We start from the raw sequence: 57,183 nt of genomic DNA, 5'->3' as shown, positions 1-57,183 counted from the left end.
GTCGGTCTGGCCGGCGCGGGCCTGGTGCATGTCCACGTCGGCACCGCCGAGTCCGTCACGCTGGTCCTGGTGGTGATCCTTTGCTTTGCCACGGCTGATCGCATCGGCTGGCGCAGCAGCGCCATCACCGCGCTGATCGTCATGACGGCGGCGGGACGGCCGGAGGTCTCGCCCCTGACGGTTGCGGGCCTGCGTACGCTGGAGATTGCTGTGGGTGCCGGGGCGGCCATGCTCATGGCGTGGCTGGCCTATCGCCTGTCGGTCACGGCACGACCGCTGGCGGTCATCTCTGCCCTGTTGCGCCAGCTGGCTACCCAGGCAGAAACCGCCGTGGACGCCGACGCAACAGCACGCGAATCGAACGGCGTCGCCTTGCGGGCGGCCTTGCGCCGGCTCGGTGAAATGGTCCACGGCGCAGCACCGGCCTCCCAACAACGCAAGCTGCTGCTGCTCACCATGCGGCTGGCCCAGGATGTGGGCTGGCTGGCCCGGCAGGCGTCGACGGCAGCGCCCGATCGTCGAGCGGACACACGTGCCGCCACAGCGGCCGCCGCCGTTGCGCTGCGCGCGGCAGCCAACCGCCTGGATGGCGCCAGCGAAACGCCCGCGGTGGTGATCGCCGCGCTGGGCTCGCAGGCTGGCGACGCATGGCGCGCAGATGCCTTTCTGACGCTGCAGGACGACCTGCGCAAACTGATGCATCTGTCGGCCGCAGTCGGCCGGGGCGATCAGGGCTCGACGTTCACCGTCACCTGACCCAGTTCCTTCTCGCCTTTGGCCTGCGCCGCATTGGCCGCGCCGCCCCATTCGAACGGCACGCGCAGCAGTTCGCGGCCGCCCTGCTCCCGCGCGACTTCCACGGCGAGCTGGTAGCGCCCCGCCGGCAGCGTCGCCAGCGCACCCGTCGCGCCCGCGAAATGCAGTGCATGCGTGCCGACCGGCCGCGTGGCGCCGGTGACGCCGTCGACGGGCAGCGCCAATTGCTCGCCGCCCGCGCGCCACCAGGTGCGCAGGTTGCGCAGCCAGCCCCGGCCCTGGTTGTCGCGCAGGCGCGTGTCGTACCAGACGGCCAGGGTGGTCACCGCCGCCTTGCTGTCGTCGGCCTTCTCCACCCATGCCGCCAGGTAGGGGCGGTAGTACGACGCCGCGGCGACGTCGGGCAAGGTGAGCTGCAGCGTGAGCGATGCCGCTGCCGCTGCCGCGGGCCCGGTCGCCCAGGCCAGTGCCACCGCGCCCAGCCAAGGCTTGGTCCTAGCTGTCATTGCCGCGTGCTTGAGGCGGGCGTTGCGGATCGGCCTTGGACACGCTGCCGTCGTTGTTGGTGTCCAGGCTCTTGAAGGTCTTGTCCGCGATGGCCGCGTCTTCGGCCGCCGTGAACTTGCCGTCGCGCGCGCGGTTGACGATGCCGAAGCGCACGTGCGCCTGCTTGATGCTGTTCTCGTAGGCCTTGTCGGGCTGGCGTCCTTCGTCGAAGTACTGGCGCTTCAGGCGCCCCTCGAACTCGGCGACGTATTCGTCTTCGCTCAGCACGCCGTCGCCGTTCTTGTCGCCGGCACGGAAGCGCTGCACGCGGACGGCGTCGAACTCGGCGCGCGTGACGGCGCCGTCGCGGTTGGTGTCGTAGCTGCCGAGGAAGGCGTCCAGGCCGTGTCCGCCGGCCGGCCGCGCGGGCTGGCCGGCGGCGGCCTGCGCCCCCGGCGTGGATGGGGCTGGCGCGTTGCCGGCACAGGCCGACAGCAGCACGGTGGCCGCTGCGGCGAGAAGGGTCGTGTGAAGAATCTTCATGGTGATGGTCCTTGGGTGGGTGGATCGGTGGGTGTCAGAAATCGACGTTCAGGCTGACCGCGAAGGTCCGCCCGGGCGCCGTGGAAAGCTCGATCTGGCGGCGGTCCTGGGCCGATGCCGGCTGCAGGCTGCGGGCATTGCTGTAGGCCCAGTACCGCTTGTCGCCCAGGTTGTAGATGCCGCCGGCCAGACGCACGTTCTTGGTCAGGCGCCAGTAGGCCGAGAGATCGAATCGGGCGAAGCCGGGCACGCGGAACTGTTCGGTGGTCGAATCGGTGAGCGTGGCGCCGGGGTCGTTGCTGAAGCCCTGCCGGTTGGTCGCGACGGCCTGCTTGCCCTTCACGAAGACGCCGGTGAGGTTCAGGCCCCAGGCCTTCTCCGGGGCGTCGTAGCCCACGCCGATGATGGCCTTGGCCGGCTGGACGGAGTCCAGGTCCACCTTCTTGTCGCCGGCGAAATTGGACTTCGAATTGCCCTTGCTGTAGCCCAGCGCCCAGGTGCTGTAGAGGCCCTTGGCGGCGGGCGACCAGGTGCCGTGCTCGAGCCGCGCGCTCAGCTCCGTGCCGTAGATGGTCGCCTCGTCGCGGTTGCTGGCCTGGTACAGGATGTTCAGGTTCGGCTGGATGTTGGTGAACAACTCGGGGTTGTTCGCACGCATGTACCGCGTGTAGGAAATGAAGTCCTTGTAGCGCGTGTAGAAGACCGAGCTGTTGAACACCACGCCCGGTGTCGGCGAGCCCTTCAGCCCCATGTCGAAGGAATCGCTCGTCTCTTTCTTCAGGTCCTTGTTGCCGACCAGCGCATACGATCCGCCGCCGCCGTTCCAGTAGCCGAAGACCTCGCTGTTGGTGGGCGCGCGGCCGCTGCGCTTCCATTGCGCATAGGCGGTCAGCGTCGGCCGAATGTCGTAGAGCACGGCCAGGCTCGGGCTGGCGATGGTGGTGCCCGAGGTGCTGCCGTACATCGTCTCCAGCTGCGCCGCGGTGATGCGGTTGTTGCCGAAGCTGTCCGCATTGCGGATGCTGGGCTTGACCCGGTCCACCCGCAGCCCGGGCACCACGGCCAGGCGCCGGCCGCCAACCTGGAAGTCGATGGTGTCCTCCAGGAAGATGCCGGCCCGGTCGGTGGTGGTGTCCGGGAAGGGCTGCTGCGTGGACGAATCGTAAGTCGAGGAGAACGGATGCTCGTTCTTCGTCTGCGAGTAGTTCACGCCGAACTTCAGCAGATGGTTGTCCAGCTGCTTCTCGCCCGCGCTGGAGAAACCCACCTGCCGCGTGGTGTTCCGCGAGATGTCCCGCCCAACGGCGCGCGTGCTGAAGGTCAGCGTGTCGGTGACGTCGTCCATGTCCGTGTCCTGCAGGTAGACGCGGGTGTTCAACCGATCCACCAGGCCACCGGCGCCGGGCGTCCAGGTGTGGGCCAGGTGGAAGGTGTTGCGCTCGGTCTTGGCGTTCTGCGTCGACGTGCCGGTCACGGCGGTGCCCGCGTTGTTCCAGGCGTCGAAGCTGCTGTCGTTCTGCTTGCGGTAAAGGTCGGCGCCGATCTCGAGCTTGTGCTGCGCGTTCACGCGCATGCTGCCCTTGAGCAGCAGCGCGTCGGAATGCCAATCCTCGGGGAAGCTGTCCACGACGTCGCTGTTGTTCTTCGTCTGATGGCCATCGCGGCGCACGTAGCTGAAGATGCCCGCGTAGTCGCCCGACAGCCCAGCCGCCGTCACGGCCTCGGTCCAGGCGCTGTTGACCTCGCTGTAGCCCAGCTTGCCGCCGAAGTAGAGCGGCTTGTCCGCGTTCACGTAGTCTTCCGGCGACTTGCTGCGGAAGCTCACCGCGCCGCCGATGCCGCCGGCCGTGCGCTGCGAATTGGTGGTGCCCGACTGGATGTCGACCGCCGAGTAGATGTCCGGGTCGATGAAGTCGCGGCCCATGCCGAAGGTGCCGTCCTGCGCGCGGTTGGTCAGCGGCGCGCGGCTGATGGCGTCGGGCATCTCGATGCCGTCGACGTCCAGGCCGATCCGGTTGCCCTCGATGCCGCGGATGTTGTAGCCGGTGGTGCCACTGCGGTCATAGCGGCTCGCCCCGCGCGTGCTGCCGGTGACCGTGCCGGGCGCTTCCACCAGCGGCTGGTAGCGCATCACGTCGCCCATGCCGGTGGCACCGGTCTTCTCGATGTCCTCCTGCGTGATGACGGTGCGCGTGCCGGCTTCCTGGCGCAGCGCGTCCGCGGTCACCTTCACTTCGTCGAGCGTTTCCTTGCTGTCTGACGAGGCGCTGGTGGCGGGCCGCTGCGGCGTGGTCTGCGCATTCTGCGAGAACGCCGGCGCTGCCTGCCACAGCAGGGCCTGGATGGCGAGCGCCACCAGGCTGACACGGCGTCGGGGGAATCGGGTGAAACCGGGAGATGGAGCGGAGGGTGCGCGAGCGGCACCAGGGTCGCGGCTGGCCATGGCCAGGGCGCTGAACGGAGTCATGCGTTTGCCTTAAGTCAAGAGGGTCGTCTCGCTGGACCTCCTGACAAGGAAACATCTGGCTTCAGTCGCAAATTGTAGCAATGGGTGAACGAGGGATGTCGTCGGAGACGGGATAGCGACGCAGAACATCGTGCTGAACGAAGGGCGGCGTAGGCGAGAGCGTCGACCGCACCAGCGAGAAGTGGCGCGCCGTCCAGTGGATGGGCGGCGAGCAGGCCGGCGGCACGGCGCCGAGCGCATGGCGCGCCAGCGTGACATGCGGCGTCCAGTGGCCATCGACCCGCAGCCCCATGCGCAACAACGGCACCATCAGGCGCGATCGCAGATCGTTGAGCGCCACGTTCTCGTCCGCGAGCAGCACGGCCACTTTTGTCCACAACGCCGTGGTGCGAAGCACGATCGGGATGGGTTGCATCGGGACCGTGCCGAGCACGTGCTGCAGTTCATCCAAGCGCGCCGAATGAACCCGCTCCCAAAAATGCAACGTCATGTGGAAGTGCTCGGCTTTCAACAGACGCGCCCGGGGCGGCCAGCGCCACAAGGGCTGATGCGACCGGATCGCGACCTGCACGTCATCGTCCGGCTGCAGACCGATGAAAAGTCGCAGGGCCGTCTCGGGCATCGATGGGTCGTCGTGCATGGCCTCTCCTTCAATGAAAGTCCCGGCTGCGCCGCCCGTCGGCGAGCCGGCCCAGCCAGGGCGTGAGGTCCTTGAAGCGCTGGGCCAGCAGGTGCCGCACCTGGCCGCCGCTGGCCGTGTCGCGCTGCCACACGCCCTGCACTGCCAGCAGCTTCGACTTGAGCAAGGGTTCACGCTGCGCCTCGACCACGTCGTTCCAGACGATTACGTTGACGATGCCGGTCTCGTCCTCCAGCGACACGAAGATCGTGCCCTTGGCGGTCTGCGGGCGTTGGCGCATGGTGACGATGCCGCAGGCGCGCACCAGGCGGCCGTGCGGCACGTCGCCCAGTTCCTGCGCGCTCAGCAGCTTGAAACGCGCCATGCGCGGTCGCAGCAGTGCCAGCGGATGGCGGCGCAGCGTGAGGTTGAGCGACGCGTAGTCGCCGACGATCTCCTCACCTTCCGAGGCTTCGGGCAATTGCAGGGGCGCCTCGTGGATCGGCACGCCCTTGAGCAAGCCCGGCGCACGCCCGCCCCCGCTCCGCGTGGCCGTCGCGTCCCACACCTGTTGGCGGCGGTGGCCCGACAGGCGCATCAAGGCATCGGCGCCGGCGAGCGCGGCCATGTCCTTCGCGTCGAGGTCGGCGCGCACGGCCAGGTCTTCGGTGCTGGTGAAGGGTGCCTGTTCGCGTGCCTTCAGCAGGCGCCGGGCACCGGTCTCGCTGAGCGACACGATCTGGCGCAGTCCCAGGCGCACCGCCGGCTGGTCGGGCCGCCCCAGGAAGCCGGCGTACCGCGGATCGGTGCCATCCGGCATGCGCGGCGCATCCGGTGCACGCGCCTCGAGCGTGCTGTGCAAGTCGCTCACCGTGACGTCAACCGGCCGCACCTCCACGCCGTGGCGCCGCGCGTCCTGCACCAGCTGCGATGCCGAATAGAAACCCATCGGCTGCGAATCGAGCATGGCCGCGAGAAAGCAGGCCGGCTCGTGGCACTTGAGCCAGCTGCTGACGATGACCAGCAGCGCGAAGCTGGCGGCGTGGCTCTCCGGAAAGCCGTAGTCGCCGAAGCCCTTGACCTGCTCGAAGATGGCTTGCGCAAAAGGTCGGTCGTACTTGTTGGCAACCATGCCTTCGATGAGCCGCTCCTGGTACTTCTCCATGTGCCCGGTGTGCTTCCAGGCGGCCATCGCGCGGCGCAGGCCATCGGCTTCATCCGACGTGAAGCCGGCCGCGATCATCGCGATCTCCATCACCTGCTCCTGGAAGATCGGGATGCCCAGCGTACGACCCAATGCCTTCTCGAGCGCGGGATAGCGGTACTCGATCTTCTCGCCCCGACGCAGCTTCTCGCGGTTCTGGAGGTACGGATGCACCATGCCGCCCTGGATCGGCCCCGGCCGCACGATGGCGACCTCGACCACCAGGTCGTAATACTCGCGGGGCTGCAGGCGCGGCAGCATCGACATCTGGGCCCGACTCTCGATCTGGAACACGCCGATGGTGTCGGCCGCACAGATCATGTCGTAGACCTTCGCGTCGTCGTTCGCGATGTGGTGCATCTCGATGGCCGTGCCGCGCCAGCGGTTCACGAAGCCGAGCCCGCGCTGAATGGCGCTCAGCATGCCCAGCGCCAGCACGTCGACCTTGAGCATGCCCATGGCTTCGAGGTCGTTCTTCTCCCACTGGATGACGGAGCGATCCGCCATGGATGCCTTCTCGATCGGCACCAGGCGTGTGAGCTTCGTCTGCGTGAGCACGAAGCCGCCCACGTGCTGGCTCAGGTGGCGCGGAAAGCCCTTGAGCTCGTTCGTGAGTTCGAGCCACAGCTGCAGCTTCTGCAGGCTCTCGCGCACGCCGGCGCGGTCCATCGCTTCTTCGAGGCGGTCCACCAGCACGGTCTGGTCGAACCAGTAATGGTCCTTGGCGAACTCGTCGACCAGGCGCTCGTCGACGCCCATCGCCTTGCCGACGTCGCGCAATGCGCTGCGGGCCCGGTAGCAGATGACCACGGCGGCGATGGCGGCGCGGTCGCGACCGTATTTCTTGTAGATGTACTGGATGACCTCTTCGCGCCGCTGGTGCTCGAAGTCGACGTCGATGTCGGGCGGCTCGTTGCGCTCGCGGCTGAGGAAGCGCTCGAACAGCAGATGGCCCGTGTCGGGGTCGATGGCGGTGATGCCCAGGCAATAGCAGACCGCCGAGTTGGCGGACGAGCCACGGCCCTGGCAGAGGATTTTTTCCGAACGCGCGAAACGCACGATGTCTTCAACAGTCAGGAAGAACATCTCGTAGTGCTTGTGGATGATCAGATCGAGTTCGTGCTGAACCTGCGTGCGCACCTTGTCTGAAATGCCATCGGGATATCGATCGTGCGCCCCCTCCCACGTCTTGCGCACCAGCGTCTGCGCCGGCGTCTCGTCATTGCCCAGCAGTTCCAGCGGGTACTGGTAATGCTGCTTGATCTCGTCGGGGTCGAAGCGGCAACGCCCCATCACCGTCAGCGTATTCGCCAGCAACTCGGCCGGATAGAGGTTCTCCAGCCGGATGCGCGAGCGCAGGTGCCGCTCGGCATTGCCCTGCAACGCGAAGCCGCACTCGGCCACCGGCTTGCCCTCGCGGATGGCCGTGACCACGTCCTGCAGCCGCTTGCGCGAGCGCTTGTGCATGTGCACGTCGCCGGCCGCGACCAAGGGCACGCCGGTGGCCTCGCCCACTTCGTCGAGCGTCATCAGCCACAGGTCGTCGTCGCGTTCGTTGAGCAGTTCGACCGCGATCCAGAGGTGCTCGCCATAGAGCGCCTTGGCGGCGGCCACGTCGGCACGCATCGATGCGACATCCATGGCGCCGCCCGGCGCGCGGTGCGGCACCAGCAGGATCTCGCAGTGCTGCAGCGACGCGACGTCGCTGCCTTCCCAGCGCACCTGGTACGCGCCCTTGGGCGCCTCGGCGGTGCGCGCCGCGGTGATGAACTCGCAGAGGTTGCCCCAGCCTTCCAGATCGTGCGCGATGGCCACCAGTTTGAAGCGCTCGAAGCGGAACTCGCTGCCGAAGAGCAGCCGGAAATCGGGGTTGCGCGTGAGCGGCGGCTTGTCGGGGTTGGCACGCTCCCAGTCGGCCATCGCCTCGGGATGCTCGCGCAGCGCGACGTGGGCGCGCACGATGCCCGCCACCGAGCATTCGTCGGTGATGGCCAATGCCCGGTAGCCGAGGTGGTAGGCCTGCGTCACCAGGTCCTGCGGCGTCGAGGCGCCGCGCTGAAAGCTGAAGTTCGTCAGGCAGTGCAGCTCTGCGTAGTCGGGCCGACCACGCACCGGCGTGGGTGGCCTCGGGGGCAGCGAATGCAGCCGCGCAGACTGCCGCGCCTGGATCTGCTTGTCGGTCAGTTCAGGCATAGAGCCCCTGCAGGAACCAGCGCACCTCGCCGGACGAAAAGCAGCGCGATGGCCGTTCGCGGAAGACCCACACCAGCCCCGCTTCGGGGCTCTCGGCGATGTAGTAATCGCGCACCGCCGGGCGGCCGCCTTCGTCGTCACTGCCGTCGTTCCACCAGCCGGCTTCGAGCCGCTGCGGGCCGACCAGGCTGCAGAGGCGCCCCTGGTACCACGGATGGCCGTCGCGCATCTCCAGGGGCAGGGGCTCGCGCAGCAGCCAGGGCGGAAACAGCGCATCGGGTTGCCGGGCCATCGTGTCCGCGGACGTGGCGGGTTTCGGCGTCACCGGCGCCCCCCCCTTGCGCAGCGCCGGCCGCCAGCCCTGCATGCCTTCGGGCCGGTGGTCGGCCTGCGCCACCGGCACCAGCACCTCGCGCGCGCCCAGCCGGGCGCTGAGCCGCTCGACCAGCTCGTGCAGCTTGTCGCCCTTGCGGTTGTCCTCGGGCAGGAAGCTGGTGCTGGCGCCGGCCCAGGGCGTGGTTTCGAGGGAACGCAGGCGCAGCCAGCTCGCGGGCGCGGCCAGCTGCGTGAGCGCGAGCCGCTCGCTCATCAGGCGGCGCAGGTGCGCCATGTCCTGCGTGGGCTCGGCGGTACGCACGGTGATGTGCTGGTGCGGCGGCAGGTTCACGCCGTTGTAGCGCTTGAGGTCGAGCGTCCATTCCAGTTCCAGCGCCAGCACGCCGCGCTGGCGTACGCGCAGCCACACCTGCAGCGCCGCCAGCAGCCGGTTGGCCGACCACATCAACTCATGCGCGTTTTCGGCCAGGGCGGGCAGCTCCAGCTTCTGCTCGAAGGCATCGGGCAGCGTGAGCCAGGTGTGACGCTCGGGGCGCAGGCCCCAGGCCCTGTCGAGCGCCTCGCGCAGCGCTGCGCCGAAGCGCCGCGACAACCCGCCGCGCGGCAGCGCTGCCACGTCGCCCCAGGTGCGACAACCCATGCGCGCCAGCACGTCGAGATGTTCGCGCGCGGCCGTCAGCGTGTGCAGCGGCAAGGCCGCCGGGATGTCGACCGGCGGTTGCTGGCCGAGCGCGAACAGGCGCAGCCGTGCCAGCGCGACCAGGCTGGTGGCGCCTTCGACTTTCTGGAGGCGGCTGTGCGGCACCGGGTTGTCGGTGACCATCAGCCGCATCAATCCCTGACGCCCGCCCCACAGCCGTTCGCAGGCCGAGACCTCGAGCACCAGCGCCTCGTCGAGCCAGGCCACGCGCGGCGTGTAGCGCAATGCCCACCAACCCAGGGCCTCGAGGGACAGCGGCAGTTCGGGGGCGGGCCGGACGGGCGCAGCGCTGTCGGAAGAAGGCACGGCCGCATCGTCTTCAGGCCGCCACCGCAAGGCGATCCACTGCATGGGTGCCCTCCTCTCTGCGCCTGCTGCGCACATCGAGGCGCACGACGGTCGCGCCCTGGACAGGGGGGATCTGGATGGCGTTCTGCCGCTCGCGACGCTGGCGCCGCCACTGGCTGGCCGTCAGCAGCGCCACCATGCGTTCGCTGCGGGCCGGCAAGCTCAGCGGCTGCGCGAGCGGTGGGCCGCGTCGCTTGAGCAGGTGCACGTCCATCTGCCCGCCGTCGGCCGCCACCAGTTGCAGGCGCAGCCGTGCCGGCGAGGCCGACTGCGCCACGGCCTCGGGCCGCATCACGAACAGCAGCGCCTCGTGCTGCGCGGCCGCCAGTTGCAGGCGGCGCAACTCGCCCACCCGCGCTTGCGGCAGCCAGGCCATGACGGCCGCCACGTCGGCACAGCGCAAGGCCTGTTCGCAGGCCCACATCCGGGCCGCCGATGCCTCACTGCGCACCCACAGGAGCGCCTCCAGGGGCAACCCACCGGCCACCAAGGCGGGCCCGAAAGGCTCGTGCGGCGCACCGATCAGCACCACCGGTCCACCGCGCATGGCCACGGCTCGGGCCAGCGCAGGCAGCAGCAAGGGCCAGACATGCGCCTCCGGCCGGTCCTGCAGCAGCTCGGTCATGGCACCCACCGGCCAGCCGCCGCCGGGCAGTTCGGCGTCGAGCGCCGGATGACCGGTGGCTTCCACCTGCGTGTCGGCCGCGCCCAGTTCGTCGCCGCGCCAGACCTTGTGTCGGGCGGAAGCAAAGGAAAAAGACGAGAGGGACGAGGAAAGGGAAGGCTGGCCCATGGCGGAATCGACTGTTAACTGTATTTTTATACAGTATTCTGCCGATGGGCAATGCCTTTCTGGTGACAGCGCATGTCCGCTCAGCGGACTCGCCGGAGTGCAGGCCGGCGCGTGCTCGTTCCTTTCGTCACCCGTCGCCGCCGAGCGTGCAATCTTTCACAGGTGCTGGCGGGCGAGATCGCCAGAATCGAGCCATGACCGTACTGGCCGACCTCTCCGATGACGAACTTTTCAGCCGTGCGAGAAGATGGCGTTCCGAAGCGATGAGAGGCAGCCTCCATGCCCGGGGCCACGCCCATGAGCACGAGGTCGAATTGCGGCGCCGGTCGGCCCGAACGATGTCGGTCCGCGTGCCCGCCGAGGCCCCGCAGCGCCCGCCCAAGCGGTCGCTGTTTCAGTTCTGGCGGTCCTGAGAACTCACCTGTTCACGCAAACCCGTGGTCGCTGTCCGTCTCCGACGATTCGCACACCGCGCCCGTCGAAAAGAGGAAGGTGCAGCCGCAGAGCGCGAACACCGCAAGAAGTGCAGCCGGTCCCACATACCGGACAAGCGCCGCGGACACGCCCATGCTGAGCGCATAAAGGAAAAGCTTGGTCATGGACCATGATGCAGCGACGGCCTGGATTCGGGGGATGCACCCAAGGGAAAGCACCATTCTCGAATTCCCGAAGGGAGCCTTGCAAAAGTAGCCCGAAGGTTCTAGAGCAGCCGCCTTTCGTTACGCAAGGCGACCTTTCACGCCCGAACGTCCTCCGCGACCGCGTGCGGCACGGCGCTCAAGCGTCCACGCACCGAGCAGGTCGGCGGGCGACACTGGAGATAATGAAACGCCACGCTGGCGCCCTTCTCTTACGCCAACCTCCAGAGTGTTCCTTTCGTGATCCAACAGATTGTTCCCGGCCGTGCGGCCCGGCGCGGCAGCGGCGGCATCACGCTCAGCGACGTGTCCAAGCTGGCGGGCGTCTCGACCATCACCGTCTCGCGCGCACTCAACACGCCCGACCTGGTGTCGCCGGACACGCGCGAGAAAGTGCGTGCGGCGGTCGAGCGCACCGGCTACGTGCCCAACCGCCTGGCAGGCGGCCTGGCGTCGAACCGCAGCCGGCTGGTCGCAGCGCTGGTGCCCACCATCGCCGGCCCGGTGTTCCTCGAAACCATCCAGGCGCTGACCGAGGCCCTCGACGAGGCCGGCTACCAGCTGATGCTCGGCCAGAGCGGCTACCACCACTCGCGCGAGGACGCGCTGATCGACGCCATCATCGGCCGCCGGCCCGACGGCATCGTGCTCACCGGCATCATGCATTCGGCCGAAGGCCGCCGCCGCCTGCTCGCCTCGGGCATCCCGGTGGTCGAGACCTGGGACCTGACGCCTACGCCGGTCGACATGCTGGTTGGCTTCTCGCACGAGAAGGTCGGCGCCGCCATCGCGCGCTTCCTGCATGGCAAGGGCTACCGCCACCCCGCGGTCGTCACCGGCGACGACCAGCGCGCCGACCTGCGGCGCGCCGGCTTCGAGCAGACGATGATGAGCCTGGGCGTGCAGAAGGTGGCGGTGCACACCGTGCCGGCCCCCACCACGCTGGGCAGCGGCCGCAGCGCGCTGGCCGAGTTGCTCAGGGCGCATCCGGAGACCGACGTGCTGGTCTGCAGCTCCGACGCGCTGGCCCATGGCGTGATCACCGAGGCGCATGCGCGCGGCCTGCGCGTGCCGGACGACCTGGGCGTGATGGGCTTCGGCGACCTCGCCTTCGCGCAACATGCGCACCCCGCCATCACGACCGTGCGCATCGACGGCACGGCCATCGGGCGGCAGGCGGCGCGCTTCATCGTCGAGCGCGCCAAGGGGGTCGAGGTCGCACAGAAGGTCATCGACCTGGGCTTCTCGCTGATCGAACGCGACAGCGTCTGACGCGCGCCCGCCGCCCTCCGCCTTCTGCGGACAGCCGCTGACAGCGGACACAACCGGGTTCGAGTTTCCGCACGACACCAGAGGTAAACCCTGGGGTTCAATTCAGAATGACAGCGCTAACATTCGAGCATAACGCCGACAGCTGAGCCACACCCGCGATGACCGACACCCCACCACCCGCAACCCCCAGCACCCCTGCCCCCCGCCGCAAGCAGCCCGAAGACCTCCGCTCCCACCGCTGGTACGGCGTGAAGGACCTGCGCAGCTTCGGCCACCGTTCGCGCACCGCGCAGATGGGCTTCAGCCGCGACGACTACCTGGGCAAGCCGGTCATCGCGATCCTCAACACCTGGAGCGACATGAACTCCTGCCACACGCACTTCAAGCAGCGCGTGGAGGAGGTCAAGCGCGGTGTGTGGCAGAGGGGAGGATTCCCGGTCGAGATCCCGGCGATGAGCCTGGGCGAAGCCTTCCAGAAGCCGACCACGATGCTCTACCGCAACCTGCTCGCGATGGAGGCCGAGGAGCTGATCCGCTCCTACCCCGCCGACGGCGTGGTGCTGATGGGCGGCTGCGACAAGACCACGCCGGGCCTGGTGATGGGCGCGCTGGCGATGAACCTGCCGACCATCTTCGTGCCCGCCGGCCCGATGCTGCGCGGCGACTACAAGGGCAGCGTGCTGGGCTCGGGCTCCGACACCTGGAAGTACTGGGCCGAGCTGCGCGCCGGCAACATCACTGAAGACGACTGGCAGGAAGTCGAAGACGGCATCGCCCGCTCGGCCGGCACCTGCATGACCATGGGCACCGCCAGCACCATGACCAGCGCGGCCGAGGTGCTGGGCCTCACGCTGCCGGGCGCGTCGTCGATCCCCGCGGTCGATTCGCGCCACGCGATGATGGCCACACACACCGGCAAGCGCATCGTCGACATGGTCTGGGAAGACTTGAAGCCGCTCGACCTCCTCACGCCCGCCTCCTTCGACAACGCGGTCACCGCGGTGCTCGGCCTCGGCGGCTCGACCAACGCCATCGTCCATTTGATCGCGATGGCGCGGCGCGCCGGCGTGCCGCTCGACCTGGCGCGCTTCGACGAGCTGGCGCGAAGCACGCCGGTCATCGCCAACCTGCGGCCCGGCGGCAAGTACCTGATGGAGGACTTCTATTACGCCGGCGGCCTGCGCGCCTTCCTGCGCGAGATGGGCCCGCTCATCGACGGCAGCCAGCGCACCTGCAACGGCCTCACGCTGGGCGAGAACATCGCCGACGCGACGACCTACAACGCCGATGTGATCCGCCCGCGCAGCGAGGCGCTGCTCGAAAGCGGCGGCCTCGCGGTGCTGCACGGCAACCTCGCGCCGTCGGGCGCCGTCATCAAGCCGGCCGCGATGGAGCCGCACCTGCGCAAGCACACCGGTCCGGCCGTGGTCTTCAGGAACTACGACGACCTCGCCGCGCGCATCGATTCGCCCGAGCTGGTGGTCACGAAGGACAGCGTGATCGTGCTGCAAAGCGCCGGCCCGCAGGGCGCGCCCGGCATGCCCGAGTGGGGTCAGCTGCCGATCCCGCAGAAGCTGCTCAAGGAAGGCGTGCGCGACATGGTGCGCATCAGCGACGCGCGCATGAGCGGCACCAGCTACGGCGCCTGCGTGCTGCACGTCACGCCCGAATCGCACGTCGGCGGCCCGCTGGCGCTGGTGCGCGACGGCGACCTGGTCACGCTCGACATCGAGGCGCGCCGCATCGACATGGCGGTGAGCGACGAGGAGATCGCGAAGCGGCGGGCTGACTGGCAGAAGCCCATCCCGAAGTTCAGCCGGGGTTACGGCGTGATGTTCCTCAAGCACGTGCAGCAGGCCGACACCGGCTGCGACTTCGACTTCCTCGCGCCCGACTACGCAGAAGGTGCCGGCCAGGGCGAACCCGAAATCCACTGACGACAGCACCGACACACGAAAACCAGAGACACAAGGAAAAAAGATGGAGACAGACAAGTTCAAACGCCGAACCCTCGGCCAATTGACGCTGCGGGTCACGCAGCTCGCCCTGGCGTCGCTGCCATTCGCTGCAGGGGCACAGACCGCGCCGGCTCCCGCCTGGCCGGCACGGCCCGTGACCGTTGTCGTGCCCTTCGCGCCCGGCGGCGGCACCGACATCGCGGGGCGCCTGCTCGCCGTGCGGCTCGGCCAGAAATGGGGTCAGACGGTGGTGGTGGACAACCGCACCGGTGCAGGCGGCGTGGTCGGCGCCGAGCTGGTCGCCAAGGCCAAGCCCGACGGCTACACGCTGCTGATCGGCAACGTCGGTACGCAGTCGATCAACCCGTCGCTCTACAAGCTCACCTATGACGCCGACAAGGCCTTCGCCCCCATCTCGCTGTTCGCCGAACTGCCCTTCGCCTTCGTCGTCAACCCGAGCCTGCCGGCGAAGACGCCGAAGGAGCTGATCGCGCTCGCCAAGGCCGCGCCCGGGAAATACACCTACGCCAGCTCGGGCAGCGGCGGTTCGCCGCACCTCACGGCCGAGATCTTCCAGCAGGCGACCGGCGTGAAGTTCGTGCACGTGCCCTACAAGGGCGGCGGCCCGGCCATGTCCGACCTGATGGCCGGCCACGTCGACATGCTCTTCGCGTCGATCCTCGAAACCTCCGGCTATGTGAAGACCGGCAAGCTGCGCGCCTTGGCTGTGACCAGCGCGCAGCGCTCGCCCGCCATGCCCGAGGTGCCGACGCTGGCCGAGCTCGGCGTGCCCAACGCCGAGTCGGGCTCGTGGGTGGCGTTGCTCGCACCCGCCGGCACGCCGCAGGCGCTGGTCGACAAGATCGCCGCCGACGTGAAGGAGGCCGTGGCGACTGAGGACATGCGCAAGGCGCTGATCGCGCAGGGCGCGACGCCGCGCGGCAGCACGCCGGCCGAACTGCAGAAGACCATCGACGCGGACAAGCTGCGTTATGGCCAGGTGATCAAGGCCGGCGGCGTGAAGGTGGAATGACATGAAGCGGACCGACCTCACCCATCGCCGCAGCCTGCTTCTCGCCGGCGCCTCACTGCTGGCGCCCGGTGCCCTTCTCGGTGCGCGCAGTGCGCTCGCACAGGACAAATGGCCGAGCAAGCCGATCACCTACGTCGTGCCCTTCACGCCCGGCGGCTCGACCGACGTGATCGGCCGACTCATCGCGCAGAAGCTGGGCGACGCGCTCGGCCAGCCGGTCATCGTCGACAACCGGCCTGGCGCAGCCGGTGCGGTCGGCGCGGGCTATGTCGCCAAGGCCAAGCCCGACGGCTACACGCTCTTCGGCGGGACCATCAGCACGCATGCCATCAACGCGAGCCTCTACAAGAACCTGCCCTACGACCCGGTGAAGGACTTCGACCCGATCTCGCTCGTGGCCTTCCTGCCCAACGTGCTGATCGTCGACCCCGCGCTCGGCGTCAACTCGGTGGCCGACCTGATCGCGCTGCTGAAGAAGGACCCGGCGCGGCGCACCTTTGCGTCGTCCGGTGCCGGCACCTCGACGCACCTCGCGGGCGAGATGCTGGCCGACATGATCGGCGTGAAGCTCACGCACATCCCGTACAAGGGCACACCGCCCGCGATGCTCGACGTGTCGTCAGGGCAGGTCACCTTCATGTTCGACCAGATCACGGCGGCCCTGCCCCTGGTTCAGGCCGGCAAGCTCAAGCTGCTGGCCGTGACCACCGCCAAGCGCATGGCACTGGCGCCCGAGCTGCCGACGATGCAGGAGGCCGGGGTGAAGGGCTTCGAGATGGCGTCGTGGCAGGCCGTGTATGCGCCCAAGGGCTTGCCCGCGCCCATCGCACAGCGGCTCGCGTCGGAGATCCACAAGATCCTTCTGGCACCCGAGGTGAAGGACAAGCTCACCAACCAGCTCGGCATGGAGGTGGTGGCGGGCTCGCCGGCCGACCTCGCTGCGCTGATGCAGAAAGAGATCCCGCGCTGGGGCGAGCTCGTCCGCAAGTCCGGCGCCACGGCCAACTGAGTTTTCATCCTCCCCATCGATCCATGACCGACACCACCCCCCTCTCCGACGACACCCGCGAACGCCTGCGCCACGTGAGCGTCGCCACGCTCTGCACGCAACTCTTCAAGCGGGGCTTCCGCAACGTCTACCTGCAGCAGGTGCGACGGCTAACGACGCCCAGCAACGGCAACCTGGTCGGGCCAGCCTTCACCATGCGCAACATCCCGGCGCGCGAGGACATCGACCAGATCAGCGCCTTCGACGACCCGAACCATCCGCAGCGCAAGGGCATCGAGAGCGTGCCGCCTGGCCACGTGCTGGTCATCGACTGCCGCGGCGAAACGCGCGTGGCCTCCGGCGGCCAGATCCTCACGACGCGGCTCAAGGTACGCGGTGCCGCGGGCCTGGTGTCCGACGGCCCGGTGCGCGACAGCGGCCCGATCTCGCAGATGGACTTCCCGGTGTACTGCGCCGGCGGCAGCGCGCCACTCAACCTCATCCACCACCACACCATCGACCTCAACGTGCCGATCGGCTGCGGCGGCGTGCCGGTGTACCCGGGCGACGTGATGGTGGGCGACGACGAAGGCGTGGTCGTGATCCCGCAGCACTTGGCCGACGAGGTGGCACGCGATGCGGTCGAGCAGGAAAAGATGGAGGCCTTCATCCTCGAGCGCATCGAAGGCGGCGCACGGCTGGCCGGCACCTACCCCCCCAACGCGGAAACCCGCGCCGCCTTCGATGGCTGGCGCAAGGAAAAGGGAGTTTGACCATGGCGTCTCCACTTCGAGCACTTCAGCTGGCATGCGCACTGGCGGTGGCCGCCGTGCTGCCCGCGCAGGCACAGGCGCAGACCTACCCGAGCAAGCAGATCACCATCGTCGTGCCGGCCTCGCCCGGCGGCGCGATCGACCTGGCGGCGCGGCTCATCGGCCAGAAGCTCACCGAGGCCTGGGGCCAGCCGGTGGTCATCGACAACCGCGCCGGCGCCACCGGCATCATCGGCACCGACCTGGTCGCCAAGAGCCCGCCCGACGGCCACATGCTGGTGCTGGTCGCCAGCAGCCACGCGATCAACCCGAGCATGGTGAAGAAGCTGCCCTTCGACACGGTCAAGAGCTTCGAGTCGGTCGCGCTGACGCACGTGGTGCCGCTGGTGCTGATCGTCTCGCCCACGCTGCCGGTGAAGTCGGTGAAGGAGCTCATCGCCTACGGCAAGGCCAACCCGGGCAAGCTGAGCTTCGCGTCCAGCGGCAACGGCGGCGCGCCGCATTTCTCGGGCGAGCTCTTCAAGTCGATGGCCGGCCTCGACATGACGCACATCCCGTACAAGGGCAGCACGCTGGCGCACCCCGACCTGATCAGCGGGCGCACCTCGCTCATGTTCGACACCGTGGCCGCCGCCAACGTGCAGATCAAGGCCGACCGCCTGCGCGCGCTGGCCGTGACGACGACCAAGCGCTCCTCGGTGCTGCCCGATGTGCCCACCATGCAGGAAGCCGGCGTGGCCGGTTACGAGACCAGCACCTGGGGCGGCCTGCTCGCGCCTGCGGGCACGCCCAAGGCCACGGTCGCCAAGCTCAACGCCGAGGTCAACAAGATCCTCGCGATGCCCGACGTGCGCAAGACGCTGCAGGACAACGGCATCGAGCCCGGCAACGGCACGCCGCAGCAGTTCGGCGACTTCATCGGCACCGAGATGGTGAAGTGGTCGAAGGTCGCCAGGGACGCCGGCATCCAGGCCGAGTGACCCGCTCGCTGTTCCCTCTTTCTCTCTGATTCGAACGTTCTTCATGCCCCAACGCCTCCTCCAGATCGGCCCGCTGCTGCCCGCCCTCGAAGCCCGACTCGCCACCACCTACGACATCCATCTGCTGCACAAGGAGCCCGACCCGAAGGCCTTCCTCGCGGCGCATGGCCGCGATTTCGTCGGGGTCGCGACCTCGGCCCGCTTCGGCGCCGACGCCGCGCTGATCGCCGCCCTGCCGAACCTGAAGGTCATCTCGAGCTTCGGCGTCGGCCTCGACGCGATCGACCTGGGGGCCGCGCGCGCCCGCGGCATCGCCGTCGGCTACACGCCCGACGTGCTCAACGACTGCGTGGCCGACACCGCCTTCGCACTGGTGATGGACGTGGCACGCCGCTTCAGCGCGGCGGATCGCTTCGTGCGGCGCGGCGACTGGCTCCAAGGCCAGTTCCCGCTCGCGACGAAGGTGTCGGGCAAGAAGCTCGGCATCCTCGGCATGGGCCGCATCGGGCGCGTCATCGCGCGCCGTGCATCGGGCTTCGACATGGACGTGCGCTATCACAACCGCAAGCCGCTCGCCGATGTCGACCATGTCTATGCGGATTCGCTGAAGGCGCTCGCCGAATGGGCCGACTTCCTCGTCGTCGCGAGCGCGGGCGGCGCCGAGACGCGCGGCCTGGTGTCGCGCGAGATCCTCGATGCGCTCGGGCCAAGGGGTTACCTCGTCAACATCTCGCGCGGCACGGTGGTCGACGAACAGGCCCTGGTCGACGCGCTGAAGGACGGCCGCATCGCCGGTGCCGGCCTCGACGTGTTCGAGGACGAGCCGAACGTTCCCGAGGCGCTGTTCGCGCTCGACAACGTCGTGCTGCTGCCGCACCTGGCCAGCAACACACACGAGACACGTGCGGCCATGGCGCAGCGGGTCGAGGACAACCTCGCGGCCTTCTTCGCGGGCCGGCCGCTCGTGAGCGCGGCCTACTGACCCGAACCGACAACCCTAAAAGGAGACACACCATGCACAACACCATCGGCAATCCGCGTCGACAGTTTCTCAAGACGGCGGCCGGCGCAGGCGCTGCCGCCCTCAGCGGCCTGGCCGGCGCACAGGCCTTCGACTTCCGGCCGAGCCAGCGCTACCCCGACCCGGCGGTGATGATCCTCGACCCGAGCTTCGCCAAGTACCGCATCTACAGCAGCACGCTGGAGCAGCTCGGCAGCGGCATGCGGTGGGCCGAGGGTCCGGTGTACTTCCCCGAGCAGGGCTACCTGCTGCTGAGCGACATCCCGAACAACCGGCTGATGAAGTACGACGAGAAGACCGGCACTTTCGGCGTGCACAAGACCAACGTCAACTACGCCAACGGCAACACGCGTGACCGGCAGGGCCGCCTCGTCAGCTGCGAACATTCGGTGACGCGGCGCATCGTGCGCACCGAGAAGGACGGCCGCATGACCGTGCTGGCCGACAGCTTCGAAGGCAAGCGCCTGAATGCACCGAACGACATCGTGGTGCGCTCCGACGACAGCATCTGGTTCACCGACCCGACCTTCGGCATCAACGGCGAATGGGAAGGCTCGCGCGCCACGCCCGAGCAGGCGACGACCAACGTCTACCGTATCGCGAAGGACGGCACGCTCGCGGCCGTGATCACCGACCTCGTGAACCCGAACGGCCTGGCCTTCTCGCCGGACGAGCGCAAGCTCTACGTCGTCGAGTGGAAGGGCACGCCCAACCGCAGCATCTGGAGCTACGACGTGGCGGCCGATGGCGCCAGCGTGTCGAACAAGACCAAGCTGATCGACGCCGGCGGCCCCGGCGCGTTCGACGGCTTCCGCGTCGACCGCGATGGCAACCTGTGGTGCGGCTGGGGCCACACCGGTGCGCTGGCCGCAGAGCCGACCGACATCGGCGGCGGCATGAAGGCCTACTTGCCGAACGCGCGGTCCGACGAGCTGGACGGCGTGAAGATCTTCAACCCCCAGGGCAAGCCGATCGGCTTCATCCGCCTGCCCGAACGCTGCGCCAACCTGGAGTTCGGCGGACCGAAGCGCAACCGGCTCTACATGGCGAGCAGCCATTCGCTCTATGCGATGTATGTGGAGGCGCACGGCGCCGTCTGACGCGCACGGGGGCGATCTGCGAGGCGCCGGGTGCGCCGGTCCATCCTTTAGACTGTGCTCCGGGTGTCGCGCGCTTCCAGCGCGGCAGGTTGTGCGTCGGTCGGGCCGCCACGCGATCCCTTCACGCCCAGGAAACGCATGTCCGACACCCCGATCCAGTGGATCGCCGCCGCCCTTTTCGCCGTCGCCCTGCTGCACACCTTCGCGGCCAAGCAGTTCGAGCGCCTGTCCCATCGCTACCCGCGCCATGCCGGTCTGTTCCACCTGCTCGGTGAAGTCGAGGTCGTCTTCGGCTTCTGGGCCATCGTGCTGGTGCTGGCCATGGCCCTTGTCGTGGGCGGCACGCCCGCGCTGGACTACGCCGAGTCGCGCAACTACACCGAGCCGCTCTTCGTCTTCGTGGTCATGGTGATCGCCGCCTCGCGGCCGGTGCTGCGCACCGTGATGGCGCTGGTCGACACCACCGCCCGCGCGTTGCCGGTGTCCACGCCGCTCGCCACCGCCTGGCTCGGGCTGGCCGCGGTGCCGCTGCTGGGGTCGCTCATCACCGAACCGGCCGCCATGACCATCGCCGCGCTGATGCTGGCGCCGCAAGTCTTCCGTCGCGACATGCCCGAGGGCGTCAAGTACCTGGCGCTGGGCGTGCTGTTCGTCAACGTCTCGATCGGCGGCACGCTCACCTCGTACGCCGCGCCGCCGGTGCTGATGGTCGCGACCACCTGGCAATGGGACAGCGCCTTCATGTTCGCCAACTTCGGCTGGAAGGCGGCGATCGCGGTGCTGGTGAACGCGACGGCCGCCACCTTCGTGCTGCGCCGCCACCTGCGCCCTGCCCCGCGTCCCGACGCAGGCATGCCCGCCGAAGCGCGCGTACCGCTGTCGGTGGTGGCGGTGCACCTGGGCCTGCTGGCCGGCGTGGTGCTGTTCGCCCACCACCCGGTGGTGTTCCTCGGCCTCTTCCTGATGTTCATGGGCTTCACGCAGGCCTACGAACGGCACCAGAGCCCGCTGATCCTCAAGGAGGCGCTGCTGGTCGGCTTCTTCCTGGCCGGCCTGGTGGTGCTCGGCGGCATGCAGCAGTGGTGGCTGCAACCCATCGTCTCGGGCCTGGCGCCGCTGGCGCTGTTCGCCGGCGCGCTCGGCCTCACGGCCATCACCGACAACGCCGCGCTGACCTACCTCGGCTCGCTGATCGACGGCATCTCCGACACCTCGAAGTACATGCTGGGGCGGGCGCAGTGGCCGGTGGCGGGCTGACGGTGATCGCCAACGCGCCCAACCCGGCCGGCGTCGCGCTGCTCAAGCGCGGCTTCACGGACGAGACGATCGGCGCCGGCGGCCTGCTGCTCGGCGCGGCGGGCCCGACGGCCGTCGCGGCGCTCGCCTTTCTGCTGCTGTAGGGCGCCCACGCCGGGATAATCGGCGGCTTCCATCTCTCCCGAGGACCGCATGACCGTCTCCGCGCCGATCGCCGCCCTGCTCCTCGCCACCTTCTCTGCGGTCCTTCCGGCCGCTCATGCGCAGCCACGAGCGAACACGCCGGCCGCCTACCAGGGCCCGCTGTTCGACACGCACCTGCACTACAACCAGGAGGCCTGGGACGGCAACACCGGGCCTTATCCGCCGGTCGAGGCGCTGGCGCGCTTCCAGCGCAACGACGTGCGCGCGATCATCGCCAACTCGCGGCCGAACGCCGGCACGCAGACGCTGGCGGCGTCGCGCGAGACCCGCGCCGCCGGCGTGCGCGTGGTGCCCTTCGTGCGGCTCTACCGCAACCGCGACGACTACGGCAACTGGTTCCGCGACGAGACCATCTACGACATGGTGCAGACCGAGCTGGCGCGCGGCACGCCGAGCGGCCCGTACCGCGGCCTCGGGGAATTCCACCTGTACGACAGCGCCAACGCCAACGGCCCGGTCGCCAAGAGGCTGATCGTGCTGGCCGAGCAGCAGCAGCTCGCGGTCCTGGCACATGTCGACGACGTGGCGATCGACCTGCTGATGGCCAACGCCCCGTCGAAAGGACAGCGCCTGCGCCTGATCTGGGCGCACACGGGCATCGGCGGTGCGCCGATCGAGCGGGTGCAGGCGCTGCTCGAGCGCTATCCGTTGTTGATCGGCGAGCTCTCGTACCGGCCGGGGCTGACCTGCGGCGACGGCACCCTGTGCCCCGAATGGCGGGCGCTCATCCTGAAGTACCCGGGGCGCTTCGTGATCGGCTCCGACACCTGGGTCAACCAGCGCTGGAGCGCCTACGACGAGATCATGCGCGGCTACCGCACCTGGCTGGCCGACCTGCCGCCCGACGTGGCGCAGCGCGTGGCCTGGGGCAACGCGGCGGCGCTGTTCGAGCTGCGCTGAACGAGGCGGCATCCACGGGGCGGCAACGCCGTGGTGACCGTCGCGCCGGGCTCGGCAGGCGACGTCGAAAAATCAAGGCGATCATCCGACCGAGCACGATCAAACAACTCTCATTCTCATCTACACTTCAGGTGCGTTGCATGGCGTGCGCGGGTCGGCAAGCGCCCCGGTGCTGCTCCTCCGAGACCTTCAAAACTCCTGACCCCTTGTGCCAGAGCGTCATTACCGAGAACTGCTGCGGTACTTCATCCGCAAGGCCGGGAACGGCGACGCTGCCGCCGATGTGGTTCAGGAGGCCTACATGCGCGTGTTCGCGCTTCAGCATGGCGGCGGCACCATCCGCGAGCCGCGGGCGCTTCTCTTCCAAGCTGCGCGCAACATATGGACCAACCAGATCGTTCGACGGGCCGCCGAGCTGCGCATGCTCGAGACGCTGGCAGTGGTCCGGGACGACAGCGTCCCTTCCGTGGAGCGCGAAGTCATTGCGCGGCAGCAGCTGGCGCATCTCTTGCGCCTGCTTTCGGGCATGCCACGCAAGCGGCGTGAAGTCTTCGTGCTGGTGCGCATTCATGGGTTGAGCTATGCCCAGACATGTGCCCACCTGGACCTGAGCCTCAAGGCAGTGGAACATCACATGACGCGCGCCTTGCTCGACTGCGCCGGCTACGGCCGGCCTTCGGGGCACTGACCGGGACCTCCAACACCGCGATGACCCACCCTCAACATAACGATGGGCTGCTTGGCGCCGAGGAAAGGCGGGCACCCCGCCGATTGGTGGCGCACGCCCTCACCTTGCTGGGACGCATGGAACGCGCGGATCCACAGCTTTCACAGACAGCCGAGGCGGCACTCCTGGCATGGCGTCAGCAAAGCCCCAAGAACGAAGAGGCGGCCGCCACCGCATGGCGCATCTGGCAGTTGACTGGGCAAAGCGAAGCGCGTGCGCTGCTGCCCATGCCCCCACGGGCCGAGGACCGGCCTGCGTCTCGACGCCGGGCCATGGGCCTGCTCGGGGTCGTGGGCTTCGCTGCAGCGGCGGTCGCAGGCGCCCGGTTCTACTGGGGGCAGCCGCTGGAAGTTCTCGCGCTGCACACCCCGCGCGGCCGCACGCTGACCCGCACGCTGGACGACGGCACCCGACTGGACCTCGACTCGCTCACTGCTGTGCAGGTGCGATTCTTCCGCGATCGGCGGACGGTGCATCTCCTCGAGGGGGAGGCGCGTTTTGGCGTGACGCACGATGCAGAGCGACCTTTCATCGTGACTTGCGCCTGGGGAAGCGTGCAGGTCGTGGGTACCGCCTTCACGGTGTCGGCGCGGGAGGGCCGCATGCGCGTGGCCGTTGCCGAAGGACGCGTCCTCGTGCGTGCGACGAACGCGCCAGCTGCGGCCGTCTCGCTCACGCTGGGACCCGGAGAGGCGGTCGAGACGGATGCAACCGGCCTGGGGTCACCCTGGGCGATCGATGTAGCCGATGTGGCCGCCTGGCGGCAGGGCTGGCTCGTCTTTCGCAACACGCCGCTTCCCGAGGTGGTGGCGCGCTGGAACGACTACCTCGGGCAGCCGATTCGACTCGACCCGGACGCACGCCTTGAGCGGCTGCGTATCTCCGGCCGTTTTGCCCTGCGCGATCTGCAGGGTTTCCTCGATGCATTGCCATTGATGGTGCCCATCCAGGTCCGTCGTCCTGCAGACGGTCCGACCGAAATCCAGGTTCGCCGCTGAACGCGCCCCAAAGTACGTCAGGCGGGTCTTTTTTGGGGGGTATCGGCCCTCGACCTTGTCTTCTGTTCGAACCAACCCCAAGGACCTTCGAACATGAGCAAGCCCGCCGCGCGACCCCGACGCCCTCTCCCGCATGCCGTCACCCATCATCCCGTCACCTGGATCGCCCGCGCGAAGCCGCTGGCAGCCGCCGCGGCGATTTGTGCCAATGTCTTTGGCCTCACCGGCGGCCAGGCCCATGCGCAGAGTGCCTCGTCCCTTGCAGCAGCACCAACGCCACTGACCCTTCCCGCGCAGCCGCTTCCCATCCGCCTGGGCGTGCTCTCGCGCCAGTTCGGCGTCTCGATCGGGGGTGAGGCCGCCCTGCTCGAGGGCAGACTGGCCCCGGCCTTGAATGGCTCCTTCGATCTGCAGCAGGCGATGGATCGCACACTGGAGAACACGGGCCTCGTCTACGTTCGCTCCGCGTCGACGGTGACCGTCTTGCCGGCGGCTGAGGGGCGTGCCGGCACGCTGCCCGCCGTCACGGTCACGGCCAGCGCCCCGGCGGAGACGGCCAGCAGCCGGGTGGAGGGTTTCATCGCGCGTCGCTCCGCCACGGCCACCAAGACGGACACCCCCATCACGGAGATTGCGCAGTCCATCTCGGTCGTCACGCGCGACCAGATGGAGGCACAGGGTGTCCAGACGGTGGAGCAGGCACTGCGCTACACGGCTGGCGTGCTGACCGAGGTGACCGGCTATGACCTGCGTTACGCGAGCCTGAACATCCGCGGCTTCGACGCGACCCTCTATCGCGATGGCCTGAGGGTCTTCAAGACCGGGACCTACGGTGACTGGCTCACCGAACCCCAGGGTGTCGAGCGCGTGGAAGTGCTCAAGGGCCCCTCCGCCGTCCTCTACGGGCAGGGCGGCCCGGGGGGCATCGTCAACCAGGTCTCCAAGCGCCCGACGAGCGATGCGGTCAGCGAAGTCAGCCTGAGCGCGGGCAATCATGGCCGATATCAGGCCGGCTTCGATCTGGGACGGACGCTCGATGCCGACGGTACGCTGCTGTTCCGGTTGAATGGCATGGGCCGGGACAGCCGCACACAGACGGCCCACTCGCAGGACGACCGGCTGTACATCGCCCCGGCGCTGACCTGGAAGCCATCGGCGCAGACGTCGCTCACGATCCTGGCCGACGTCACGCGCGACCGCATGACGCCCAAGAGCTGGTGGCCGAACCAGTCGCTTCTGGGCACCTATGCAGAGGGGCGGATTCCCGTGCGCACCTTCGCCGGCGAGCCCGCGTTCGACCGCTACGACCGGGACATGCACTCGCTGGGCTATCTGCTGGAGCATCGCTTCGACGAGACGCTGACCTTGCGCCAGCAGCTGCGCCGAGCCAGTTTCGAGCTGGACTATCAGCACGTGTATGCCACGGCGATTCGCGGCGACCAGCGCAGCGCCAACCGGGCATCGCTCATCTCCCGCAGCAAGAGCGATGTCACCACGGTAGACACCAGCGTGCAGAAGGAAACCGCGACCGGGCCACTGCGCCACACGCTCCTGCTGGGCCTGGACTACCAGCGCTTCTCCGGCAGCGAGGACATCGGCTTTGGCAATGCGCCGGTTCTGGACATCTTCAATCCGGTCTACGGTCGCGCCTTCATCGCACCGGTGACCGCCCCGAGTACCGCGCAACTGCGTCAACTTGGCCTCTATGCCCAGGACCAGATGCGCTGGAACCGGTGGATCCTGACCGCCGGGGTGCGTCATGACCGGGCCGATACCGTGCGGCGGTCCGGCGCGACCGAAGCCTCTGCCGAGGACGGCAAGACAACCGGCAGCGTGGGCGCCATGTACCGCTTCGACCACGGGATCTCACCCTACGCCAGTTACGCGACCTCCTTCGTTCCGGTCGTCGGCAGCAACTACCGGGGGACCCCGCAACCCGAGACCAGCGAGCAGTTCGAACTGGGCGTGAAGTTCGAGCCCGCGGGCGCTGGCCATCTGCTCACCGCGGCGGTGTTCGACCTGCGTCGCCAGAATGTCACCACCCTGGATCCCACCAACCCGCTGCTGCGCGCGCAGACGGGCGAGGTCAGGGCACGCGGTCTCGAGCTGGAAGGCAAGTCGCGCTTGAGCGCCGGCCTCGATCTGATCGCCAGCTACACCTATCTCGACGCGGAGATCACGCGCAGCAACGATGCCGCGGAGCTCGGCAAGCGACCGTTCCAGACCGCTCGGCAAACGGCCAAGCTCTGGTTGAACTACGCCTTTCGCAGTGAGGCAGCTCGCGGCTGGAGCGTCGGCGCTGGTGTGCGCCGCGTTGGCCCCACGGTGGCCGACACGTACAACCGCTACTGGAACGCGGGGTATACGTTGATCGACGCGGCCGTGCGCTACGACGCCGGGCCCGTGCGCTTCTCGATCAATGTCGCCAATCTCACCGACGAGGTGACGACCGCAAACCGGGCACAGTTCTACGGCCAGGACCGCACGGTCACTGCCACCCTGGGCTATCGCTGGTAAGCCTCCGCCTGAACGAGGCGGCAGCCACAGGGCGGACAACGCTGCGGCGTTCGGGCGCTGCGACGCCCCGCTATTCGAACTTGACGTTGTGCGCCCGCACGGTCGCGCCGAAGGCGTCGTACTGCGTGCGGAAGAACTCGCCGAACTTCGCAGGGCTCATGCCGTAGCCCTCGAAGCCCTGCTGCACCAGCTGCGCATGCACCTCGGGCCGCTTGAGCGTGTTCTGCAGCTCCAGCGAAAGCTTCTCGGTGATCTCCGGCGGCAACCCCGGTGGCCCGAAGAAGCCGGCCCACGGCGTGATCGTGAGCTTGCCCAGCCCCAGCTCGCCGCCCGTCGGCACCTCGGGCAACAGGCCGCTGCGCTGCGGCAGCAAGGTGACGAGCGCGCGGATGCGCCCCTCCTTCACGAAGCCCGGTGCCAGCGTGCCGGTGGTGAACATCATGTGGATCTGGCCGCCCAGCAGGTCGGTCATGGCCTGCATGTCACCCTTGTAGCGGGCATTGACCACCTTGCGCTCGCCCAGCAGTTGCAGCATCGCGAGCTCCGAGGCGCTGTTGCTCGACGCCGAGTTGTAGGCGCCGGGCTTGGCCGCCACCATGGCCAGCAGCTCGCTCACGCTCTTCGCAGGCAGGCTCGACGGCACCACCAGGAACATCGAGAACTGCCCGGCCGAGCTGATCGGCGTGAAGGCCTTGAACGGGTCGTAGGGCGGCGTCGGCCGCAGCGTGGGTGCCGCCACCATCGCGGTGTTGGTACCCATCAGCAGCGTGTAGCCGTCGGGCTTGGCCGATGACGTGGCCTGCGCCGCGAGCACGCCGTCGGCGCCCGGGCGGTTCTCCACGATCACCTGCTGGCCGAGTTGCTTGGACAGGCCCTCCGCAATGATCCGGGTGAGCGCGTCGGCGCCGCCGCCGGACGCAAAGCCGACGATCAGCCGCAAGGGCTTCTGCGGGTACGCGTCGGCGCTCCATGCCGCCGCGCCGGGCAACACCGCGGCCGCCAAAGCGGCCAGGGACAGGTTTCTGCGTCGCATGAAAGGCTCCTGGTTCAGAAGAGATGCCGCACACCGAACTCCCACCCCGACGAGCGCGCCCCGCCCGCCGGCGCCACGCCGCCGCTCACCACGTACCGCGCCTGCCCGCTGTTCATGAGCCGCGCATAGGTGCCGTAGAGCGCGGTGCGCTTCGAGAGGATGTGCACGTAGCCGATGCCCAGTTGCCGCGCGTCGTCGCGGTCGCGCGGCACGCCGTTGGCGTTGCGCAGGTTCTCGTCGCTGCGGTCGTCCAGGTAGGCATAGCTCACGCGGATGCGGCCGACCTCGAAGGCCGGGATGTGCGCACCGATCTCGGCGGTGTTCTTGCGCACCGTGCCTGCGGCCAGGCGCACGGTCACCTTGTTGTAGAGCGCGAAGAACCGCGCGAAGCCCGCGTCCCACGAACCGCCGATGTTGGCGTGCGCGTAGTTGCCGATGGTGCTCGTGGTGTCGTAGTGGGTCCGGGTATAGGCCGCCGCAAGGTCGAAGGCACCGGCCGCGAAGCCGACCCGCGCACCGGCGAAGTTGCCGTCGTCACGGTTCGCGGCGGTGGAGAGGTTTTCGCCGCTGCCGACCATGGCCATGCCGTAGAACCCGCCAAGCTGGGGCGGTAGCCAGTAGCTCACCGTGTTGCTGCCCGTGATCGCGGTGGGCAGCGGCCCGGTGCCGGGGCCGGCGAAGGTCAGGTTGCCCGCACGGGCGACGCCGTTGGCGTTGAAGGGATCGAAGTAGATGCTGTTGTAGTGCGTGGGGATGAAGTCACGACCCAGCCGGACTTCGCCCAGCGTCGCGTGCGACAGGCTGACGTAGGACATGCGGTCGAAGGTCAGGGGGCCGGCGACGCCCGCGCCGCTGGTCTGGTTGTTGGTGTTGCTCGCGCGGCCGGTGCCGGTGTCGGGGTTCAGGCTGCCTTCGAGCCAGAAGCCCGCCTGCAGGCCGCCGCCCAGGTCTTCGGTGCCGCGGAAGCCGAGGCGGCTGGTCGAAAGCCCGCCGTTGGACAGCGCCTTGACCGACCCACCGCCGACGCCGTTGGTGGACTGGATACCCAGGTCCATCACGCCAAACACGGTGACGCTGGATTGCGCATGCGCCGCGCCGCTGCTTGCAAGCCCCAACGCTGACCACATCAAGATCTTCTTCATGATTTCTTGTCTCCTGCTTCTTCTCTTGGTTGAAAAACTCGGAACGCGCGCAGGGCTGCGCCACCGGGTGCGAACGGAGGTCCGCACCGGTCGGCGAAGGCCGGGTGAAAAGGTATTAGCCCGAAGGCTCGGGTCGTTCGGTGCGCACGAGCACGGCGCCTTTCGACAGCGGGCTCACGTTGCGCCGGTACTGCTGCAGCCAGCCGGTGTCGAAGGCCGGCGGCGGTGCCTGCCAGTCGGCGCGGCGCGCCTGGAGTTCGGCGTCGCTCAGCGCGATGTCGAGGCGGCGGGCATCGAGGTCGATGGTGATCACGTCGCCATCGCGCACCAGGCCGAGCGGCCCGCCGAGCGCGGCCTCGGGCGACACCTCGGCCACCACGAGCCCCTTGCAGACCAGGCCCGAGAGATGCCCGTCGGTCAGCAGCGCGACCTGGTCCCCGAGCCCCGCGCCATCGACCGCGAAGACCACGCGTGAGGCGCCGCCCCCCATGGCCGGACCGCCACAGGCGCCGGCGCCGCGCATCACGACCACCTGGCCGGGCACGATCTCGCCGTTCTTCAGCGCCGCGATGGCGGCGTCCGAGGTCCAGAAGCACACGGCCGGGCCGGTAAAACGGCGCACCTTGCGCTCGGCGATGCCGGTCTTGATGAGGCCCGACTCGGGCGCGAGGTTGCCCCGCAGCAGCACGATGGCCGGCAGCGGTGCGACCGGGCGGTCGATAGGGCGGATCACCTCGGCGTCCATCACTTCGGCATGGCGCAGGTTGCCGGCGACCGTTCCACCGGTGACCGTGAGCGCGCTCGTGTCGAGCAGGGGCGCGAGCTGCTTCATCAGTGCGCGGCAACCGCCCGCCGCTTCGAAGGCCTCGATCGAATGCTCGCCGATGGGCCGCACGCCGGCCAGCACCGGCGTCGTGGGGCCGAGGCTTTCGAACAGGCCATAGACATCGACGCCGCACTCGCCTTCGGTCGATATCGCCTGCAGGTGCTTGGCCGTGTTGAGCGAGCCGCCGACGGCCAATACCGCGCGCACCGCGTTGGCGAAGGCGCCGGGCGAGAGGATGTCGCGCGGCTTCAGGTCGTCCAGCACCATCTGCACGATGCGCGTTCCCGCGGCGCGCACGTCGTCCATCATCTTCGGGCTCAGCGCGGCCACCGGCGAGCTGCCGGGCAAGGCCATGCCGAGCGCCTCGCAGACGATGTGCATCGAGTTGGCCGTGCCCAGGCCCGAGCACACGCCTGGCCCGCGGATCGCCTCGCGGCTCATGCCCACGAGTTCTTCCACCGGCAGGCTGCCGGTCACGGCATGCATCGCGCCAATGAACACCTCCTCGATGTCCATGTGCCTGCCGCGGTACTCGCCGCTGGGCTGGTAGCCGCAGGGCACCAGCAGCGTCGGGATGTTGAGCCGCGCCGCCGCCATGAGCTGGCCCGGCACCGTCTTGTCGCAGGAGGTGAGGCACACCATGCCGTCGAGCTGCGCGCCTTCGACGGCCACTTCGATGTCGTTGGTCACGAGGTCGCGCGCGCCCAGCATGTAGGCGCCGCGCGCGCCGGCGCCGGTGATGAAGTCGCTGGGCGCCGCCGTGCGGATTTCGAACGGTACGCCGCCGGCTGCGCGGATCGCGGTCTTGATTTCTGCTGCCACGCGGTCGAGGTGGCTGAAGCAGGCGGCCAGCTCCGAGGAGCTGTTGACGATGGCGATCTTGGGCTTCTCGCAATCCTCCTCTGGGATGCCGAGCGCGCGCCAGTGCGCATTGCGCACCGACCAGAGGTAGGAGCCGCGCGGGAAGTTGCTGCGCAGGGGGCGGGGCATAGGGGTCACGGGTGGTCTCCGGTTCTGTTGTTCTTCTTGGTGATCTCGATCACGCCGCGGTCGGCGTCCACGCGCACCCAGTCGCCGGTCGCGATGCATTCGAGCGGATCGCGCTCGAAGTCGGTCATCGAGGGCGAATGCGTGACCACGGCGCCGAGCGCCATCTTGGTCGTCATCTCGTTGAACAGGAATGCCGCGGGCGCCACGTTCATGAGCCGCGTCATGTGGAACATCGCCGACCATCCCGAGGAGCCCTTGGCCCCCGGAAACACCAGCACCTTGCCCGCGAAGCTCTGGCCGCGCAGGTCGTGCCGCGTCTCGATGACGGTGCCGGTGCGCGGGTCGATGCCGCCCCAGCCCGAGATGCGGTCGCGCGTGACGAGCGCCTCGCCTTCCGCAACGCCACCGACCACCTTGCGGCCGCGGATGACGATGGTCTGTGGCGTGATGACGGCGCTCATGCGTAGCCCCCGTTCCACCGTCCGGTGCAGGCTGCATCGACGCACTCCGCCGTGCTGCCGAACCAGGCCTGCACGCCGAGGATGGCGGGCAGGTAGTGCGCCTGCTTGGCCGAATCGAGCGCCACCGTCTTCGTGCCCTTGGGCACGGCGCGGCTCATGGCCGAGCAGCTGTCGGTCATGAGGATGCCGCCCGCGTCCTCGATGATCCTGGTGTAGCCGTTGCGGTCGGCCAGCGACTTGATGGCGCGCGGCGTGAAGATCCACAGCTCGCAATCGGGGTGCACCTTGCGGCCCTCGATGAGCTGCGCGGTCTCCCAGATCTGCTCGATGGTGTAGTGCGGGCAGCCCAGCATCACGTACTGGACTTCGCTGTCCTTGCCCGTGACGTTGATCTTCTCGTAGGTCGCGCGGCGCTCGGCCTCGCCATAGCGCAGCACCTCGACCGGCGCCTTGCCGCCGAGCGCCTGCTCCAGCGTCAGCGCCTCGGGCGTGATGCCGGCGATGTGGTACATCTCCACGCCGCCCGACGACGAGGCCGCGGCACCGAAGTGCTTGAGCCGCGGCAGGTTCGGCACGCGGCCGATGCCGCGCCGGCTGTGCACCACCGGCACGCGCTCCTGCACGTGCTCGCCGATGTAGTAACCGAGCAGGCCCCAGTCCTGCACCGACTCGACCTCGATGTCGAGCTCGACCACATGCGTGGCGCGGCGGTTCTCGTCGAGGTGATAGCCCCAGTAGGGAATGCGGCCCGTGAGCATCGCCGCACCCGTGCTCTCGCGGCCCTCGGTGTTGGTGCGCGCGCCCAGCACCGAGTTGCAGTACACCACCGCCGACGACTCCATCCACGCGCAGTGCTCCCCACGCGTCGGGATGTTGCCGACCTGGTAAGGCGTGCAGGTGTTCATGATCTGCGCACCGAGGCCGGCCGCATGGCGCTCGCTCTTGTTGTAGAACTGGACGATCTCCTCGCTCACGCCCATGCGCTCGGGCTGGCCGGGATCGAAGCCCAGCTGCAGGTGGCTCGTGAAGACCTTGAACTTCGGGATCTCGACGGTCTCCTGGCTGTCGAGGCTGAATTCGGAGAACACCGCGTCCATGCCGCCGCCCTTGGCGAGCGCGAAATCGCGTTGGAAGGGCGTGGTCGAGGTGATGCTGGCGCAAACGTTGCGCGTCTCGACCAGCCGCTCGGCGCCGAGGGCTTCGCCGTAGCGCATCAAGAGGTCCATCGCCTTCTGCACGGCCGGTCCGTCGCGGCCGTCCCGCATGGCCTTTTCTTCATCGTTCAGGTGCATGGCCTGTGTCTCCGTTCTTCTGTCTCGTGGGGAAGGGTCCCCGGCCGGTTCTCTAGCCCGGCGAGGGTGTGGGCACGTGGCCGCCGATGTCACGCGCGATGGTGAGCGCGATGTCGTGCAGGCGCGGTGCGAGTTCGTTGCGCAGGCGCTCCTCGGTAAAGACGAAGGCGGCGCCGCCGCCGTTGAGCGCCATCACCTCGCCGTCCGGGCCGATGAGCGGCACCGACACCGAGTTGATCTCGCGGTGGAATTCGCCGATCGACAGGCAGTAGCCGAGCCGCTTCGCCTCGCCGATGGCGCGCGTCATGGGCGGCGCGATGCTGTCCCATTCGGGGCCGCGCAGGAGGCGCATCGAGTCGATCAACTGGTTGCGCTGGGCTTCGGGCAGGGCCGAGAGGTAGGCGCGGCCCAGGGCCGAGTTCGGCAGCGGCGCGCGCGAGCCCACGTCGAGCCGCGCCGACAGCATCGACGAGCGCGGGCGGCAGGCCTCGATCAGCACCATCTCCATGCCGTCGCGCACCGCGAGGTAGACCGAGGCGCCCACCTCCTCCGCCATCGCCTGCATGCTGGGCCGCGCCGCAGCCCGCACGTCGAGGCTGCCGAGGAACACGCGCGCGAGCGACACCACGCCCGGGCCGAGCATGAAGCGGTCGGCCGCCTGCGCGGCCTTGAGCATGCCCATGGAGAGCAGCGTCGCGACCAGCCGGTTGACGGTCGGGCGCGGAATGCCGGTCATGCGCGCCACGTCGGCATGGCCCAGCACCGGCCGCTCTTCGCTGAAGCAGCGCAGCACCGAGATGCCGCGCTCCAGCGCGCTCACGGTGTCGGAGCGTTCGCCGCGCGACTCGGCGGCGCCGAAGGCGGAAAGAGAGCTGTCGTTTTTGTCGGTGGACATGGAGGGACCCTTTGAACGCTTTGCAAGACTCTGCAATGTAGAGGCTGGCGAAAGGCGGTCGATCGGGTTCATCGCGCGAGCTCAGGCGCCGGCTTCGGCCGTGACGGACGACGCGGCGCCCTGGCCGGCGCCGGCGCGCAAATACACCCCCTGCGCCAGCAATTCGGACTGCAACGCGCCGATGTCGACCCGGCGCGGGGCGATGCCGGCGCGCGACGCCAGCGCCGCCGCCACGCCCGCGGCCTGGCCCGTGATCCAGCACTGCGGAATCTCGCGCATGAAACCGTGCGAGTTGCGGTCGCACGAGATGTGGCGCCCGCAGGCCAGCAGGCCGTCGAGCTGCTGCGGCACCAGGGCGCCGTAGGGAATGGAGATGTTCGGGAACTTCGGCGACACCGCCGGCGTGACGCCCACTTCGTCGGCCAGCGCCACACCATCGGGCCACTGGCTGCGCAGCACCGCGCCCACGCCGGAGAGGCGCCGCGCATGGCGCACCCCGATCTGCGGCGCGCTCAGCATCAGGTAGGCATCCTCGAAGCCCGGCGCATGCGCCTTGAAGTAGTCCAGGTGCGCGGCCATCGCACGGTGCGAGCGCACCTCGACCGCCGTGAGGTCGTCCACGTCCAGCGCCGAATAGCCCGACTGGCGCGGCCCCATGAACAGCGCCACGTCGTTGCGCCACGAGACGAAGGGCCGCTCGAACAGGCCGCAGACTTCGCGTCCGCGTGCCATGAAGGCAGTGAACGCCTCGGGCTGGCCGGCCTTGAATGCGATCCAGCGGTTCATGTCCACGCCGCCGAACAGCCACGAGGTGTTCATGCAGTGGTGCACGTCGGCCTCCTCGATGTCGTTCACGAAGGCCGCGCCGGCCCGCGCGAACAGGTCGCCGTCGCCGGTGGCGTCGACCACCACGTCGGCCATGATCGCCATGCGGCCTTCCTTGCTCTCGAACACCACGCCCTTGACCGCGCCGTCCTGCACGATCGGAATGGCCGCCCACGAGTGGTAGATGAGCTTGACCTTGCGCTCGAGCACGATCTCCTGCGACAGCAGCTTGAGGCGCTCGGGGTCGATGGTGGGCGACCAGGTGACCACGCCGTGGTAGGCGGCCGTGCGCTGCGACCAGTGCGCGGCCTTGGCCGTGTCCTGCGAGCCCCAGTCTTCGCGCGCCGGGCCGGCGATGGCGTCGGCGGGCAGGCGGTCGAACAGCTCTTCGGCGAAGCCGCGGATCACCAGCTGGCCTTCCCAGTCGGTCATGCGGTCGATCCAGATCACCAGCCCGCCGGTCGACAGGCCGCCCAGGTGGTTGTAGCGCTCGAGCAGCGCCACGTCGGCGCCCGCGCGGGCAGCGGCTGCCGCGGCCGCGGTGCCCGAAGGCCCGCCGCCGACCACCAGCACGCCGCAGCGGTGATAGACCGGAATGCTCTTGCCGGGCTCGGCCCAGCTGCCGTGGTCAGGGCGCTTGACGCGGCTGTCGCGGTCGAAGATGTCGGAGGACAGGATGCGCTCGTCGGTGCGGACGACAGTTTTCATGAGTAAGGGTCTTGTATGGGCTGTTGCGTCGCATTTTGATTTCAATGTTCATTTTGTCAAACACAAAGTGTGTTTTAAGCCGTTCATCTGGGGTATTCCCTAGATGAAGTAGATTTTTATGGTTTTCTAAATCAATATAAGGAAAACATTCCAACGGAGACATAGCGATGAAGACACTCGACGGCAGCCGCCGTGCGTTCGGCACAGCCATCGGCGCCGCCACCTTGCTGGGCCTGGCGCCAGCGGCCATGGCGCAGGACTTCCCGGCGCGCAACAAGCCGATCCGCATCGTGGTCGGGTTCACGGCGGGCGGTGGCACCGACGCGCAGGCCCGCATCGTGGCGCAGAAGCTCGGCGAGGTGCTGGGCACCTCCGTCATCGTCGACAACAAGCCCGGCGCCAGCACCATGCTCGCCGCAACCGAGGTCGCACGCGCGCTGCCCGACGGCTACACCCTGCTCTACGCGCCCTCTTCGACGATGGCGCAGAACCCGCACACCTTCTCCCAGGTGCCGTACGACCCGTTCAAGGACTTCACCGCGGTCTCGATGGGCGGCCGCGGACCATTGGTGCTGTCGGTGAGCACCACCGTGCCGGCCAACAACGTGAAGGAACTCGTGGCCTACGTGAAGGCGAATCCCGGCAAGGTGAGCTATGCCTCCTTCGGTGCCGGCACCTCGTCGCACATCTACGGCGAGGCCTTCGTGAAGAAGGCCGGCATCGACGCGGTGCACATCCCGTACAAGGGCGGCTCGGACGCGGCGAAAGACCTGATCGGCGGCCGCGTGCAGTACATGTTCGACTCGGCCTCCTCCGCCGTCATCACCTCGGGTACCGGCAAGGTGAAGATCCTGGCCATTGCCGCCAACGCGCGCATTGCCGCGCTGCCCGACGTGCCTACTTTCGCGGAGCAAGGCGTGACGGGGCTCGACCTGCCGAGCTGGCTCGGCTTCTACGGCCCGGCGCACCTGCCTGCGCCCGTCGTGGTGAAACTCAACGCGGCGCTCACGCAGGTGCTGGCGATGCCGCAGGTGCGCGACTTCTACCGCACCGGCGGCTACGAAGCCGGCGCCAGCACCCCCGAAGAGTTCGCCAGCATCACCCGATCGAGCTATGAACTCTGGGGCGCGATGGTGCAGCAGGTCGGGTTGGCCCGCCAATGAAAGCCTGCGCTTGCACCATCGGCCGCCGGCGCGTTGCCGCGTGGCTGGGACTCGGGCTCGCACTCGGCGGCACGGCGCTGGCAGCCGAGCCCGCGCCCTTCCCCGAGAAGGGCCGTACGATCCGCATCGTGCTCGGCCTCGCGGCGGGCGGCGCCTCGGACGCGCAGGCGCGCTTCGTCGCCCACAAGCTCGGCGAGGTGCTGCAGACGCCGGTCATCGTGGAGAACCGGCCGGGCGCGAGCTTCATCCTGGCCACCGAGGAGGTGATCCGCGCGGCGCCCGACGGCTACACCGTCATGTACGCACCCTCTTCCGTGGTGGCGCAGAACCCGCAGACGCTCGCACAGGTGCGCTACGACCCGTTCAAGGACCTCACGCCCATCTCGCTCGGTGCGCGCGGGCCGCTGGTGCTGACGGTGCACACCAGCGTGCCGGCGCGCAACGTGCAGGAGCTGGTGACCTACATCAAGGCCAACCCGGGGAAGATGAGCTACGCCTCCTTCGGCACCGGCACCTCGTCGCACATCTACGGCGAGGCCTTCGCGCGGCAGGCCGGGCTGGACGTGGTGCACGTGCCCTACAAGGGCGGTGCCGATGCGGCGAAGGACTTTCTCGCGGGCCGCGTGCAGTACTACTTCGACGCGGCACCCAACGCGATCCAGAACACGGCCACCGGCAAGGTCCGCATGCTAGCGGTGGCAGCGCCGAAGCGCAGCCCGATGCTGCCGGACGTGCCGACGATGTCCGAGCAAGGCGTGAGCGGCGTCGACATGGCGAGCTGGCTCGGCTTCTACGGCCCGGCACGCATGCCAGCGCCGGTGGTGGCGAAGCTCAACGCCGCGCTGGCGCAGGTGCTGGCCATGCCGGCCACGCGCGACTTCTTCCGCCAGGGCGCCTACGAAGCCGAATCGTCGACCCCGCAGCAGCTGGCCGACCTGACGCGCACGACCTACGACCAGTGGGCCGACACCATCCGCAAGCTGGGCCTCACGAAGCAGTGACAGCGTGCCCGGTCAGGCCTGCGCCGCCAGATGCGCAGCCAGCTGGTCGAGCGTGCCGCCGAAGCCCATCCGCATCGACGGGAAGCCGGCCAGGAACACCGCCGTCTCGACCGCGTTGGCGTTCAACGGCACGCCCTGGATGTCGAGGGTGGTCTTGCCGTCCGATTGGGTGAAGGTCCAGGTGTTGAGGATCTCCATCGGCCACGCATCGGCAAAGGGCGCGCGCGTCAGGCCACCCTGCGGGTCGGAAAAGGAATTGACGAAGACCATGCGGCTCGGCGCGTCGATCTCGCGGTAGACGAAACGGCCCCACATCGTCTGGCCGCCGGCCTCCATCGCGTAGACGAACATGCCGCCCGGGCGAAGATCGAGCCGCGCCGAGCGGATCGCGAAGCCCTTGGGGCCCCACCATTTTTCCAACTGCGCGAGTTCGGTGAAGGCCCGCCACACCTGGTCGCGCGGCGCGTCGAAGGTGCGCGACAGGGTGAACGGGGTCACGGGCGTGGCATCGCGGGGATCGGCTGACTCGGTCATCGAGAGGCTCCTGGGTGGGATGGGCGCTGGCGCGCCGGGTTGCCGACCACGGTGGCACCGGCCGGCACGTCGCGGGTGACCACGCTGCCGGCGCCGATCACCGCATCGTCGCCGACGGTCACGCCGGGCAGCAGGATCGCGCCGCCGCCGATCCAGACATTGCGCCCGATGCGGATCGGCCGGCCGAATTCCAGCCCCGATTCTCGCTCGGCGGGCGTGCGGGGGTGGTCGGCCGTGAGGATCTGCACGCCGGGGCCGATCTGTGTCTTGTCGCCGATCGCCACCTCGACGACGTCGAGGATCACGCAGTTGAAGTTGAGGAAGACGCCCTCGCCCACGCGGATGTTGAAGCCGTAGTCGCAATGGAACGGCGGGCGGATGCCGGCGCCGCGCCCCACGGCCGCGAAGCGTTCGACCAGCAGCCGATGCCGCTCGGCGCTGGTGGCGCCCAGCGACGCGTTGTAGCGCACCAGCCATTCGCGCGTGGCCGCGAGGTCGGCCTGGATCTGGGCGTCGCCGGCGTCGTACAGGTCGCCGGCGAGCATGCGCTGCTTCTGGGTTCGGGTGTCGAGGGTCATGCCGTGGATTGTGGCGATGCCTCGTGGCCGTCGCTGTCGGACGCGACACCCGACGTCGCGGCTACGCGAGGAACTCGCGCATCGCCCGGTTGGTCTCGTCGGCACGCTCGTACTGCACCCAGTGGCCCGCGCCGTCGACCACGATGCCGCGTCGCTGCGGATGCCCGCCGGTCAGCTGCGCCACCAGCGGCCGCGGATCGGCGGTCACGTCGAACTCGCCCCACAGCAGCAACTGGGGGCCGGCGTGCGCCTCCAGCGCCTGCTGCAACCCGCCGGCCAGCGAGATCTCCTTGCTGCGCAGGCGCGTGCCGTGGCACGAGATGTCGTGGATGGTGAAGGCGAGCGCGTCGATGGCGGCCGGGTCGTGCAGCATCAGCGCCGCCAGGTTGTGGCGCAGCGCCGCGGCTTCGGCGGCGCGGTCGGGCGCGGCGCGCCAGTTGATCATCTCGACGGCCATGCGGCGCAGCGTGCCATGGCCACCACTGCCCAGCAGCGCCAGCTTGCGCACGGCACCGCGCCGGGCCGCGAACTTCGCCGCGGTGAGGCCGCCGAAGGAAAAGCCGCCCAGGTCGATCGGCGTGCCGGCACCGATCAAGGTGTCGAGCGTGCCGCCGAGCGCCTCGAGCAAGGGGTCGAGCGGCGCATCGCCCGCGACCAGGGCGCGCGGCACGTCGGAGTCATGAAAGCCGGGCATGTCGGGCAGCCACAGCGCGCGGTCTGCCGACAACGCCTCGATGTTGCGGACCCAGTGCAGCCAGCTGCCGTGGCCGCCGTGCAGCAGCACCAGGGGCGGCAGGCTGGCATGCGTGGGACCGAAGCGGCGCCAGCGGACGCGGACACCGCCGTGTTCAGGGTCGTGGCGGGTGGCACGCGCATCCATCTGGGCGATGAGGCGATGCGCGTCGGCGTCGGTGTGCGGGGTGGAGGTGGACGAATTCACACGTCGCATTGTGCAGATGCAGATGAAGCGCCAAAGAAGTGCATTTTTGGCATTTTCAAGACCGCTACGTCGCACGCAATTTCATTTTTATCATTTTAAGACTATCATTTTCAGAACGTCGGCAAACGCAAGCTCGCACTGCGCCGACGACCACGGAGCCCCTCATGTCGACGTTCCCCGCCTCGGAAACCCCGACCCGTCTTTCTTCCTCTGCATGGCACACGCTCGAACGCATGGCTGCCGCGCGCAAATCCACCGCCACGGTGTACCAGCTGCTGGCGCGCCTCACATTGCCCAAGCCGGCCGTACCGCCGAAACCACCGCGCCAGGCACCGGGCGCAGGCAACCTGCCAGCACCCGCGATCGACAGCGCGCCCTTCCATCAGTGGGCCGCGTTGACCGATGCCTACGCACGCCAGTTCCTGCTCATGCAGCGCGGCGACCCCAAGGCACGTGCCGAGGCCCTGCGCCTGTCGCGCGAGATGCTTCGCATGAACGAGGAGATGGCATGCAGCGCGTGACACCGGCGGAGTTCCTGTCGTTCACCGTCGGCGACGAGGCCTACGGCATCGACATCCAGAAGGTGCAGGAGCTGCGCGGGTACACCCCGGTGACACGCATCGCCCATGCACCGGCGCAGCTCAAGGGGGTGGTGAACCTGCGGGGCACCATCGTCCCGATCATCGACATGCGCATCCGGTTCGGACTGGGCACGCCGGTCTACGACCAGCGAACGGTGGTCGTCGTGCTGAACCTGGTCGACCGGGTGGTCGGGATCGTGGTCGACAGCGTGTCCGAAGTGGTCGCGATCGCGCAGGAACACATCCGGCCGAGCCCCGCGCTGGCGCAGGACACGCGCTCGCACGTGATCGGCATCGGGACGGTGGCCGACAGGCTGCTTCAACTCCTGGATCCGGAAGGTCTCGCCGACCTCGAGGACCTCAAGAACCTGCAGGCTTGCGAAGAAGCCACCGTTTGATCCCCAGCAGTCTCGACCCTTTCAACTTTTCTCTTCCACAGGTATCCCCATGAAGCTCTTCAACAGTCTTGGCATTGCCAAACGTCTTTACCTCGTCCTGTTCATCCTGGTCGCGGCACTCGCCGGACTGGCGTTCACCTCATGGGGACAGCTGTCCCGCGTCAGCGAACTCGCCGGCACGACCGGGGCCGTGCGGGTGCCCCAGCTGCAGCGCATCGCCTCGACGGAACTCAGCGTGACCCGCATGTCGCTGCAGATCCGGCACGCGATCCTGGTCAGGACACCGGAAGACCTGCGCATCACACTGGCGGACATCGCCGCCAAGCGCAAGGTTATCGAGGACAACGACGCACAGTTTCTCAAGGAGCTCGCCACGCCGGCGGCGCGCCAGGCCTTCGCGGAGTTCACCCGGCTCGAGAGCGAGTTCTGGCCGATCGCCGCCACCAACATCCAGCTGATCGAGGCGGGCCGCAAGGACGAGGCCTTCGACCAGTTGGTGAACAAGACCATCCCGGCGCGCAACAAAATGCTGGCGTGGCTGCATGACGAGAAGGACCGCCAGAGCGAACTCCTGACGGCTGAGCTGAGCCGCATCCAGGCGGATGCGCACCGCACCCGGTCCACCCTGCTGGCGATGACCGCAGCGATCGTCATCGGCCTGATGGGCTTCTTCTGGCACATCGCGAACCTGGTTCGCCGCCGCGTCGGCGACGCTCGCGTGGTCGCCGAACGCGTGAGCCAGGGCGACCTGACCGTGCCGGTGGTCGACCCGGCACGTGACGAGTTCACACCGCTCATCGGCGCCTTGAAGACCATGCAGGCCAGCCTGGTGCGCATCGTCAGCGAAGTGCGCGAAGGCACCAACACCATGCTCACCGCCTCCAGCGAAATCGCCGCCGGCAACCTGGATCTTTCCTCGCGGACCGAGGAGCAGGCCAGCGCGCTCGAGCAGACGGCTGCCTCGATGGAGGAACTGACCTCGACGGTCAAGCAGAACGCAGACAACGCCCGTCAGGCGAACCAGCTCGCCGTCGCAGCGTCGGGCGTTGCCCTGCAAGGCGGCGAAGTGGTGGGGAAAGTCGTCGCAACCATGAACTCGATCGACGCGTCCTCCAAGAAGATCGTCGACATCATCGGCGTCATCGACGGCATCGCCTTCCAGACCAACATCCTGGCCCTCAACGCGGCCGTTGAGGCGGCGCGTGCGGGCGAACAGGGCCGAGGCTTCGCCGTGGTGGCCGCCGAGGTGCGCACCCTGGCGCAGCGCTCGGCGTCCGCGGCCAAGGAGATCAAGGGCCTGATCGACGATTCCGTGGGCAAGGTGCGGGTGGGGACCGAGCTGGTGGGCGAAGCGGGCCGCACCATGGACGACGTCGTCGGCAGCGTCCGCCGGGTGACGGACATCATGGGCGAGATCACGGCGGCGAGCCAGGAGCAGTCGACAGGCATCGAGCAGGTGAACAACGCGATCGCGCAGATGGATCAGGTGACGCAGCAGAACGCCGCGCTGGTCGAACAGGCGGCGGCCGCGGCCAGCTCGCTGCAGGACCAGGCCGGCAGCCTGGTGGAGGTCGTGAGCGCCTTCCGGCTCGGCGACGGCGCGGCAACGAAGACGAAGACGCGCGAGGCGACGGGCACGGCCCGCACCGTGCCTGCGCACACGCCTGCACGCGCGCCGACGCACAGGCGCAGCGCCCTCGTCTCGAAAGTTTCCCCCTCCGCAGCGGCCCCCAAGGCGCAGCGCGCGACGGCCGATGCCGCCGAATGGACCGCGTTCTAAACAGCAGTCGCACCGCCCGCCGCACCAGCGGGCCGGCAGATCTCGCTCACCTGAAGGCGCAGTGCCTGCCATTGCGCTGTCAAGGCGTCGAGCGGGGCGCCCGCCATGCAGGCGCTTTCCAGCTCGCGCGCGACGGCATGCCCTCCCACCGAACCGATCAGTTGCAACACCGACTTCAGGTTGTGAGCGACGCGCCGAAGCGCCGCCACATCGCCGGCGGTGCTGGCCGCATCGCCGGCCTGGAGGTCCATGGGCAATTGGTCGACGCAATGGGTCATGAAGGCGTCAAAAAGCGCCCCGCGACCACCGAAATGCGCGTCGATGGCCCGTTGCCGCTGATCGGGGTCGATGTGCAGATGGCGCTGGGGCGCATCGATGGCGGGGGACGGCCCCACGCCCTCGTCGTGCGCCAGGGCCTGCTGGACGCACTGCACCAGATCCTTGAAGGACACCGGCTTCTCGATCACGCCCCAGGCGCCGAGCTGGGTCGCCTGTTCGCGCAGCGTCGCGGAAACGCCCGCACTGAACACGACCGTGCGCAATGCCGCATGGCTGCCGCGATCCGCCTGCACATCGGCCAGCAGGTCCATGCCGCTGCCGTCCGGCAGCATCAGGTCGGCGATCAGCAACGACACATCGCCTTGCGCCAGCGCGGCCTTGGCCTGCGCGATCGACGCGGCCTGCAGCAGGTCGATCGGCAGGCCCGACAGCGCCATCGCGACGAAGCGCCGGATCGACGGGTCGTCCTCGAGCAGCAGGACCCGCGGCGGGGGGCTCATGGGCGTGCCGACGACGGTAGCGCCAGGACGTCCCTGACGCGTTGCGGAAGGTCGAGCACCATGCGCGACTTGTGGACGATGGGGAGTCCTTCGAGCGCGAACATGTACGGCAGCCGGTCCGCTTCGTCCAGCGAGGTCAGCACGATCAGACGGCTGGCGGCGAACTGCGGATGCGAACGCAGGCTCATGATGAGCGTAGCGCCATCCATGCCGGGCAGCAGGATGTCCACGATCATCAGTTCGGGCTGCCATTGGCCCGCCATGGCAAGACCGGCGAAACCGTCGTCCGCCATCCGGATGTCCAGGTCCGGGAACTGCTCGCGCAGCAGCAGCGAGGCGAGGTTCTGATAGTGCTTGGAGTCCTCGATCAGCAACACCCGGGTGCGGGCATCCGACGCCTGCAGCGGCGGCGTCGGCGCAGCCACCCGGGCCTCGGCACCCGCCACGGGGGCACGCCCTTGTCGGCGCGCAAGCAGGGCTTCGACCGAGCCGCGTGCAATGCGGCGATGGCCGCCAGGCGTCTTCCAGGCGTGCAGCTCGCCGCGGTCGACCATCAGCTGCACCGAGCGCACGGCCATGCCGAGCATCTCGGCGACCTCCCTGGTGCTGTAGTCCGCGTCCTGGGCGACAGTTTTGTTCATATCGAGCGAATTTTGCCCAATATATCTTTAATCGGCAAATATGATTTATTGTGATGAAGTTATTAATAGTGATACTTCAAGCACCCGACGCCCCCCACGCCTCTTCCCGACATGAGCACCATCCTGATCGTTGACGACCACTCGGACATTCGGCGATTGATCCGGATGACGCTCGATTTCGCCGGCCACGGCGCGTCGGTCACCGAAGCGAGCGACGGCGCCACCGGCCTGGCACTGGCCGGCTGGGAGCGCTTCGTCGCGCTGCGCGACCGGGTCACGCAGCGCCGCCTCGGTTTCGGCGACCTGGTTCGCATGCCGGAGAACGCATGGAAGTCCTAGCCCCCTCCCGACTGCGCCGCGTCTGCGCGGCGGCCGCCTTCGCCGCGGCCACGCTGGGTTTCGCAGCGCCCTCCACGTGGGCCGGCGACGTGGCCGATCGCGTGAAAACATCGGGCACGGTGCGTGTCTGCATCTGGCCCGACTATTACGGCATCACCTACCGCAATCCACGCAACGGCGTGCTGAGCGGCGTCGACATCGAACTGTCGGCCCAGCTGGCCAAGGACTTGAACGTCAAGCTCGTCCATGTCGACGCGTCCTTCGCGACCCTCGTCGACGACCTCGGCGCGCGCCGCTGCGACGTGGCGATGTTCGCCGTCGGCATGCTGCCGCAACGGCTGGAGCATCTGCGCTTCACGCGCCCCTACCTGCGCAGCGACATCTATGGTGTGACGACCAAGGGCAACAAGGTGGTCCGCACCTGGGCCGACATCGACAAGCCCGGGGTGCAGGTGGGCGTGCAGGCCGGCACCTTCATGGAACCCGTCATGGCCGCCGCCTTGCGGCAGGCCCGCCTGGTCGTCATTCAGCCGCCGGCGACCCGGGAGCGCGAACTCGAAGGCGGCCGCATCGACGTCTTCATGAGCGACTACCCCTACAGCCGGCGGCTGCTGGACAACGCCGACTGGGCTGAAATCGTCGCGCCGCCGCAGCCCTTCCATGTGCTGCCCTACGCCTATGCGGTTCGCCCCGGGGACGACGCCTGGCTCCGGACGGTCGACGCGTTCGTCGAACGCATCCGCGCCGACGGCCGGCTGGAGGCCGCCGCGCGGCGCCATGGCCTGGGCGCGATCGTGGTGCGTTGACGGCGATGCGCACACCACAACGCCCCTGGGCCGCGAGCCGGATCGTCCTGACGATCGGCCTGGCGCTGGCGGCCACGGTGGTCGCCCTGTCGGTGCAGCAGTCGCTCAAGCAGCGCGATCTCGCGATCGCCTCGCAGCAAAAGAGCAACGAGCTCCTCGCCCGCGTGCTCGAAGCCCACGTCACCACCACCTTCGACACGGTCGGGCTGTCGCTGGCGACCGTCGCCAACGACCTGGCACCGGTAGTGGCGACAACGCCCGACGGCCGGTCCACGGTACTCACGACGATGCTGGTGAGCCTGCCGCAGCTTCGCTCGATCGCGGTGCTCGATCTGCGCGGCCGTGTGCTGGCCAGCAGCGACCCCGCCGACAACGGCCGCATCGTCGACGTGGGCCGCCTGGGGCCCCTGCCTGCCGAGGGACAGGACAGCATCGGGCGGTTCATTCACGGGCGCGGCCTGGCCGCGGTGTCGGTCGTGCCCGGCGAGCGCATCGCTGCGCCCCCCCCGGTCGGCTTCATCCCGCTGGTGCGCCGCGCACGCCATGGAGACACGGAGTTCCTGGTGGTGGGCCTCGTCCACCCCGAGGGACTCGCCATCCACATGCGGCTGACCCTCGACGACCCCTCCAGCCGCGCGGCGCTGGTCGGCTACGACGGCCGGCTCTATACCGACACCGGCGACGCCGTACCCGGCACGCTGCTGGACACGCACCCGGTTTTCGGGGCCTACCTTCCTCGCATCGAGCATGCGAACTACCAGGCCGCCGGCATCGACCCGCAGGTCCAGACCGGCGCCTTCCGCGTCTCGAGTTCCCGACCGCTGGTCGTCATCGTCGAACGCCCCTTGGCCGCGGTCGAGGCCGAATGGTGGGACGAATCCCGCTTTCGGGTGCTCATCGTCCTGCTGGCGGTCGTGACCGTCTCCGTGCTCTCGATCGTCGCAGCGCGGGGCCTGGCGGCACGCGAGAGCGCACGCGGACGGCTCGACCGCCTGCAAACCCGGATCGCACGCAGCGAGCAGGAACTCAACGTCATCGTGCGCAGCGTGCAGGAGTTTCTTTTCCGGCTCGATGCGAACGGCGTCATCACCTTCATCAACGCGCACTGGCTGGCGGCCAGCGGCGAATCCGAGAGCAGCATCGTCGGCACGCGCTTCGAGGACCTGGTGAGCCCGGCCGAACGCGCGCAGGTACGCGCCATGCTGGCGCCCTCCGACAGCAGCAGCGTGCGCACGGCGACCGTCACCTTCTGGGCGGCGCGCGGCAAAGCGCATCGCGTCGACGTGGCCCTGGTGCCGCTGCGCGACGGCGCCTGCGCGTCGGGCTTTGCCGGCAGTGCGGTCGACATCACGGAGCGCGAAGAAGCCCAGGCGCAGTTGGCAGAACAGCTGGCCTTCGTGGCACTGCTCCAGGACATGAGCCCGTTGCCGGCGTCGATGCGCGACATGGATGGCTACTATGTCGATGTCAATCGCGCCTGGCAGGCGTTCACCGGATTGTCCCGCGACGAGGTGATCGGCCTGCATCCCGAGCGCTACCTGGACGACCACGAAGCTCGCACCCACGAGGCCAAGGACAACGAACTCAAGGCCGCGGGCGGCCGGCTCGAGTACGAAACCTCGTACGCCCACCCGGACGGCTCCCTGCGCGACCTGCTGATCACCAAGGTGCTTGTGCCGGGGCGTGACGGCCGGCCGCAGGGCATCCTGTCGACCTTCATGGATGTGACCGCGCTGCGCAACGCTTCCCGCGCGACGCAGGAAGCACGGGAGGCCGCGGAAGAAGCCTCGCGCGCGAAAAGCGAGTTCATCGCGAACATCAGCCACGAGCTGCGGACGCCGCTGCAGTCCATCATCGGCTTCTCCGAGCTGGGCACCAGCCGGGGGCACAACGACCCGCTCGTGCTGGGCATGTTCACCGACATCCTCGCTTCGGGGCAACGCATGCTGGCCCTGGTGAACGATCTGCTGGACGTGTCGAAGATCGAGAGTGCCGTCGGCACCATCCATCTGGAGCGGACCGATCTGCGTCCCCTGCTGCGCGCCGTGGTCAAGGAGCTGGCCCCCCAGCTCAATGCCAAGCACCTGGCGATCGAGACCCGACTGCCGACCACGGCACTGTCGACCCGGGTCGACCCGTTCCGCTTTCAGCAGGTGGTGCGCAACATGCTGGCCAATGCGATCCGCTTCTCGCCCGTCGGCGAGCGCATCGTGCTCGAAGCCGCCATCGTGCTCGGCGGCTTCTTCCACATCACCGTGCGTGACCACGGGCCGGGGATTCCGCCCGGCGAGTTCGAGGACATCTTCGATGCCTTCGTGCAGTCCAGCAAGACGAAGGACGGCTCGGGCGGCACCGGCCTCGGTCTGGCGATCTGCCGGAAGATCATCGACGCCCACGGCGGCGACGTCTATGCGGAGAATGCCGAGGACGGCGGGGCGCGCTTCCACATCGTCCTGCCGCCGAACGAGAGCGAAACGGTGCCGGGCTCTCTGGCCCTGCTGCACGACTGAGGCGCGCTCAGGCCGCGCCGATGCGAAAGCTCGACACGGCAATACCACCCATGAAGGCCGACTCGTGGTACACGCGCTCGCCCTGCTCGCCCTCGGCCGCGCCGACCGCGACCATCAGCGGGATCAGGTGCTCCTCGCGCGGATGTGCGATGCGCGCGGCCGGCGCCGACGACCAGTCGATCAGCTGCGCCACCCGTTCGGCCGGGGCGGCCTGCACCACGGTCTGGTCGAGCCAGTCGTCGAAGGCCTTCGACACGTCGCGCGCCTGCGGGCCGAAATTGCGCAGGTTGTGGTAGCTCAGGCCGCTGCCGATGATCAGCACGTCTTCGCGGCGCAGGGGGGCCAGCGCGCGACCCAAGGCCAGGTGCTCGGCCGGGTCGAGCCCGCGCCGGAGCGACAGCTGCACCACCGGCACGTCGGCCTTCGGGTAGATCGCAGCCATCGGCGAGAACATGCCATGGTCGTAACCCCGCTCCGCGTCGATGCCCGACGGCAGACCGGCGGCCTCGATCAGTTCGCGCACGCGCTGCGCCAACTCGGGCGAGCCGGGCGCGTCGTAGTGCACCTGGTAGGTGTGGGCGGGAAAACCGCCGTAGTCGTAGATCATCGGCGGGCGCGGGCTGCCCTGCACCGTGAAGGCGGGGGTCTCCCAGTGGGCCGACACCATGAGGATCGCGCGCGGCGTGCGGCCAATCTGGCGCGGGATGTCGGCCAGCGAGGCCTCGAGCTGGGCGTAGGCATCGCCCATCTCGCGCTTCATCCAGGGCCAGGGGCCCCCGCCGTGGGAGATGAAATAGGTCGGAAGGGTCGTGTGGTTCGTGGTCATGGAATGCTCCTTGGCGGCAAGTCTAGAGATTTCACCTCCAGAAATCGATGGGCTAGCATTCAACGCATCGTTTCTCCAAAGGAAATCAACCATGGACCGTCTGACCAGTCTGCGGGTGTTTCGCGAGGTGGTGGACGCCGGCAGCTTCACCGCCGCGGCGGACCGGCTCGACATCTCGGCGCCGATGGCCAGCAAGCATGTCGCACAGCTGGAGAAGTCGCTGGGCGCGCGGCTGCTCAACCGCTCCAGTCGCCACCTGAGCCTGACCGAGGCCGGCGAGGCCTGGTACGCGCAGAGTGCCCAGGCGCTCGACCTGCTCGATGCTGCCGAGGCCGCCATCGGCCGCAAGAACGAAGCGCCGCGCGGACAGTTGAAGATCAGCGCGCCGGTGTGGTGCGCCACGCCGCGCATCGCGCGGGTGCTGGCCGACTACCGTGCGGCCTTCCCTGAAGTGCTGGTCGACATGCACCTGGAGAACCGCAAGGTCGACCTGGCCGCCGACGGCTACGACCTGGCACTGCGCGCCACGCAGGAGCCCTCGCCCACGCTCATCGCACGGCCGCTGTGCCAGGTGCAGTTCCATCTGGTGGGTGCGGCCGACCTGCTGGCGCGCGATGGCGTGCCCGCCACGCCGGTCGACCTGGCGCGGCTCGGCGCCATCGTGCCGAGCTACGTGAACCTGGAAGGCTTCGCGCTGCGCGGGCCGGGCGGGCGGCAGGCGCCGCTGCGGCTCAGCCCGGTGCTGCGCTCCGACGACACCAACCTCACGCTGCACGCGGTGCGCGCCGGCCTGGGTGTGTCCTTCCTGCCGGGCTGGCTGGTCGACGAGGACATCGCGGCCGGCCGCCTCGTGCCCCTGATCCCGGCCTACAGCGTGGCACCGGTGACGCTCTTCGCGGTCTACACCAGCCGCCAGTACATGGCGCCCAAGCTGCGCAGCTTCATCGATTTTCTGGGGCAGGCGCTGTCGCCTGAGCGCAAGCCATGACATGCCGTCAGCTCTAGACTGGCGCCCCCTTGCAGCCTCGGAGATTCCCCATGCCCTTCCCCACCGACCGCACCGCCCTCGAACTCCGCTCCCTCATCACGCCGTCCGGCGAGCTCGAAGTGAGCCTGGCCGAGGTGACGGTCGCCACGCCCGACCCCGACGAGGTGGTGGTGCGGCTGGAGGCCGCACCGATCAACCCGTCGGACCTGGGCCTGCTCTTCGGTGCCGCAGACATGGGAACGGCGGCCGTGTCCGGCACGCCCGCACATCCCGTGGTGACGGCGCGCGTGCCCGAGGCCGGCATGAAGGCAATGGCCGGCCGCGTGGGCGAATCGATGCCGGTCGGCAACGAAGGCGCGGGCGTGGTGGTCGAGGCCGGCAGCTCGCCTGCCGCGCAGGCCCTGCTCGGCAAGACCGTGGCCGTGATCGGCGGTGCGATGTACGCGCAGTACCGCGTGATCGCCGCCGACCAGTGCCTGCGGCTGCCCGACGACGCGACGCCGGCCGAGGGCGCGTCGTCCTTCGTCAACCCGCTCACGGCGCTCGGCATGGTCGAGACCATGAAGCGCGAAGGCCACACCGCCCTGGTGCACACCGCGGCGGCATCGAACCTCGGCCAGATGCTGCAACGCATCTGCCTGAAGGACGGCATCGCGCTGGTCAACATCGTGCGCAGGCCCGAGCAGGTGGCGCTGCTGAAGTCGCAGGGTGCGGTGCATGTGTGCGACGCCAGTGCACCGACCTTCCTCGACGACCTGACCGAGGCCCTGGTCGCCACCGGTGCAACCATCGCCTTCGACGCCACCGGCGGCGGCCCGCTGGCCGGACAGATCCTCGGCTGCATGGAAGCCGCGCTGGTGCGCACCGCCACCGTCTACAGCCGCTATGGCACCAGCACCCACAAGCAGGTGTACCTGTATGGCGGCCTGGACACGCGGCCGACCGAGTTCCGCCGCAACTTCGGCATGGCGTGGGGCATGGGCGGCTGGCTGCTGTTTCCCTTCCTGCAGAAGATCGGCCCGGCCGCGGCGCAGGTGCTCAAGCAGCGGGTTGCGGCCGAGCTGAAGACCACCTTCGCGAGCCGCTACGCCGGCGAGCTGTCGCTGCCCGAGGTGCTGACGCTCGACGCGATCGCGCGCTACAACCAGCGCGCCACCGGCGAGAAATACCTGATCGCGCCGCACAAGCGCTGAGCCTTTGCGGCGGGCCTCGCCGCTGCCGCGCGGCGTGGCAATTGTCCGACGCACCCGGCCCAGGGCCACTGCTACCGTCGTTGCCAAATGACGCAGCAGCCGCACGCCACCGACCACGCCCGTCCGCCCGCCCCCTACGACGACATCTTCGTGGGCAACAGCGAGATGGCGCAGCTCATGCGGCAGCACGACTGGGCGTCCACGCCATTGGGCACCCCGGCCCAGTGGCCCGAGGGGCTGAAGGTGGCCCTGCGCATCCTGCTGACCTCCCGTTTCGAGATGTGGCTGGGCTGGGGCCCGGACGTCGCCTTTTTCTACAACGACGCCTACCGGCCCACACTCGGGCGGAAGCATCCGAGGTCGCTGGCGATGCCCACGCGCGAGCTGTGGTCCGAGATCTGGGACGACGTCAAGGGCCGCATCGAGACGGTGTACGAGAAAGGCGAGTCGACCTGGGACGACTCGATGATGCTGGTGCTGGAGCGCTCCGGCTGCCCCGAGGAGACCTACCACACCTTCTCGTACAGCCCGCTCCTGGGCGACCAGGGCAAGGTCGAGGGCCTGTTCTGCGCGGTGTCGGAGGTGACGGGGCGCGTGATCAGCGAACGGCGGCTCGAGTTGCTGCGTGCGCTCAGCGCCAGCCTGTCGGCCGTGGACACGCGTCAGGGCGTGATCGAGGCGACCCGCCAGGCGCTCGGGCGCGCACCACGCGACCTGCCCTTTGCCCTGATGTACCTGTTCGACGCAGCCGGCGATGCGCATCTCCACTGCACGACCGGCATCACCGGTGGCCATGCGCTGGCACCCCAACGACTGACATCCGGTGACGAGGCACCCTGGCCCATCGAGCGGGTGCTGGTGAGCGAGGCGTCGTTCGTGGTCTCCCTCGACCAGATGCCCGACGTGCCGTGCGGACCGTGGGACCTGCCCGCCCCCGCCGCCTTCGTGGTCGCGCTGCCGCCGCAGGGCACGGCGCGGCCGGCGGGCTTCCTGGTGTGCGGCACCAACCCCTACCGGCCGATCACCGCCGACTACCTGAGCTTCGTGCAATTGCTGGCCGGCCAGATCGCGCCCAGCCTCTCGAACGCCGAGGCGCTCGAGACCAGCACCGCCGAGCGCGATCGCCTGCGCGGCCTGTTCCGCAAGGCGCCGGGCTTCATGTGCGTGCTGAGCGGGCCGACGCACGTCATCGAACTGATGAACGATGCCTACCAGCAGCTGATCGGCCACCGCAGGGTCGAGGGCATGCCTCTGCGCGACGCGCTGCCCGAACTGACGGGCCAGGGCTTCTTCGAGCTGCTCGACACGGTCTATGCGCGCGGGACGCCCTTCGTCGGCAGCGCGCGTCGCATCATGCTGCAGCGCGAGTCCGGCGCGCCCTTGGCCGAACGCTTCCTGGACTTCGTCTACCAGCCGATCCTCGACGCCAACGGCGCGGCCACCGGCGTCTTCGCCGAAGGCTCGGACGTGACCGAACGGGTGCTGGCCGAGAACGCCCTGCGCGCGCTCAACAGCAGCCTCGAGACACGCATCGCCGAACGTACCCGCGAGGTGGAGGAAGCGCTGGAGCGACTGCGCATCGAATCCCGAGAGCGCGAGGCCGCGCAGGAGGCGCTGCGCCAGGCCCAGAAGATGGAGGCCGTCGGCCAGCTCACCGGCGGCCTGGCGCACGACTTCAACAACCTGCTGGCCGGCATCACCGGCAGCCTCGAACTGATGCAGCGGCGCCTCAAGCAGGGCCGCCACGAAGACCTGGAGCGTTACATCAACGTCGGCCAGGGCGCGGCGCGGCGCGCCGCCGCCTTGACGCACCGGCTGCTGGCCTTCTCGCGCCGCCAGACACTGGACCCCAAGGCGACCGACATCAACCGGCTGGTGCGCGGCATGGAAGACCTGATCCGCCGCACCATCGGCCCGGAGAACCAGCTCGAGGTGGTGGGCGCGGTCGGCCTGTGGATCACGCAGGTCGACCCGCACCAGCTCGAGAACGCGCTGCTCAACCTGTGCCTCAACGCGCGCGATGCCATGCCCGGCGGCGGGCGCCTGACGATCGAGACGGCCAACAAGTGGATGGACGAGCGCATCGCCAAAGAACGCGACCTGCCGCCGGGGCAGTACGTGTCGCTCTGCGTCACCGACACCGGCACCGGCATGGCGCCGGACGTGGCCCAGCGCGTGTTCGAGCCCTTCTTCACCACCAAGCCGATCGGCATGGGCACCGGCCTGGGCCTGTCGATGGTCTACGGCTTCGCGCGCCAGTCGGGCGGGTAGGTGCGCGTCTATTCGGAAGCCGGACTGGGCACGACGATGTGTCTCTATCTCCCGCGCCACTACGAGGCCGAGGCGGTCGACGAGCCGCCTCCTTCGGCCGGCGAGGCGCCGCATGCCGGCGCCGGTACGGTGCTGGTGGTCGACGACGAACCGACGGTGCGGGCGCTGGTGAGCGATGTCCTGGTCGAGCTGGGCTATCGCATTCTCGAGGCCGAGGAAGGCGCCACCGGCCTGGCGCTGCTGCAGAGCAACGTGCCGATCGACCTGCTGATCACCGATGTCGGCCTGCCCGGCGGCATGAACGGCCGGCAGCTGGCCGACGCGGCCCGCGCCGGGCGACCCGAGCTCAAGGTGCTCTTCATCACGGGCTACGCAGAGAACGCGGTGGTCGGCAACGGCCACCTCGACCCGGGCATGGAGGTCATGACCAAGCCCTTCACGCTCGATGCACTGGCGGTGCGGGTGCAACAGATGGTGGACGCAAAGTCCTGACACACGCGCGGCGCGCGCAGGGCCGCTAAAGTCGATGCCCTTCGCCGTACATGACCCTGCCGCGCCATCCATGGCCGCGCCGCCACCGAGACATTCCGCCTTGTTCCGCTTCTTCGAGAGACTCCTCAACCCCTACCCCGCCGCCGAGCCCGCGCTGCCGCCCGACGGCTTCTTCGCCTTCCTCTGGGCCTGCACCGCGGGCCTGCGCGGCAAGATCGTGGCCATGGCGCTGCTCACGGCCGCCATGTCGTCCTTCGAGGCGCTGCTGTTCGCCATGCTCGGGCGCATCGTCGACTGGCTGGGCGGCCAGGTGCCGGCCCGGCTGTGGGAAGACCGCGGCACCACGCTCACCTGGCTGGCCATCGCGCTGGTCGCGAGCATCGCGGTCGTCGCCCTGCAGACCATCGTCAAGCACCAGACGCTGGCCATCAACATGCCGATGCGGCTGCGATGGAACTTCCACCGCCTGATGCTCGGCCAGAGCATGGCCTTCTACCAGGACGAGTTCGCCGGCCGCGTCACCGCCAAGGTGATGCAGACCGCGCTGGCCGTGCGCGACACGATCTTCGTGCTGGCCGACGTGCTGGTGGCGATGGGCGTCTACATCATCACGCTGATCGTGCTGGCCGCGGTGCTCGACATGCAGCTGATGATTCCCTTCGTGGTCTGGCTGCTGCTCTACATCGTGCAACTGGCGTGGTTCGTGCCGCGCCTGGGTGTCATCGGCAAGGCGCAGGCCGATGCGCGCGCCGACATGACCGGCCGCATCACCGACGCCTACACCAACATCGCCACCGTCAAGCTGTTCTCGCACACCCAGCGCGAGGCCGGCTTCGCGCGGTCGGCCATGCAGCAGTTCCAGGCGACCGGCCAGGCGCAGATGCGGCTGGTGAGCGCCTTCGAGATCACGAACCACGTGCTCAGCATGGGCCTGACCGCCGGCATGGCGGGCACCGGCTTGTGGCTGTGGTCGCAAGGTGCGGTCGGCGTGGGCGCGGTGGCCGCGGCGACCGCGATGGCGCTGCGCCTGCAGGGCATGTCGCACTGGATCATGTGGGAGATGACCAGCCTGTTCGAGAACATCGGCACGGTGCAGGACGGCATGAAGACGCTCTCGCGCGCACGCACCGTGGTCGACGCGCCGGGCGCGAAGACGCTCCAGGTGCCGCACGGTGAGGTGCGCTTCGAGCACGCCAGCTTCCGCTACGCCGAAGGCCGCCCGCGCGTGATCGACGACATGACGCTGGTGGTGCGCCCCGGCGAGAAGATCGGCCTGGTCGGGCGCTCGGGCGCGGGCAAGTCGACGCTGGTGAACCTGCTGCTGCGCTTCCACGACCTGGACGGCGGCCGCATCCTCATCGACGGACAGGACATCGCGCAGGTCACGCAGGATTCGCTGCGCGAGCACATCGGCATGGTCACGCAGGACACCTCGCTGCTGCACCGCTCGGTGGCCGACAACATCGCCTACGGCCGGCCCGACGCGAGCGACGAGGCGATCCGTGCGGCCGCCGAGCGCGCCGAGGCGCACGACTTCATCGGCACGCTGGGCGACGCCAAGGGCCGCGAGGGCTACCAGGCGCACGTCGGCGAACGCGGCGTGAAGCTGTCGGGCGGCCAGCGCCAGCGCATCGCCATCGCACGCGTGATGCTCAAGGACGCGCCCATCCTGCTGCTCGACGAGGCCACCAGCGCGCTCGACTCCGAGGTCGAGGCCGCCATCCAGGCGAGCCTCTACCGGCTGATGGAAGGCAAGACGGTGATCGCCATCGCCCACCGCCTGTCGACCATCGCGGCGATGGACCGGCTCATCGTGCTCGACGAGGGCAAGGTGGTCGAGGAAGGCGATCACCAGACGCTGCTGGCGAAGAATGGCCTCTACGCCCGTCTGTGGGCGCACCAGAGCGGCGGCTTCCTGGGCGAGAGCTAGTCGCTCGACAAGCCGCTCGGCGTGCAGCTCAGCTGGCGCGGGCGGTGAGCCACTGCGACGGCCTCAATGCCGCCGCGACCACACGCACCTCGCCGATGTTGCCGAAGAAGCCGTCGGCGCGGGCACCGTCCCACGAGCCGCCGCCGACCACCCAGGGCATTGCTGCCGACAGCGTGGCCAGGCCTTGCACGTTGCTGCTGTTGCGCAGCACCGGCGCGCCTTCCACGTACATCGTGGTGTTGTGCGAGGTGGGGTCGTTGACGATCGCCACGTGCACCCAGCCGCCGGCGATGATTTCGCCCGACCAGTTGGTGCGCGGCGAACGCGTGCCCTGGCTCGGCACGACTTCCCACTGCACTTCGCGCAGGCTGGAGATGGCGAACAGCAGCGGCGGCGATTCCGGGTCTCCGCCCGAATAACCCGCCAGATCGCCGCGCCGGCCGTCGCGCGTCATGACGTTCATCCAGGCCTGCTTGCCGCTGGTCCAGGCGGCGTCGATCTTGATGAAGGCCTCGATCGTGTAGCCGCTCTCCAGCGTCTGGGCATTCAGGGGCGCGGCGGCATCCGTCAGGAAATAGCTCAGGCGCGGCAGGTTCTTGTCGGTGTTGAGGAAGCGCACCGAACCCGGTGCAGCCGACAGGTGGTGGCGGTCGTCGCTCCACACGATGTCGCCGGCCACGGCGCCCTGGATGCCGCCCTGGTTCAGCGCGTCGCGGCGCAGCGGATTGGCGCCGGTCACGTCGGCGATCACGGTGCCCACCGGCACCGGCTGGTTCACCGTGCCGCCGAAGAAGCGCCAGTGCGCCAGCGTGTTCGCGACCTTCGGGTAGTCCTCGCTGTTCGCGGCGGCGCGCGGTACGGTCACCGTCGGCTCGGTGTAGTTCGCGAGGATCTTGGCCTTGGCCTGCGCCACCAGCGACGAGGCGATGGTCGCCTCGCCGACACCGAAGGTCTTGTTGAAGCCACTGAAGCGCTGGCTGAAGTCCATGTCGATGGTGAACGCCTCGTTGGCGGTGGTGAGCACCGCCTGGTCGAAGGAAGTCAGCGTGGCGGCCGGCTTCTCCGGCACCCACGGCGAGAAGGACAGCACCTTGATCTTCTTGTTCGTCAGGTCGAATTCGTAGAGACGCATCAGGCCGTTGCCGCCCTGGTAGGCCATCTGGTAGTCGACCACCATCTCCTCGACCGCATGGCCGAAGTCGTTGGTCTTCGTGAGGTGGGCCGCACCGTGGTGGTGGCCGTTGAGCGTCATGAAGATCTGGTCGTTGTCACGGATCAGCTTCTGCCAGAGCATCAGGCCGTAGGCAGTTTCCAGCGGGCTCACGCCGTCGGCGGCGATGTTGAGCAGCTGGTGGTTGACCAGGATCACCGGCAGCGTCGGGTGGCTGGCGATGACGTTGCGGGCCCAGGCGATGCCGGCGTCGGACGCGCGCCACGACAGCGACAGCACCATGAACTTCTGGCCCTGCGCCTCGAACACATGGTATTCGTGGAAGCCGCTCGCATCGCGCCCGCCGAAGGTCGACTGCGCCGCAGCGCGCGTCTTGCCGAACCACTGCAGGTAGGGCTCGTTGGCCAGCGTGCGGTTCGCATCGGTGCCGCCGACCGGGTCGATGCCGTAGTCGACGTCGTTGAGCACGTCGTGGTTGCCGGCGAGCACGCTGTACGGCTGCTTGGCGGTCTCCAGCACCTTCATCGCGCTGTCTGCCACCTTCCATTGATCGGCCAGGCGCACCTGGTCGACCACGTCGCCCAGATGGATGGTGAAGGGAATGTTCAGCGCCTTGGCGTTCTCGGCGATCCAGCCTGTCTGCGCGGAGAAAGGCTCGTTGCCGAAGCGCGTCTGGTACTGGCTGCTCTCCGCCGTGGTCGCGTAGCGCGAATAGAACTGCGTGTCGGGCAGCACGGCGAGCGCGAAACTCGAGATCGGCGTCGGTGCCGGCGCGGCCCCGGGCGCCGGGGCAGGCGACGGTGCAGGCGGCGGCGTGTTGCCCGATGGCGAGCCGGGAGCCGCAGGTGCGGCCGACGCATCGCCGCCACCGCCACAGGCCGCCAGCAGCGAACCACTGCCGACGGTCAGCAGCGTGGCGCCGAGCTTGAGAAGCCGACGGCGCGCCTCGCCGTCGCTCGCGTTCATGGCACGTGCGGCATGCGCGGCATCGGTACCGGCAGGGTCGCCGGTGCCAGGGAGGGTCGAGCGCAGGTCGCGCGAGTCGTTGGACTGAGACATGGGAAAGAAGGACAGGAGCCGGAGGAGCGCGCAGCGTAGGCAGCGGGCATGACGCCCCCATGAAGCACGCGTGACACTTGTCGGCTCCGGCCAGCGCTGCGCTGGCTTGGCACCCGGGGGATTCCCGCCTAGCCGGACCGACACTCGGCTCGCACAATGGCCCGCTCGCCGTGGCACGCCATGACGCAGATATGCCAACAACAGCAGGAAACACATCCAT

Annotated in this window: 48 protein-coding genes and 2 pseudogenes (2 of these 50 running past the window's edge); 28 read left to right on the top strand and 22 right to left on the bottom strand. The window is 68.8% G+C overall.

What is annotated here, in order from left to right:
• Positions 1-756: the 3' portion of an FUSC family protein gene (locus QTH86_RS02660; RefSeq protein WP_286646209.1), read on the top strand. It extends 225 nt beyond the left edge of the window; the window shows 756 of its 981 coding nt (coding positions 226-981); its start codon lies beyond the left edge, outside the window; it ends in the stop codon at positions 754-756.
• On the opposite strand, the gene QTH86_RS02655 is transcribed toward QTH86_RS02660, so the two are convergent.
• The 7 genes from QTH86_RS02655 to imuA form a co-directional block, all read right to left on the bottom strand.
• Positions 729-1,262 (bottom strand): DUF2271 domain-containing protein, encoded by a 534-nt coding sequence (locus tag QTH86_RS02655; RefSeq protein ID WP_286646210.1) that lies wholly within the window; start codon positions 1,260-1,262, stop codon positions 729-731. The genes QTH86_RS02660 and QTH86_RS02655 overlap by 28 nt on opposite strands.
• Entirely contained in the window at positions 1,252-1,785 is a 534-nt protein-coding gene (locus tag QTH86_RS02650) for an EF-hand domain-containing protein (protein WP_286646212.1), read from the bottom strand. The genes QTH86_RS02655 and QTH86_RS02650 overlap by 11 nt, the downstream gene beginning before the upstream one ends.
• Before the next feature lie 34 nt (positions 1,786-1,819).
• Positions 1,820-4,252 carry a TonB-dependent receptor domain-containing protein gene (locus QTH86_RS02645; RefSeq protein WP_286646213.1) on the bottom strand — a complete coding sequence of 811 codons (2,433 nt, stop codon included), beginning with the start codon at positions 4,250-4,252 and terminating at the stop codon, positions 1,820-1,822.
• Between the two features lie 61 nt (positions 4,253-4,313).
• Positions 4,314-4,892, bottom strand: coding sequence for a 2'-5' RNA ligase family protein (locus QTH86_RS02640; protein WP_286646214.1), 579 nt, complete (start codon positions 4,890-4,892; stop codon positions 4,314-4,316).
• Positions 4,893-4,902: 10 nt separating this feature from the next.
• On the bottom strand, positions 4,903-8,268 hold the full coding sequence (locus QTH86_RS02635) for an error-prone DNA polymerase (protein WP_286646215.1): 3,366 nt from the start codon (positions 8,266-8,268) through the stop codon (positions 4,903-4,905).
• The gene (locus QTH86_RS02630; RefSeq protein ID WP_286646216.1) at positions 8,261-9,655 is read right to left on the bottom strand and encodes a Y-family DNA polymerase; all 1,395 of its coding nucleotides are present in this window, start codon (positions 9,653-9,655) and stop codon (positions 8,261-8,263) included. Before QTH86_RS02630 ends, QTH86_RS02635 begins: the two co-directional genes overlap by 8 nt.
• Positions 9,624-10,445 (bottom strand): translesion DNA synthesis-associated protein ImuA, encoded by an 822-nt coding sequence (imuA, locus tag QTH86_RS02625; RefSeq protein WP_286646217.1) that lies wholly within the window; start codon positions 10,443-10,445, stop codon positions 9,624-9,626. Before imuA ends, QTH86_RS02630 begins: the two co-directional genes overlap by 32 nt.
• A gap of 194 nt (positions 10,446-10,639) precedes the next feature.
• Here imuA and QTH86_RS02620 point away from each other — a divergent pair, with 194 nt between their 5' ends.
• Positions 10,640-10,858: a hypothetical protein gene (locus tag QTH86_RS02620; protein WP_286646218.1), complete on the top strand. Its 219-nt coding sequence runs from the start codon at positions 10,640-10,642 to the stop codon at positions 10,856-10,858.
• A gap of 12 nt (positions 10,859-10,870) precedes the next feature.
• On the opposite strand, the gene QTH86_RS02615 is transcribed toward QTH86_RS02620, so the two are convergent.
• A complete protein-coding gene (locus QTH86_RS02615; RefSeq protein WP_286646219.1) occupies positions 10,871-11,044 on the bottom strand; it encodes a hypothetical protein in 174 nt (57 codons plus the stop codon).
• A gap of 279 nt (positions 11,045-11,323) precedes the next feature.
• On the opposite strand from QTH86_RS02615, the gene QTH86_RS02610 reads away from it, so the two are divergent.
• From QTH86_RS02610 to QTH86_RS02550, 13 genes and pseudogenes are all read left to right on the top strand, one after another.
• Entirely contained in the window at positions 11,324-12,355 is a 1,032-nt protein-coding gene (locus QTH86_RS02610; RefSeq protein WP_286646220.1) for a LacI family DNA-binding transcriptional regulator, read from the top strand.
• Between the two features lie 158 nt (positions 12,356-12,513).
• Positions 12,514-14,292 (top strand): L-arabinonate dehydratase, encoded by a 1,779-nt coding sequence (gene araD, locus QTH86_RS02605; protein ID WP_286646221.1) that lies wholly within the window; start codon positions 12,514-12,516, stop codon positions 14,290-14,292.
• Positions 14,293-14,335: 43 nt separating this feature from the next.
• The gene (locus tag QTH86_RS02600; protein WP_286646222.1) at positions 14,336-15,346 is read left to right on the top strand and encodes a Bug family tripartite tricarboxylate transporter substrate binding protein; all 1,011 of its coding nucleotides are present in this window, start codon (positions 14,336-14,338) and stop codon (positions 15,344-15,346) included.
• A gap of 1 nt (position 15,347) precedes the next feature.
• Positions 15,348-16,355, top strand: coding sequence for a Bug family tripartite tricarboxylate transporter substrate binding protein (locus tag QTH86_RS02595; RefSeq protein ID WP_286646223.1), 1,008 nt, complete (start codon positions 15,348-15,350; stop codon positions 16,353-16,355).
• 23 nt (positions 16,356-16,378) lie between these two features.
• Entirely contained in the window at positions 16,379-17,107 is a 729-nt protein-coding gene (locus QTH86_RS02590) for a ribonuclease activity regulator RraA (protein WP_286646224.1), read from the top strand.
• Between the two features lie 2 nt (positions 17,108-17,109).
• On the top strand, positions 17,110-18,087 hold the full coding sequence (locus QTH86_RS02585) for a tripartite tricarboxylate transporter substrate binding protein (RefSeq protein ID WP_286646225.1): 978 nt from the start codon (positions 17,110-17,112) through the stop codon (positions 18,085-18,087).
• A 43-nt stretch (positions 18,088-18,130) separates the two neighbouring features.
• Positions 18,131-19,069 (top strand): 2-hydroxyacid dehydrogenase, encoded by a 939-nt coding sequence (locus QTH86_RS02580; protein ID WP_286646226.1) that lies wholly within the window; start codon positions 18,131-18,133, stop codon positions 19,067-19,069.
• 32 nt (positions 19,070-19,101) lie between these two features.
• Positions 19,102-20,208 (top strand): SMP-30/gluconolactonase/LRE family protein, encoded by a 1,107-nt coding sequence (locus QTH86_RS02575; RefSeq protein WP_286646227.1) that lies wholly within the window; start codon positions 19,102-19,104, stop codon positions 20,206-20,208.
• Between the two features lie 138 nt (positions 20,209-20,346).
• Positions 20,347-21,608: pseudogene (locus QTH86_RS02570) on the top strand (putative Na+/H+ antiporter).
• A gap of 49 nt (positions 21,609-21,657) precedes the next feature.
• Positions 21,658-22,569: an amidohydrolase gene (locus tag QTH86_RS02565; protein ID WP_286646228.1), complete on the top strand. Its 912-nt coding sequence runs from the start codon at positions 21,658-21,660 to the stop codon at positions 22,567-22,569.
• 208 nt (positions 22,570-22,777) lie between these two features.
• Complete coding sequence (locus QTH86_RS02560) at positions 22,778-23,257, top strand: RNA polymerase sigma factor (protein ID WP_286646229.1); 480 nt, start codon at positions 22,778-22,780, stop codon at positions 23,255-23,257.
• Positions 23,258-23,277: 20 nt separating this feature from the next.
• Entirely contained in the window at positions 23,278-24,294 is a 1,017-nt protein-coding gene (locus tag QTH86_RS02555; protein ID WP_286646230.1) for a FecR family protein, read from the top strand.
• A 93-nt stretch (positions 24,295-24,387) separates the two neighbouring features.
• Positions 24,388-26,811, top strand: a complete 2,424-nt coding sequence (locus QTH86_RS02550; RefSeq protein WP_286646231.1) for a TonB-dependent siderophore receptor — start codon at positions 24,388-24,390, stop codon at positions 26,809-26,811.
• 70 nt (positions 26,812-26,881) lie between these two features.
• On the opposite strand, the gene QTH86_RS02545 is transcribed toward QTH86_RS02550, so the two are convergent.
• The 7 genes from QTH86_RS02545 to QTH86_RS02515 all read right to left on the bottom strand — a co-directional run bounded on the left by QTH86_RS02545 (position 26,882) and on the right by QTH86_RS02515 (position 34,983).
• Positions 26,882-27,844, bottom strand: coding sequence for a Bug family tripartite tricarboxylate transporter substrate binding protein (locus tag QTH86_RS02545; RefSeq protein WP_286646232.1), 963 nt, complete (start codon positions 27,842-27,844; stop codon positions 26,882-26,884).
• 14 nt (positions 27,845-27,858) lie between these two features.
• A complete protein-coding gene (locus tag QTH86_RS02540) occupies positions 27,859-28,986 on the bottom strand; it encodes a porin (RefSeq protein ID WP_286646233.1) in 1,128 nt (375 codons plus the stop codon).
• Positions 28,987-29,101: 115 nt separating this feature from the next.
• A complete protein-coding gene (ilvD, locus tag QTH86_RS02535; protein ID WP_286646234.1) occupies positions 29,102-30,802 on the bottom strand; it encodes a dihydroxy-acid dehydratase in 1,701 nt (566 codons plus the stop codon).
• A 5-nt stretch (positions 30,803-30,807) separates the two neighbouring features.
• On the bottom strand, positions 30,808-31,263 hold the full coding sequence (locus tag QTH86_RS02530; RefSeq protein ID WP_286646235.1) for an aconitase X swivel domain-containing protein: 456 nt from the start codon (positions 31,261-31,263) through the stop codon (positions 30,808-30,810).
• Positions 31,260-32,555, bottom strand: a complete 1,296-nt coding sequence (locus QTH86_RS02525; RefSeq protein ID WP_286646236.1) for an aconitase X — start codon at positions 32,553-32,555, stop codon at positions 31,260-31,262. Before QTH86_RS02525 ends, QTH86_RS02530 begins: the two co-directional genes overlap by 4 nt.
• Before the next feature lie 52 nt (positions 32,556-32,607).
• Positions 32,608-33,450 carry an IclR family transcriptional regulator gene (locus QTH86_RS02520; protein ID WP_286646237.1) on the bottom strand — a complete coding sequence of 281 codons (843 nt, stop codon included), beginning with the start codon at positions 33,448-33,450 and terminating at the stop codon, positions 32,608-32,610.
• Between the two features lie 81 nt (positions 33,451-33,531).
• On the bottom strand, positions 33,532-34,983 hold the full coding sequence (locus QTH86_RS02515; RefSeq protein ID WP_286646238.1) for an FAD-dependent oxidoreductase: 1,452 nt from the start codon (positions 34,981-34,983) through the stop codon (positions 33,532-33,534).
• A 167-nt stretch (positions 34,984-35,150) separates the two neighbouring features.
• Here QTH86_RS02515 and QTH86_RS02510 point away from each other — a divergent pair, with 167 nt between their 5' ends.
• Complete coding sequence (locus QTH86_RS02510) at positions 35,151-36,146, top strand: Bug family tripartite tricarboxylate transporter substrate binding protein (protein WP_286646239.1); 996 nt, start codon at positions 35,151-35,153, stop codon at positions 36,144-36,146.
• The gene (locus tag QTH86_RS02505) at positions 36,143-37,147 is read left to right on the top strand and encodes a Bug family tripartite tricarboxylate transporter substrate binding protein (protein ID WP_286646240.1); all 1,005 of its coding nucleotides are present in this window, start codon (positions 36,143-36,145) and stop codon (positions 37,145-37,147) included. The genes QTH86_RS02510 and QTH86_RS02505 overlap by 4 nt, the downstream gene beginning before the upstream one ends.
• Positions 37,148-37,159: 12 nt before the next feature.
• On the opposite strand, the gene QTH86_RS02500 is transcribed toward QTH86_RS02505, so the two are convergent.
• The 3 genes from QTH86_RS02500 to QTH86_RS02490 form a co-directional block, all read right to left on the bottom strand.
• Positions 37,160-37,681 (bottom strand): SRPBCC family protein, encoded by a 522-nt coding sequence (locus tag QTH86_RS02500; RefSeq protein WP_286646241.1) that lies wholly within the window; start codon positions 37,679-37,681, stop codon positions 37,160-37,162.
• Positions 37,678-38,259 (bottom strand): sugar O-acetyltransferase, encoded by a 582-nt coding sequence (locus QTH86_RS02495; RefSeq protein ID WP_286646242.1) that lies wholly within the window; start codon positions 38,257-38,259, stop codon positions 37,678-37,680. Before QTH86_RS02495 ends, QTH86_RS02500 begins: the two co-directional genes overlap by 4 nt.
• Before the next feature lie 61 nt (positions 38,260-38,320).
• Positions 38,321-39,208 carry an alpha/beta fold hydrolase gene (locus tag QTH86_RS02490; protein WP_444813543.1) on the bottom strand — a complete coding sequence of 296 codons (888 nt, stop codon included), beginning with the start codon at positions 39,206-39,208 and terminating at the stop codon, positions 38,321-38,323.
• 155 nt (positions 39,209-39,363) lie between these two features.
• On the opposite strand from QTH86_RS02490, the gene QTH86_RS02485 reads away from it, so the two are divergent.
• Genes QTH86_RS02485 through QTH86_RS02475 form a run of 3 tightly spaced genes read left to right on the top strand, consistent with a single transcriptional unit; the run spans position 39,364 to position 41,958 of the window.
• Positions 39,364-39,720: a hypothetical protein gene (locus QTH86_RS02485; protein ID WP_286646244.1), complete on the top strand. Its 357-nt coding sequence runs from the start codon at positions 39,364-39,366 to the stop codon at positions 39,718-39,720.
• The gene (locus QTH86_RS02480) at positions 39,708-40,178 is read left to right on the top strand and encodes a chemotaxis protein CheW (protein ID WP_286646245.1); all 471 of its coding nucleotides are present in this window, start codon (positions 39,708-39,710) and stop codon (positions 40,176-40,178) included. Before QTH86_RS02485 ends, QTH86_RS02480 begins: the two co-directional genes overlap by 13 nt.
• A gap of 49 nt (positions 40,179-40,227) precedes the next feature.
• Positions 40,228-41,958 (top strand): methyl-accepting chemotaxis protein, encoded by a 1,731-nt coding sequence (locus QTH86_RS02475; RefSeq protein ID WP_286646246.1) that lies wholly within the window; start codon positions 40,228-40,230, stop codon positions 41,956-41,958.
• On the opposite strand, the gene QTH86_RS02470 is transcribed toward QTH86_RS02475, so the two are convergent.
• Both QTH86_RS02470 and QTH86_RS02465 read right to left on the bottom strand, forming a co-directional pair.
• Positions 41,955-42,737, bottom strand: a complete 783-nt coding sequence (locus QTH86_RS02470) for a response regulator (protein WP_286646247.1) — start codon at positions 42,735-42,737, stop codon at positions 41,955-41,957. The genes QTH86_RS02475 and QTH86_RS02470 overlap by 4 nt on opposite strands.
• Complete coding sequence (locus QTH86_RS02465) at positions 42,734-43,378, bottom strand: helix-turn-helix domain-containing protein (protein WP_286646248.1); 645 nt, start codon at positions 43,376-43,378, stop codon at positions 42,734-42,736. The genes QTH86_RS02470 and QTH86_RS02465 overlap by 4 nt, the downstream gene beginning before the upstream one ends.
• Positions 43,379-43,489: 111 nt before the next feature.
• Here QTH86_RS02465 and QTH86_RS02460 point away from each other — a divergent pair, with 111 nt between their 5' ends.
• From QTH86_RS02460 to QTH86_RS02450, 3 genes are read left to right on the top strand one after another with little or no spacing between them, the layout of a single operon-like run.
• Entirely contained in the window at positions 43,490-43,717 is a 228-nt protein-coding gene (locus QTH86_RS02460; protein WP_286646249.1) for a response regulator, read from the top strand.
• Positions 43,705-44,523, top strand: a complete 819-nt coding sequence (locus QTH86_RS02455; RefSeq protein WP_286646250.1) for an ABC transporter substrate-binding protein — start codon at positions 43,705-43,707, stop codon at positions 44,521-44,523. Before QTH86_RS02460 ends, QTH86_RS02455 begins: the two co-directional genes overlap by 13 nt.
• A gap of 5 nt (positions 44,524-44,528) precedes the next feature.
• A complete protein-coding gene (locus QTH86_RS02450; RefSeq protein WP_286646251.1) occupies positions 44,529-47,033 on the top strand; it encodes a sensor histidine kinase in 2,505 nt (834 codons plus the stop codon).
• Between the two features lie 7 nt (positions 47,034-47,040).
• Here the strand turns inward: QTH86_RS02450 and QTH86_RS02445 are convergent, their stop codons facing one another.
• Positions 47,041-47,859 carry a DODA-type extradiol aromatic ring-opening family dioxygenase gene (locus QTH86_RS02445; RefSeq protein ID WP_286646252.1) on the bottom strand — a complete coding sequence of 273 codons (819 nt, stop codon included), beginning with the start codon at positions 47,857-47,859 and terminating at the stop codon, positions 47,041-47,043.
• 91 nt (positions 47,860-47,950) lie between these two features.
• Between QTH86_RS02445 and QTH86_RS02440 the strand changes: the two genes are divergently transcribed.
• The 4 genes and pseudogenes from QTH86_RS02440 to QTH86_RS02425 all read left to right on the top strand — a co-directional run bounded on the left by QTH86_RS02440 (position 47,951) and on the right by QTH86_RS02425 (position 54,733).
• Positions 47,951-48,847: a LysR family transcriptional regulator gene (locus QTH86_RS02440; RefSeq protein ID WP_286646253.1), complete on the top strand. Its 897-nt coding sequence runs from the start codon at positions 47,951-47,953 to the stop codon at positions 48,845-48,847.
• A gap of 50 nt (positions 48,848-48,897) precedes the next feature.
• Positions 48,898-50,040: a zinc-binding dehydrogenase gene (locus QTH86_RS02435; protein WP_286646254.1), complete on the top strand. Its 1,143-nt coding sequence runs from the start codon at positions 48,898-48,900 to the stop codon at positions 50,038-50,040.
• An 87-nt stretch (positions 50,041-50,127) separates the two neighbouring features.
• Positions 50,128-52,803, top strand: a pseudogene (locus tag QTH86_RS02430) (ATP-binding protein).
• A gap of 100 nt (positions 52,804-52,903) precedes the next feature.
• On the top strand, positions 52,904-54,733 hold the full coding sequence (locus tag QTH86_RS02425) for an ABC transporter ATP-binding protein (RefSeq protein ID WP_286646255.1): 1,830 nt from the start codon (positions 52,904-52,906) through the stop codon (positions 54,731-54,733).
• A gap of 28 nt (positions 54,734-54,761) precedes the next feature.
• On the opposite strand, the gene QTH86_RS02420 is transcribed toward QTH86_RS02425, so the two are convergent.
• Entirely contained in the window at positions 54,762-56,870 is a 2,109-nt protein-coding gene (locus tag QTH86_RS02420) for a LamG-like jellyroll fold domain-containing protein (RefSeq protein WP_444813782.1), read from the bottom strand.
• Between the two features lie 311 nt (positions 56,871-57,181).
• On the opposite strand from QTH86_RS02420, the gene QTH86_RS02415 reads away from it, so the two are divergent.
• Positions 57,182-57,183: a 2-nt sliver of a fumarylacetoacetate hydrolase family protein gene (locus tag QTH86_RS02415; protein ID WP_286646257.1), read on the top strand. 793 nt of this gene lie beyond the right edge of the window; only 2 of the gene's 795 nt are visible here; its start codon straddles the right edge of the window (only 2 of its three bases are visible, at positions 57,182-57,183); the stop codon falls past the right edge of the window.

Origin of the sequence: Variovorax sp. J2L1-78, from assembly GCF_030317205.1 — a bacterium.
Taxonomy (GTDB): Bacteria; Pseudomonadota; Gammaproteobacteria; order Burkholderiales; family Burkholderiaceae_C; genus Variovorax; species Variovorax arabinosiphilus.
Note: the sequence above shows the minus strand (reverse complement) of the source record. Positions and strands in the feature narration are given on the sequence as shown.

Coding starts and splice junctions, on each gene's coding strand:
- QTH86_RS02545 (WP_286646232.1), bottom strand. CDS start 27,844: ATGCGACGCAGAAACCTGTCCCTGGCCGCTTTGGCGGCCGCGGTGTTG.
- QTH86_RS02455 (WP_286646250.1), top strand. CDS start 43,705: ATGGAAGTCCTAGCCCCCTCCCGACTGCGCCGCGTCTGCGCGGCGGCC.
- QTH86_RS02485 (WP_286646244.1), top strand. CDS start 39,364: ATGTCGACGTTCCCCGCCTCGGAAACCCCGACCCGTCTTTCTTCCTCT.
- QTH86_RS02480 (WP_286646245.1), top strand. CDS start 39,708: ATGCAGCGCGTGACACCGGCGGAGTTCCTGTCGTTCACCGTCGGCGAC.
- QTH86_RS02540 (WP_286646233.1), bottom strand. CDS start 28,986: ATGAAGAAGATCTTGATGTGGTCAGCGTTGGGGCTTGCAAGCAGCGGC.
- QTH86_RS02450 (WP_286646251.1), top strand. CDS start 44,529: ATGCGCACACCACAACGCCCCTGGGCCGCGAGCCGGATCGTCCTGACG.
- QTH86_RS02500 (WP_286646241.1), bottom strand. CDS start 37,681: ATGACCGAGTCAGCCGATCCCCGCGATGCCACGCCCGTGACCCCGTTC.
- QTH86_RS02490 (WP_444813543.1), bottom strand. CDS start 39,208: ATGCGACGTGTGAATTCGTCCACCTCCACCCCGCACACCGACGCCGAC.
- QTH86_RS02585 (WP_286646225.1), top strand. CDS start 17,110: ATGGCGTCTCCACTTCGAGCACTTCAGCTGGCATGCGCACTGGCGGTG.
- QTH86_RS02465 (WP_286646248.1), bottom strand. CDS start 43,378: ATGAACAAAACTGTCGCCCAGGACGCGGACTACAGCACCAGGGAGGTC.
- QTH86_RS02635 (WP_286646215.1), bottom strand. CDS start 8,268: ATGCCTGAACTGACCGACAAGCAGATCCAGGCGCGGCAGTCTGCGCGG.
- QTH86_RS02460 (WP_286646249.1), top strand. CDS start 43,490: ATGAGCACCATCCTGATCGTTGACGACCACTCGGACATTCGGCGATTG.
- QTH86_RS02515 (WP_286646238.1), bottom strand. CDS start 34,983: ATGAAAACTGTCGTCCGCACCGACGAGCGCATCCTGTCCTCCGACATC.
- QTH86_RS02645 (WP_286646213.1), bottom strand. CDS start 4,252: ATGACTCCGTTCAGCGCCCTGGCCATGGCCAGCCGCGACCCTGGTGCC.
- QTH86_RS02510 (WP_286646239.1), top strand. CDS start 35,151: ATGAAGACACTCGACGGCAGCCGCCGTGCGTTCGGCACAGCCATCGGC.
- QTH86_RS02470 (WP_286646247.1), bottom strand. CDS start 42,737: ATGAGCCCCCCGCCGCGGGTCCTGCTGCTCGAGGACGACCCGTCGATC.
- QTH86_RS02495 (WP_286646242.1), bottom strand. CDS start 38,259: ATGACCCTCGACACCCGAACCCAGAAGCAGCGCATGCTCGCCGGCGAC.
- QTH86_RS02475 (WP_286646246.1), top strand. CDS start 40,228: ATGAAGCTCTTCAACAGTCTTGGCATTGCCAAACGTCTTTACCTCGTC.
- QTH86_RS02620 (WP_286646218.1), top strand. CDS start 10,640: ATGACCGTACTGGCCGACCTCTCCGATGACGAACTTTTCAGCCGTGCG.
- QTH86_RS02640 (WP_286646214.1), bottom strand. CDS start 4,892: ATGCACGACGACCCATCGATGCCCGAGACGGCCCTGCGACTTTTCATC.
- QTH86_RS02445 (WP_286646252.1), bottom strand. CDS start 47,859: ATGACCACGAACCACACGACCCTTCCGACCTATTTCATCTCCCACGGC.
- QTH86_RS02440 (WP_286646253.1), top strand. CDS start 47,951: ATGGACCGTCTGACCAGTCTGCGGGTGTTTCGCGAGGTGGTGGACGCC.
- QTH86_RS02580 (WP_286646226.1), top strand. CDS start 18,131: ATGCCCCAACGCCTCCTCCAGATCGGCCCGCTGCTGCCCGCCCTCGAA.
- QTH86_RS02525 (WP_286646236.1), bottom strand. CDS start 32,555: ATGCACCTGAACGATGAAGAAAAGGCCATGCGGGACGGCCGCGACGGA.
- QTH86_RS02655 (WP_286646210.1), bottom strand. CDS start 1,262: ATGACAGCTAGGACCAAGCCTTGGCTGGGCGCGGTGGCACTGGCCTGG.
- araD (WP_286646221.1), top strand. CDS start 12,514: ATGACCGACACCCCACCACCCGCAACCCCCAGCACCCCTGCCCCCCGC.
- QTH86_RS02615 (WP_286646219.1), bottom strand. CDS start 11,044: ATGACCAAGCTTTTCCTTTATGCGCTCAGCATGGGCGTGTCCGCGGCG.
- QTH86_RS02630 (WP_286646216.1), bottom strand. CDS start 9,655: ATGCAGTGGATCGCCTTGCGGTGGCGGCCTGAAGACGATGCGGCCGTG.
- QTH86_RS02590 (WP_286646224.1), top strand. CDS start 16,379: ATGACCGACACCACCCCCCTCTCCGACGACACCCGCGAACGCCTGCGC.
- QTH86_RS02575 (WP_286646227.1), top strand. CDS start 19,102: ATGCACAACACCATCGGCAATCCGCGTCGACAGTTTCTCAAGACGGCG.
- imuA (WP_286646217.1), bottom strand. CDS start 10,445: ATGGGCCAGCCTTCCCTTTCCTCGTCCCTCTCGTCTTTTTCCTTTGCT.
- QTH86_RS02550 (WP_286646231.1), top strand. CDS start 24,388: ATGAGCAAGCCCGCCGCGCGACCCCGACGCCCTCTCCCGCATGCCGTC.
- QTH86_RS02600 (WP_286646222.1), top strand. CDS start 14,336: ATGGAGACAGACAAGTTCAAACGCCGAACCCTCGGCCAATTGACGCTG.
- ilvD (WP_286646234.1), bottom strand. CDS start 30,802: ATGCCCCGCCCCCTGCGCAGCAACTTCCCGCGCGGCTCCTACCTCTGG.
- QTH86_RS02555 (WP_286646230.1), top strand. CDS start 23,278: ATGACCCACCCTCAACATAACGATGGGCTGCTTGGCGCCGAGGAAAGG.
- QTH86_RS02520 (WP_286646237.1), bottom strand. CDS start 33,450: ATGTCCACCGACAAAAACGACAGCTCTCTTTCCGCCTTCGGCGCCGCC.
- QTH86_RS02650 (WP_286646212.1), bottom strand. CDS start 1,785: ATGAAGATTCTTCACACGACCCTTCTCGCCGCAGCGGCCACCGTGCTG.
- QTH86_RS02530 (WP_286646235.1), bottom strand. CDS start 31,263: ATGAGCGCCGTCATCACGCCACAGACCATCGTCATCCGCGGCCGCAAG.
- QTH86_RS02420 (WP_444813782.1), bottom strand. CDS start 56,870: ATGAACGCGAGCGACGGCGAGGCGCGCCGTCGGCTTCTCAAGCTCGGC.
- QTH86_RS02595 (WP_286646223.1), top strand. CDS start 15,348: ATGAAGCGGACCGACCTCACCCATCGCCGCAGCCTGCTTCTCGCCGGC.
- QTH86_RS02435 (WP_286646254.1), top strand. CDS start 48,898: ATGCCCTTCCCCACCGACCGCACCGCCCTCGAACTCCGCTCCCTCATC.
- QTH86_RS02565 (WP_286646228.1), top strand. CDS start 21,658: ATGACCGTCTCCGCGCCGATCGCCGCCCTGCTCCTCGCCACCTTCTCT.
- QTH86_RS02505 (WP_286646240.1), top strand. CDS start 36,143: ATGAAAGCCTGCGCTTGCACCATCGGCCGCCGGCGCGTTGCCGCGTGG.